We start from the raw sequence: 54,823 nt of genomic DNA on the forward strand, positions 1-54,823 counted from the left end.
TACTGCATGGGGGCTCGGCCTCCTTGCCGGTGACACAGGTCTGGCGACTCATATTACTCGCGAGTAACCGCTACACGCTGTCGACCCTCGTCCGGTGGAAGTTCAGGTACGACCGGCTCGGCGTCGGGCCGCGCTGCCCCTGGTAGCGCGAGCCGTGCCGCTCGGACCCGTACGGCTCCTCGGCCGGGGACGACAGCTGGAAGAAGCAGAGCTGGCCGATCTTCATGCCCGGCCACAGTTTGATCGGCAGCGTCGCGACGTTGGACAGTTCCAGGGTGACATGGCCGGTGAACCCGGGGTCGATGAACCCGGCGGTCGAGTGCGTCAGCAGACCCAGCCGGCCCAGGCTCGACTTGCCCTCCAGCCGGGCCGCGACGTCGTCGCCGAGCGTCACCGCCTCGTACGTCGACGCCAGCACGAACTCACCCGGGTGCAGGACGAACGGTTCGCCGCCGTCGGGCTCGACCATGCGGGTGAGGTCGGGCTGCTCCTCGGCCGGGTCGATGTGCGGGTAGCGATGGTTCTCGAACACGCGGAAGTACCGGTCGAGCCGGACGTCGATGCTCGACGGTTGGATCATCTCCGGGTCGAACGGGTCGAGCGCGACCCGTTTGGACTCGACGGCGGAGCGGATGTCCCGGTCGGAGAGCAGCATGTGTGGACACTACCGAACGAGGTCAGGCGTCCGGGGTCTGACGGTGGTAGGCCAGCGGCGCGCGCCAGCCGTGCCGGACGGCCAGGGCCCGCAGCGCGAACGTCACGACGCTCGCGGAGACGCCCGTCCAGACCGACAGCGCGTCGAGCCACCACAGCACGGCCGTCGCCGCGGCGCCCACCATCGCGGGCAGCGCGTAGATGTCGTCGTAGCGGAACAACGACGGCACCTCGCGTGCCACGACGTCGCGCAGCAGGCCGCCGCCGACGGCGGACGTCACGCCCAGCAGCGCCGCGGACACCGCCGGCACGCCCGCGGCCAGCGCCTTCTCCGTGCCCGTGACACAGAACAGGCCGAGCCCGGCCGCGTCGAACAGCAGCAGCGTGCGCCGGAACCGCGAGACGTGCGGGTAGAACAGGTAGACGACGCCGGCGGCGAGCACGACGGGGGCGAGGTACACCGGGTGCTCCAGCGCTGCCGGCCGGACCCCGATGATGACGTCCCGGATGACGCCGCCACCCAGCCCCGTCATCCCGGCCAGCAGCGCGCTGGCGACGACGTCGAACCCCTTGCGCGCCGCAAGCAGCGCCCCGGTGACCGCGAAGAAGAACACTCCGACGAGGTCGAGAGCGAGCTGGGTCCGCTCCGCGAAGATCTCCACCGGACCAGCATCGGTCCTCAGCCGCCACCTAGCCGCTGCGCAACGCGGCGATCGGCTCGATGGCGGACGCGCGCCATGCCGGGTAGGCGCCGGCCGCGAGCCCGATCAGCCCACCGAGCAGCGGCGCCACCAGCGCCAGCCGGATGTCCAGCAGCGGCGTCCAGTCGCGCACCACCGACACCCCGACCGTCGCCAGCACGCCTACGGTGGACCCGATCAGCCCGCCGAGGAACCCGACGATCCCGCTCTCGATCAGGAACTGCCCGGCGACGTGCGACCGGCCGGCCCCCACCGCCCGCCGCAGACCGATCTCGGAGACCCGCTCGAGCACGGACAGCAGCGTGACGTTCGCGATGCCCAGGCCGCCGACCAGCAGCGCCAATCCGCCGAGGGCCAGGAACAGCCCGTTGACGTCGGCCGACACGTTGTCGCGCAGCGAACCCGGGGCGGGCGGCGCGTTGACGTCGAGCAGATCGGGGTTGTTCGGATCGATGGCGATCGGCGCCTGCCGGCCGATGAGCTGGGCGGCGCCGAGGTCGGTCCGGACCTCCAGCACCTCAGGCGCCTCCAGCCCGTAGAGCTCACGCGCTGTGGTCATCGGCATGATCACCGAGTCCTGCAGCTCGGTCCGGTAGTCGACGGCGTCCAGGATCCCGATGACGGTGAACGCGCGGTCGCCGATGAAGATCGACGGCTGGGAGTCCACCCGGTTGATGCCCAGCCGGTCGGCGGCGTACCGGCCGAGGACGACGACGGCATCGCCGCGCTCGTCGTGCCCCTCGTCGAAGAATCGCCCACCTGACAGCCGCGCGCCGAGCGCCTCGAACAGCCCCGCCGACGCGGCCGCCACGGGCACCGTCTGCTCCTGGGTCCCGTACGGCACGCCGCGCACCGGGTCGCCGGCGACGTCGACGGTGGCGAACGTGCCGGCCGACGCGACGCCGGCCAGCCGCTTCATCCGCTCCGGCGCATCCCACGGCAGCTGGGTCAGCGCGACCTCGCCGTCGGGCCCGTCGGTCTCCCCCGGTGCGACGGTGACCCGCGTGGCCGCGACCTGGTCGAATCGCTCGGTGATCTGCCCGGCAGCGGTCTGCCCGAGCCCGATCGTCGCCACCAGCGCCGCGATGCCGAGCACGGTGCCCAGCGTGGTCAGCGCCAGCCGCGACGGCCGGGCGGCCACCCCGGCGAGCGCTTCGCCGAGCAGGTCACGCAGCCGCATCCGGTGGCCGCCGCGGGTCAGCCGCTGCCGTCCACCGGCGCGCCGCCGCGGCAGGCGCGGCCGCCTCATGCGACCACCTCGGCCTCGACGTCGGCCATCACGCCGTCGACGATCCGCACCCGCCGCTGCGCCCGCCCGCTGACGCCGTCGTCGTGCGTGATGACGGCGAGGGTGAGGCCCTCGGCGTGCAACTCGTCGAACAGGGCCAGCACCGACGCCGCGTTGCCGGAGTCCAGGTTGCCGGTCGGTTCGTCGGCCAGCAGCAGGCTGGGCTGCGCGACGAGAGCGCGGGCGATGGCCACCCGCTGCCGCTCGCCGCCGGACAGCGTGATCGGGTCGAAGTCCAGCCGGTGCCCGAGCCCGACCCGCTCCAGCGTCGCGACGGCGCGCGCCGTCCGTTCCCGCCGCGGCACCCGCAGGTAGATCATCGACAGCTCGACGTTCTCCAGCACGCTGCGGTGTGGCAGCAGGTGGAAGGCCTGGAAGACGAACCCGATCCGCTCGCCGCGCACGCGGGTGCGGCGCCGCTCGGACAGGGTGCTGACGTCGACGCCGTCGAGCCGGTAGACGCCGTGCGACGGCCGATCCAGCAGGCCGAGCAGGTGCAGCAGCGTCGACTTGCCCGACCCCGACGGGCCGATGATCGACAGGTACTCGCCCTGCGAGATGGTGAGGTCGACGTCGCGGACGGCCTCGACCCGCGGCGGGCCGGCGAACACCCTGCCGACGCCGCTCATCTCGACCACCGGCGGCGTCACTCGTCGCTCCCGTCACCGGAGTCGTCGCCGCCGTCGCCGACGACCACCAGGTCGCCCGCCTCGAGCGTGTCGTCGACGGCGGTGACCTCGGCGTAGCCCTCGGCGGTCAGGCCGACCTCGACCTCGACCAGCTCGGGAGCACCGTCGCGCATGACCTCGACCCGTGTCTCCCCGCCGGGTCCGGCGGTCAGCGCGGCCAGCGGGACGGCGAGCACGTCGCCCTCGGTGCTCTCGATCGGCACGGTGAGGCGCACGTTCTGGCCGCGCAGGGCCTCGGCCTGCTCGGGCGTCAGCTCGCCGGGCGTGACGGCGACGTCCCAGCCGGTGGCGCCGTCGCCCTCGGCCTCGGCGATGCCGGTGATCGTGCCCGGCACCAGCTCGCCGGTGGGCAGCTCGATGGATACGGCCTGGTCCACCGCCAGCAGCTCGTGGTCGGCCTCATCCACGTTCGCCGTCACGACCAGGGAGGCACCACTGACGGACATGACGGCGCCGTCGACCTGGCCGCCGCGGCGCACGTGCACCTCGTCGACGCGACGCGGCAGGCTCGGCACGAACACCACCTCGGAGGCGGGCAGCGGTGTGCCGGCGGCGGCCGCGGCCTCGTCACGGGCGGTCCTGGCCTCGGCGAGCTGCTCGCGGGCGTCGTCCAACGCGTCGTCCAGCGCGTCCTCGTCGACCGGAGCGTCCGGCGGGGCGGAACCCGCGTCGTCGACCGCGTCCTCGGCGTCCTCGACCACGTCCTCGGCCTGGTCGACGGCGTCGTTCGCCGCGTCCAGCTCGGCCTGGGCCTGCGGGTCGGGCGCCGGCGGCTCGTAGCCGATCCGCTCGAACAGCTCCGCGACGGCGTTCCCGGTCGACATGGTGTACTCGTCGTCGACCTTGCCCGGGTCCAGCCCGAGGCGGTCCAGAGTGACCTCCAGCTGCTCGACGTCCGGGCCGCTCATGCCCGGTCGCAGCGAGCGGTACATGGGCAGCTCGCCGGCCAGCGCGATCAGCGGCCGGCCGACGATCTCCAGCAGGGCCGCGCCCTCCGCGATCTCCGCGCCGACCTCCGGCACCTGGCCCGTGACGATCGGCGGGGTCTCCAGCCCGCCGGTCTCGGGCGTGACGTCGACGGCGCCGGCCGCGGTCACGTCGCCGCGGGTCACGACCTCGCTGTTCAGCGTGCGCGCCTCAACCGGCACCGTGACCTCGGACGCCTCGGGCGCGGCCGTCCGCGCGATGGCGTCGGCGGGTGAGGTGATGCGGGTGCCGGCGAAGATGCCGGCACCCAGGGCGATGACCGCAGTACCGCCGACGACGAGCAGGGTCCGGCTGCGCGCTCTGCTCACCCGACGCCACCGGCGTTGCCGGCCGGGCCCTCGGCCATCGCGTCGCGATAGCGCTCCAGCTCGGCCCGGTGCTCGTCGACGAAGTCCTGCTCGAAGCCCCACGCGACGTCCTGCTGGATGTCGGCGAACTCCTGCTGCTCGCAGTCGTAGTCGGCGGTCGCGACCGCGGTCTCGTACTCCTGCAGTTCGGCCAGCGCCTCCTCGTCGACGTCGGCCTCGTCGGGGCCGCCGCCCACCGTGACGCTCGCATCGCCGCTGCTCGCCTCGTCGTCGGCCGGCTGGTCGTTCCAGCCGTAGAGCTCGCTCATCTGCTCCATGACCGAGTCCTCGGGGTCAGTGGTCGCGTCGAACTCGCTGTAGCCGGCCTGGGCCATGCACGCCGCCCACGCCTCGCTCGCCTCGACCATGCGCGGGTCGCTGTCGATGCGCTGGCGCAACGCGTCCAGGTCCTCGAACAGGCCCTCGAACTCACTGAAGTCCGGCCCCATCAGCTGGCCGTCGTCCTCGCCGTAGACCTCGGCGCGAGCCTCGCCGTGGCAGCCCTGGTCCTCGGGTGCGGACGGCGCGCCGCCCTCGACCGGCGCCGGCTCGACCGAGACGGCGCCGCCGCCGGACACCTGCACCCCCTCGCCCCAGAGGGCGATGTGGTACTGCTCCAGCGCCGCCTCGGACAGGCCCTCGCGGATCGCCTCGTTCGGGTCGGCGGACTCCTGCTCCTCGTCCTTCACCGGGTTCATCAGCGTGGTCATGCCGTAGCCGTACTCGCGGGCGAACTCGTCCGGCGGCAGGGCATAGGCGTCCGCGAACGGATCGTCGCCGGTCTCGCCGCCGAACGGGTCGACCGGGATGTACTCGAAGCCGGCCTCCTCCATGCAGACGGCGACCAGCTCCTCGACCTGGCGCATCTTCTGGCGATCGTCCTCGTCCAGGTCCGCGGCCGAGAAGGCGACCGTCATGCGGCCGCCGCCGGCGAAGCCGGAGTTCTCCCCCATGTACTCCTCCAGCGGGCTCAGCTCCTCGCCGTCGCCGCTCGCCTGGTCCGCGGAGTCGCCGTTCGTCCCGTCGTTCTGGCCGCCGTCGCCGTCGTCGTCGCCACAGCCGGTCAGGGCCAGGCCCGCCACGCAGGCGAATGCCAGCAGCCGGCCCCGTGCTCGCCAATTCGTCATGCCAGCAGGGTGCGAAAGGCGCTGTGAAGAACCTGTGAAGGAGCCGTCAGATCCGCGCTCTTCACAGGTTCCTGACAGGTTCCTGCCACACTCGAATGTCATGGGAGCCCGGATCCTCGTGGCCGAGGACGACGTCAAACAGGCCGAGCTCGTCCGCCGCTACCTCGAGCGCGAGGGTCACTCCGTCGTCATCACGCACGACGGTCGCACCGCGCTGGACGAGGCCCGGCGGCGCCGGCCCGACCTGCTGGTGCTCGACGTGATGATGCCGCGCGTCGACGGCCTGGACGTGTGCCGCATCCTGCGCACCGAGTCCGACACGCCGATCATCATGCTGACCGCGCGGTCCACCGAGGACGACCTGCTGCTGGGGCTCGACCTCGGCGCCGACGACTACGTCACCAAGCCGTACAGCCCTCGTGAGCTGGTCGCCCGGGTGCGCACCATCCTGCGCCGGGCCGAGCGGCACCGGAGCGCCGACGCGCGGCTGCGCATCGGCGACCTCGTCGTCGACACCGCACGGCACCAGGTGTTCGTCGACGGCGGCGAGATCGACGTGACGCCGGCCGAGTTCAAGATCCTGGCCTGCCTGGCCGCGGAGCCCGGCCGGGTGTTCCCGCGGCAGAAGCTGCTGGAGCAGGCGTTCGGCTTCGACCACTACGCGCTGGACCGCACGGTCGACGTGCACGTCATGAACCTGCGGCGCAAGATCGAGACCGATCCGGCGGCGCCGGCGTTCCTGCTGACGGTCTACGGCGTCGGCTACAAGATGGCCGATCAACCGGGGGTGCGCGATGCGTCGTAGCCTGTTCGTCCGCCTGCTCGTGCTGTCGCTCGGCGTGGCGGTCATCTCGATCACCGCCACGGCCTGGCTCACCACCCAGAGCACCAGCCAGCGGCTGCGTGGCGAGTTCGAGCGCACCCTCGACGCCGACTCGTACGTCTACCAGAGCCTGATCGGCTACGCGCAGAACAACGACTCGTGGGACCGCGCCGGCCGGCTGGTCGACGAGCTGGCCGACGCGACGGGCAACCGGGTCGCCCTCACCGATCCCGACGGCAACGTGCTGGCCGACTCCGCCGGGTCCGGTGGCGACGCGCCGCCGCTGCCGTCGACGCCGACCGCCGAGGTCGACCCCATGGCCCCGATGGGGCTCATGGCCGGCGGGTTCTCCATGACGTCAGCCATGCCGCTGGCCGTCGACGCCTGGGCCGGCGGCGGGACGGTGGTCGAGAACGACGTGTCCGGCACCGCCACCGCCGATCCCGGCGGCGGGGCCGCGGCGCCGGACGAGCTCGTCAGCATCCAGGGCGAGGGCACCGAGCTGAGCTTCATCAGCGCCACCGGCCCGATGACGATGCCGATGGACTGGCGACTGACCGAGCAGGAGGCCGACACGCGCGAGCGCCTTGCCGCCGAGGCCAACACCTGTCTGCAGGGGCTCGGCGCCGAGGGGTTCATCGTCAGCCCCTACGGCGCCGTGCTGCAGACGTCGGCCGAGCCGGTCGGCACGGTCCTGGGCACGCCGGCGCAGACGTCCGGGGTCGCCCCGATCGACGCCGGGGTCCGCGACTGCGTGCCGCCCGAGCTGTCGAGGGCCAGTGCGGCCAGCCAGGCACTGAACCGCGAGGAGGTGCGGCTGGCCGAGCAGTGTCTGGCGGCCGCCGGCATCACGGCCACCCGCACACTCGCTCCGGACACCGGCCTGATCCAGCTCTCCGTCGACTCCGGCGACTCGACCGCCCTCGACGCCTTCGCCGACTGCTCCGTCCGGGCGAACGAGCTGGCCATGGAGCCGTACCTCGCCGATCCCGCGCTGCTGTACATCGGCTCGACCGACCGGTTCGACGCGTTCTCCGGCGACGGCTGGGTGCGGACGGTGCTCACGGCGCTCGGCGTGCTCGCGGCCGCCACCGGCATCACCGTCGTCGCCGGCCGGCGGTTGTCGCACCCGATCCGCACGCTTACGGCGGCGGCCCAGCGGCTGGCCTCCGGCAGTCGCGGCACCCGGGTGAAGGTGACCGGCCACGACGAGGTGGCCCGGCTGGGCCACGCGTTCAACGCCATGGCGTCGTCGATCGAGGAGAACGAACGCCAGCGCAAGGCGATGGTCAGCGACATCGCGCACGAGCTGCGCACGCCGCTGGCCAACGTCCGCGGCTACCTCGAGGCGGCCGAGGACGGCGTCGTGGCCATGGACGAGCAGCTGGTGTCGTCACTGCTCGAGGAGTCCACGCTGCTGCAGCGGCTGATCGACGACCTGCAGGACCTCGCCCTCGCCGACGCCGGCATGCTGCGCGTGCACCGCGAGGACACCGAGGTCGCGGAGCTGACCCGCCAGGTGGTGGCCGCGCACCAGCCGTCCGCGTCGGCCTCGTCGGTGGAGCTGGTGGTCGCCGCGCCGTCGGCCGTCGTCGCCGACGTCGACCCGGTCCGGCTGCGCCAGGCCCTGGGCAACCTGGTGGCCAACGCCGTCCAGTACTCCGGCACCGGCAGCACCGTGCTGGTCCGGGTGTCGCACGACATCGTGTCCGACGAGGTGGTGCTGGCCGTGCGCGACGACGGTCCCGGCATCGCGCCCGAGCACCTGGAGCACCTGTTCGACCGCTTCTACCGCACCGACACCTCCCGCACCCGCGCCACCGGCGGCAGCGGCCTGGGACTGGCCATCACCAAGCACCTGGTCGAGGCGCACGACGGGACCGTGACGGTGTCCAGCATGGTCGGCGCGGGGTCGACGTTCACCGTCCGGCTGCCGGTGCGGGCGCCCGTCCCGGCCGCGTGATCAGCCGAACGCGACCTCCGGGAGCCAGGTGACCAGGCCCGGGACCAGCGCCAGTGGCGACAATCGTTTGCCGCGTTGTCACGAGGTGGGCCCGTTCGACGCGACACCGGCCCAGCCCTGTGGGGCTGGTCAGCCGACGCTGCGGCCGCAGCGGGCGGTGGAAGTGTGCACCATCCGGGAGAACCGGTATGCTCGGCGACGTGCCGCCTCTACGGGCGGCATCTGCGGATGTAGTTCAATGGTAGAACTCCAGCTTCCCAAGCTGATAACGCGGGTTCGATTCCCGTCATCCGCTCCAGGGCATCATGGCCGTCGCCGGCACACCATCTCGGCGATCCAGACGGGCACATACGGAGACGTGCAGCCCGGCGACGTCGGGTCATCCTTGAGCGAGGAGTCGCGCCGCGGTGTCGCCGGTCTCCCAGAGCCGGCGAGCGCGTTCCTGCTGCGTCTTCAACCGCTTGGCGAGCGCGCGCAACCTGCTGAGGTCGGCACCGTGATCGTCACCGTGTCGCTCGTTCACCTCGCGCGCTCTCGGGTCCTCGAGGGCGGCGAGCACGGCCAGCACCTCGGCCACCGTCGTCTCGGTCATCGCGGGTCAGACGTCGACGAACAGGGTGATCGTGACGACGTCGCCGATGTGGAGGTCCTCGCCCCGCCGCACGACGTCCTTGAGGGGGACGAGGTAGCCGCCGTCCTTCGGGTAGAGCGACGTGGTCCATTCGGTGCCGTCGATGCGGGCCCGCACCGGGATCATCCCCCAGCCGTACGTCACCATCGCCGCCGCCTCCGCCAGTTCGGCGCTCTCGTCGGCGGGCACGGTGACGAAGTGGAACGGCGACGGGCCGCGCCAGTGCCAGATCTCGCCGCTGAACTCCAACTCCACGCGGCGAGCCTAGACCTGCTGCAGCGGCTCGCCGCTCACGTGCGTCACGATCAGCTCCGGCACATCGCCGTCGGAGCCGCCGCGGGCGGGGAAGTCGAACACGCCGAGCATCAGCTGCATGGGGTAGTCGGGCGCCTGGTGCACCACGCGCACGACCCGGCCGTCGACGCTGAAGGTGACGCGGCCCGGCCGCCAGTCGACGCCGTAGTGGTGGAACTCGGAGACCTCCAGGTCGAGCCACGGGGTCGCGAAATCCTCGTGCAGCAGTGGGTCGCGGAACGCGTGCACGCCCATGCCGACGTCGTGGGCCGCCGATCCGAAGACCTCCATGACGCAGATCTCGCCGGACCGCTCGGGCCGGTCCTCGACGCCGGACAGCCAGAACGCCACCATCGACCGCTCGGTCACGACGCCGCGCATCCGCGCCTCGAACCGCCCGTAGGTCGGCGTATAGCCCCAGAACGGCGGCTGCTCCTCACGCACCGTCAGCCCGGGCACGAACGGCTGCTGCCCCACCGTGCCACCGGCGGGTCCGGAGAACGCGCCGGTCTGCAGCGCCGACACCCGCAGCGGTTCCTCGTGCCGGTCGGCGCACCACAGGTCCTGCTCCGGCGGGATCGACAGCCGCAACTCGCCGTCGCTCACGGAATACGTCGCGGCCGACTCGGCGCGCGAGCTCCAGTGCGAGAGATAGAAGGGGAACCAGACGCTCGTGTCGAGGTCGTCGCCGCCGAACCGTTCCTCCATGCGCACGGCCATGCCCGATCGTAGCCCCGCCCCCGGACATCACTCCCAGACCGTCACCGACGGCAACCCGCGCCCGGCCCGCGCGGCGTCGACCAGCTCCTGAACGAGGTCGGTCTTCGCCCGCGTGTACTCGTCGGAGTCCTCCGTCCGCGCGGCGAGGCCCCGCTTCAGCGCGCCGTACCGGGCGGCAGCCTCGGCGTGCTCCCGCAGGTGATCGCGGAGCAGCCGCTCGTTGCGGGTCTCCCAGGTGTCGGCGGTGACGACGTGCAGGTGGTGGGTACGCCGGCCGCTGTCGCCGTCGCGCGGGTAGAACAGCCGCCCTCGCATGCCGGTGTCGAGCCGGCGGTACCCGAGCGCGACCAGCGCGTCCTCGCGGGCGGTGACGGCGTCCAACGACGACACCGACGCCATGAGGTCGATGATCGGCTTGGCCGCGAGGCCGGGCACCGACGTGCTGCCGATGTGCTCCAGGTCGTCGAAGAGGCCGGGCAGTGCCGCCCGCAGCTCGCGAACCGCGGCGTCGGCCTGCGCCGGCCAGCCCGGGTCGTAGTCGCGCACCTCGATCGTCATGGGCGCCACGCTAACCCCGCCGCGGGCGTCGTTAGGGTGAGCGCATGCGTTTCGGCGTCCTCGGCCCGCTGGCCGTCTGGACCGACGACGGTGTCGGCGTCACCGTTCCAGGGGTGAAGGTGCGGGCGCTGCTGGCCGCTCTGCTCGTGCGGCAGGGCCGGGCCGCCTCGGCCGACGGGCTGGTCGAAGACGTCTGGGGCGACGACGCGCCGGCCAACCCCGGCGCGGCGCTGCAGGTACGCGTCTCGCAGCTGCGCAAGGCCCTCGACGACGCCGAGCCGGGCGCCCGCGACCTCGTCGTGTCCCGCGCCCCGGGCTACGCGCTGGAGACCGACGCCGTCGACGCCGTCCGCTTCGCCGGCCTGGTCGCCGAGGCGCAGTCGAACGACGACCCCGCCCGGTGCAAGGAGCTGCTGACCGAGGCGCTCGGCCTCTGGCGCGGCCCGGTCCTGGCCGACTTCGCCGACCACGAGTTCGCCGGCACCGTCGCCTCCGGGTGGGAGGAGCGGCGGCTGGCGGCGGTCGAGCTGCTGGCCGAGGCACGGCTGGAGCTGGGCGAGCACACGGTCCTGGCCGCCGAGCTGGCCGCGCCGGTCGCCGACCACCCGTTCCGCGAGCGGCTGCGCGCCGTCCACCTGCGGGCGCTCTACCGGGCCGGGCGGCAGCGCGAGGCGCTGGACGGCTACGAGGAGTTCCGCCGCGGCCTCGCCGACGAGTTGGGCGTGGATCCCGGGCCGGAGCTCGCCGCCCTGCACCAGGCCATCCTCGAGCAGGATCCGACGCTGGCGCCGGAGCGGGAGCCGCGGCCGCGCACCAACCTCCCGCCCCCGCCTCCGCTGATCGCCCGCGACGGCGCGCTCGCCGACCTGCGCGACCTGTTGGACAAGGAGCGCCTGGTCACGCTGACGGGGCCTGGCGGCGTCGGCAAGACCCGGCTGGCGACGGCGGCGGCCCAGCCGCTCGTGGACGGCTACGACGACGGCGGCTGGCTGGTCGAGCTGGCCGCGCTGGAGCGGCCGCATCCCCGTCGCGCAGTCGACGACATCGCCGAGCTGACCATGGCCGCGCTCGGCATCCGCGACGCCGCCGACCCGGGCGATCGGCCGGCCACGCCGGCGGACCGGCTCGCCGAGGTGCTGCGCGACCGCCGGATGCTGCTGATCCTGGACAACTGCGAGCACCTCGTCGAGCACGCCGCCGCCCTCACCGAGCGGCTGCTGCGCGCCGCGCCCGGCGTCACCATCCTCGCCACCAGCCGCGAGCCGCTCGGGCTCAGCGGCGAGGTGCTCTGGGACGTCCCGCCGCTCGACCTGCCCGACGCCGACGACCACCTCGCCGAGTCGGGCGCCGTGCGACTGTTCGTCGAGCGGGCGACGGCGTCGGCGCGTGGCTTCACGCTCGACGCGTCCACCGGGCCGGCCGTGGCCCAGCTGTGCCGCCGGCTCGACGGCATCCCGCTCGCGCTCGAGCTGGCCGCGACCCGGGTCCGCGCGCTGGGTGTGCACACGCTGCTGGACCGCCTCGACGACCGCTTCCGCGCACTCGGCAGCGGCCCGCGCGACCGGCCGGCCCGGCAACGCACGCTGCTCGCGGCCATCGAGTGGAGCTGGAACCTGCTGGAACCCGACGAGCAGACCGTGCTCCGGCGACTGGCCGTGCATGCCGACGGCTGCACACTGGCCGCCGCGGAGGCCGTCTGCGCTGACGACGGCGACCTCGACGTCCTCGATCTGCTGGCCCGGCTGGTCGACCGGTCACTGGTCGTGGTCGACGAACGGGCCGGCGGGCCGCGCTACCGGCTGCTGGAGTCCGTCGCCGCGTACGGCGTCAACCGGCTGCACGAGTCCGGCGAGCACGCCGTCATCCGGGCCCGGCACGCCCGCCACTACACCAGGCTGGCCGAGCGGGCCGACGCCGAGCTGCGCGGTCACGGTCAAGGCGAATGGCTGCACACGCTCGACGTCGAGTCGGCCAATCTGCGCGCGGCGCTGGACACCGCCGAGCGGCTGGGCGACGCCGAGTTGGCGCTGCGCCTGACCAGCGCGCTGGCGTGGTACCGGCTGCTGCGCGGACGGCCGACGGAGGCCCGCCGCGCACTGGGGACGGCGCTGGCGATCGTCGGCGACGCGCCACCGGCCGTCCGTGGCCAGGCGCTCACCTGGCGCACCGGCATCATGATCCTGCAGGGCGACCAGAGCGACTGGGCGGAGCGCTGCGAGGCGGCGCTGCGCTCGTTCGACGAGACGCGCGACGCCGCCGCGCGGGCCCGCGCGGAATGGTTCCTCTGCCACGCGACGTTCGACCTCGGAGACGCCGCCACCACCGAGCGGCTGCTGAACGGCGCCGCCGCGGGGTTCGCGGCGAGCGGCGACCGCTGGGGCGAGGCCGCGGCGCTGACGCTGCGGGCCCGGCGGGCGCACGTCGAAGGCGACCCGGCGGCGATGGAGACCATGGCGTCGCAGGCCGTGCGGATCTTCACCGAGCTCGGCGACGGCTGGGGCGTGCTGCAGGCGACCGACTGGCTGATCGGGCAGGCCGACCTCACGGGCGACTACGAGCGCGCCCGACGGCTGTGCGCCGACGCGCTGACCCGGGCGGAGGCGCTGGGCCTGTGGCCGGAGGTGGCCGGGGTGCTGTCGTGGCTGGCCTGGATCGACGTGCAGACCGGCGACCACGCCTCCGCCCGCGAGCACGGTGAACGGGCGCTGCGGCTCGCAGCCGAGCACAGCGGCCACTTCGCGCAGGTGTTCGCGTCGCTCGGCGTGTGCTTCGCGGCGCGCCGGTCCGGCGACCTCGACGCCGCCGAGGAGCTGCTGACCCGCCTGATGCAGGGCGCCGAGGAGCAGGCCGAAACGGCCGGGATCGCCTTCTACACGCCGATGGTGCTGAACGAGCTCGGGCTGCTCACCGCCGAACGGGGCGACCCCGCCGCGGCGCTCGACCTGCACCTGCGCTCGCACGACGCCGGCGTCGAGATCACCGCGGGCCGCGATCAGACGGCCGCGCTGGAGGGTGCGGCCGCCGCCCTGGCGCTGGCCGGAGCGGCGCACGACGCCGCCGTCGTGCTCGGCGCCGCCGTGGCCGCCCGCGACGCCAGCGGGTTCCCGCTGTCACCGGCCGAGCGGCTGGAGGCCGAGCGCGTCACGGCGCTGGTCCGCTCGGCGCAGGACGACGCCGCGTTCGAGGCGGCCGTCGCCGACGGCGCACGCATGACCGGCGCGGCCGCCCGGGTCCTCGCCGGGCGGCCGCGCACGGGTCCGGATCACTTGGGCGCGTAGACGCCCACGATGATGCCGGACTCGAACACCGTCTGGTCGATCAGCTTCAGGTGCGTGACGTCGAAGCCGTCGCCCAGCCGGTACCCGTCGCCACCGGCGATGACCGGGTACGTCCAGAAGTGGTACTCGTCGACCAGCTTGTGCTCCAGCAGCGCGCGGTCCAGCTCGCCGGTGCCGTACTTGATGATGTTCTCGCCGGGCTGCTGCTTGAGCTCGGCGACGGCCTGAGCGACGTCGCCCTCGAGGGCCTGGGCGTTCCACTCCAGCTTGCCGCTGAGCGTGCGGGACGCGACGTGCTTCGGCAGCGCGTTCATACGGTCGGCGATCGGGTCGCCGGCCCGCGACAGCCAGGCCTCCTTGAAGCCGTCGTAGGTCTCGCGGCCCAGCAGCATCGCGTCGGAGCCGTCGACCAGCTTCGCGTTGTAGTTGTTGTGCTGCTCGTCCCAGTAGGGCTGGCCCCAGACGTGCGGCTCGCCGATGCAGCCGTCGAGCGTGATGAAGGTCGACTCGATGATCTTGCGCATGATGTCCTCCTGTTGTCGTCGTTCTCGATGACCCCAACGATGCCGGGACCTCCTTACGGTTTCCTTCAGGTCCCCGCCTCCGGAGCGGAAGAAGGCGGAAGTGGCACAATCCGCCGCATGCCCGCGCACCTGATCGTCGAGCCGCTGGACCGCCGGCCGGACCTGGCCGCGATGCCGTCCCGGCTGCCCGCCCTCTGGCCGCCGTTCATGCAGCAGGACCCGACCGCCAACCTCTATTACCCGGACGTCGAGACGAACCACCCCGAGCACGTGCTGGTCGCCTACGAGGAGCCGGACACCCCGATCGCGCTCGCGTACACCGTCCCGTTCGAGTTCGGCAGCGAGCACCGGCGGGAGCTGCCGGACGACGGCTGGGACGGCGTCATCCGCTGGGCCGCGCAGGACCGCGACCGCGACACGCCGCCGACGCTGGTGTCGGCGCTGGAGATCTCCATCCGGCCCGACCGCCGCGGCCAGGGACTCGCCCAGGTGCTGCTCGCGGCCATGCACGCCAACGTCCGCCGGTTGGGCTTCAGCGAGCTGGTCGCGCCGGTGCGGCCCAGCGCGAAGCACCTCGAGCCGCACACCCCGATGCGCGAGTACGCCCGCCGCACCCGCCCCGACGGCCTCCCGGCCGATCCGTGGTTGCGCGTGCACGCCCGCGCCGGCGCGACGATCCTCGAGATCGCGCCACGGTCGATGGTCATCGCCGGCACGCTCGCCGAGTGGCGCGAGTGGACCGGCCTCCCGTTCGACACCACCGGCGCCGTCGTGGTCCCCCAGGCGCTGGTCCCCGTGCACTGCAGCGTCGAGCACGACTACGCGGTCTACGTCGAACCCAACGTGTGGATGCGGCACCCCATCGGCTGAACGCGCCGTGCGACCGCCCGCCCGGCGGATGCGCCCGGCGAGCGTCAGCGGTCGGCCTGGTGGTACTCCAGGCCGGCGCCGGACGGCATCAGGTACGCCGCCCAGCGCTCGGCCGGCGGCTGCCCGCCCAGCGACCGCGCCGTCGTCAGCCCGGCGACCTCGGGACCGATCAGCGCCAGCCGGAACGGCACCGTCGCGTGCATCCGTGCGCCGATACCGGCCAGCCAACGGTCCAGCGGCCGCCGCCACAGCAGGGAGTCGCCGCCGCGGAACGGGAAGGCGGCACTGCGCGGCTCGGCGAGATCCAGTGCGCCGACCGGGATGTAGAACACCAGCCAGTCGGTGCCGGACACCTGCCGGACGGCGCGGACCCCGCACACGACGGTGCGCCGCCGCGGCAGTGCGACCAGCCCGGCCAGCCGGCCGTGTCGTTGCAGCGCCGCCACGGTGCACGGCGCGTCGGCCCACGTGCGCGGGTCGTCGCGGTGCGCCGCCTGGCATCCGGCGACGTCCGCGGCCGCCCACAGCGTCGTCAGCGCCGCCTCCAGCCGGGCGTCGTCGCGCTCGCCCAGCTCGACGGCCAGCTCGTAGGCACCGCCGAGCCAGAGCGTGTCATCTCGCAGATCGGAAGCGTCCGCCACCACGGGGACCATCATTCCGGCTGGACGACCCTCATGGGGGCGGTTTCCGGACAACTCGGGCCACGATGCCGTCCGGACGCGACGATCAGGGGCGCACCGGCCCGGTTCCGGTGTCGTTCGCCGTGACGGCCGCGGCGATGTCGTCGAGGTCGGCCGCGTCGAGCCGGAGCCCGGCGGCGGCGATCCAGCCGTCGACCTGGCCCGGCCGCCGTGCTCCGACGATGGCGGCGGTGACCCCGGGCACGTGCAGGGTCCAGGCGACCGCGAGCGCCGCGACGCCGACGCCGTTGCGCTCCGCGATCGGCCGCAGGTCCTCGACCAGCCCGAGGTTGCGCCGCAACCCGTCGCCGGTGAACTGGCCGTCGCGGCTGCGCCAGTCGTCGGCGCCCAGCGCCGCGGCCCGCTCGGCGGTGAACGACCCGGTGAGCAGGCCGGAGGCCATCGGGCTGTAGACGATGACGCCGGTGTCGTGCGCGGCCGCCCACGGGATGACGTCGGCGGCGGCGGCGCGGTGGATCAGGCTGAGCGGCGGCTGCAGCGCGTCGACCGGCCCGGCGGACTCGGCCGCGTCGAGCTGCTCGACGTCGTGGTTGGACAGCCCGGCGGCACGGATCTTGCCCTCGTCGACCAGCTCGCGGAACGTCTGCCAGTACTCCTCGACCGGGGTGTCGTCGCCGGCCGGCCAGTGCATCTGGAACAGGTCGATGCGCTCGACGCCCAGCCGCCGCAGCGAGCTCTCGACGTCACGGCGGATGCTGTCCGGCGCGCCGACGCGGGTGGCCGGCTTCGACCGGTCGGCCGGGTCCCAGACCAGCCCGCCCTTGGTGAACACGTACGGGCGGTCGTCCGGCGGGAGGTCGCGAAGTGCCCGCGCCACCACCTCCTCGGAATGCCCGAACCCGTAGACGCCGGCGGTGTCGATCCAGTTCACGCCCGACTCGACGGCGTGCCTGATGGCCTGGACGGAATCGTCGTCGTCCTGAGCGCCCCAGCCGTTGGTCCAGTCGGCGCCGCCGATGGCCCAGGCGCCGAAGCCCACGCGGGTGAGGTCCATGTCAGTACGGCCCAGCCGGGCGATCTGCAGCATGCCGCCAGCTTCCGACGGCCGGGGCTGCGGTGTCCAACACGAGAAATCGATCGACCCGAGAAGCCCCGGTCATCAATACCCCAGCGAATCGGCCACCATCCCCAGGACGTCGGCCCGGGCCTTGCCGAAACAGTGCCCATGGGACACGGTTCATGCGGACGGGAACAGTGACGGCTGGACGGAGGAACCCGTGTCCGCATCCGTGCTCTACATGTCCGTGTCCGTCGACGGCTACATCGCCGCGCCGGACGACTTCCTCGGCGGCCCCGAGGGTCATCGCCTGCACGAGTGGTTCGCGCCGGGCGGCGAGTTCGCCGAGGTGACCGGCCCGGCCGGCGTCCTGATGGACGAGATGGCGGCGACCGGGGCCGTCGTCACCGGGCGGCGGACGGCCGAGTTGATGGACCACTGGGGCGGGGACCTGCACGGCGTCCCGATCTTCGTGGTCAGCCACCGGCCGCCGGGCCCGGCCGCCCGGTTCGGCTACCCCATGGTGACCTACGTGACCGACGGCGTCGCCAGCGCCGTCGAACAGGCGAAGGCCGCCGCCGGCGGGAAGAACGTGCACGTCCAGGGCGGCTATACGGCCCAGCAGGCGCTGGCGGCCGGCGTTCTGGACGAGATGGAGATCAGCCAGGTCCCGGTGCTGCTCGGCGCCGGGCGCCGGCTGTTCGACCTGCTGCCGGCGCAGATCGAGCTGGACATCGTCCGGGTCATCGACACCCCGGAGGCCACCCACCTGCGCTACCGGGTGCGGCGTGACCAGGGCGTGTCTCCCTAGTCCGGCAGCATCGGCATGACGACGCCCTCGTCCCGGTTCAGCAGGACGGCCCGGGTGACGGCGCGGGTGCCGAACCGGTTGCGGACGTCGTCGACGGTGGCGTCGAGCACGCTGCCGCCGTGACGGTCGATGGGCAGCGGCAGCTGCAGCGGGTCGTCGTCCTCGAGATTGCTCAACGCGACGCCGACGAGCGTCAGCCCGCGCTGCTCGATCGTGGGCGCCACCGCCGCGATGAGGTTGCGCGTGACGGTGAGCAACTGGCCGGTGTGCGACGTCGGCTCGGCCAGCGTGTGCGAGCGCGTCGCACGGGTGTAGTCGTCGAAGCGCAGCCGCAGCACCACGGTGCGGCTGACCCGATGGGCGGCCCGCAGCCGCCGGGTCACCCGGTCGATGATGCCGACGACGACGGCGTCCAGCTCGGCCGGCGTTCGCCGCCGGCTGCCCAGCGCGTGCTGCGACCCGATGGAGTGGCGCCGCACGCCGACGACGACGCGGCGCGGGTCGCGGCCGATCGCCAGGGCGTGCAGGTGCCGGCCGGCCGCCGGGCCGATGATGGCGACCAGCGAGCGCTCCGCCACCCGGGCGACGTCGCCGACGGTGAGGATGCCCCGCTGGCGCAGCTTGACCGCCGTCTTCTCCCCCACACCCCAGAGCCGCTCGATCGGCAGCGGGTGCAGGAACGCCAGCTCGCGGTCGGGCTCGACGACCAGCAGCCCGTCCGGTTTGGCCACCGCGCTGGCCACCTTGGCCAGGAACTTCGTGCGGGCCACGCCGACGGTGATCGGCAGCCCGACGGTCCGGAGCACGTCGGCACGCAGCCGGGCAGCGATCTCCGGCGGCGACCCGGAGATCTTCGCCAGCCCGCCGACGTCGAGGAACGCCTCGTCGATGGAGAGACCTTCGACCATCGGCGTGGTCCGCCGGAACACCTCGAAGACCGCCTCGCTGGCCGCCGAGTAGGCCGACATGCGCGGCGAGACGACGACCGCGTCGGGGCACAGCCGGCGCGCCTGCCGGCCGCCCATCGCCGTGCGCACCCCGCGAGCCTTGGCCTCGTAGCTGGCCGCCAGGACCACGCCCATGCCGACGATGACCGGCCGGCCGCGCAGGTCGGGGTCGTCGCGCTGCTCGACCGACGCGTAGAAAGCGTCGAGGTCGGCGTGCAGGATGGTCGCCCGACTGGCCACGAACACATGTTCGCATCAAAAGTCTCAAGAGCCAAGACCTCCGACAGTCTGACTAGCCTTGACAAATTGATTTGTCGGTGACAGGCTTCCCGACATGCAGGACGTCACGGTGATCGAGGACCCCGCAGCGGCGGAGGCGTCGCTGGACCCCATGCGAACCCGGCTGCTGGCCGAGCTCGCCGAACCCGGGTCGGCCACCATGCTGGCCGCACGCGTCGGCCTGGCCCGGCAGAAGGTGAACTACCACCTGCGCACCCTCGAACGACACGGCCTGGTCGAACTCGTCGAGGAGCGGAAGAAGGGCAACGTCACCGAGCGCGTGCTCCAGGCGACCGCGGCGTCGTACGTCATCTCGCCGACGGCGCTCGCGGCGGTACAGCCCGACCCGTCCCGCGCGCCCGACAAGCTGTCCGCCCGCTGGCTGCTGGCGCTGGCGTCGAAGCTGGTCCGCGACGTCGGCCTGCTCATCACGGCGTCGGCGAAGGCGCGCAAGCGGGTGGCCACGTTCGCCATCGACGGCGAGGTGCGCTTCGCCTCCGCCGCCGATCGCGCCGCGTTCGCCGAAGAGCTGGCCGGCGCCGTCACCACACTGGTCGCCAAGTACCACGACGAGTCCGCCGCCGGCGGGCGCACGCACCGCGTCGTCGTCGCCGTCCACCCGAGTGTCGACACCCCGAAGGAGTCCTGAGCATGGGTCACCGGTTCGAGTCCGCCGAGCAGGGCGACCTCGACGCCACCCCCGAGCAGATCTGGCAGGCCATCGCCACCGGTCCCGGCATCGACTCGTGGTTCATGGGCCGGGCCGAGGTCGAGCCCGGGCCCGACGGCAGCGTCCGCCTCGACTTCGGCGGCTACGCGCCGACGCACGACGTCACCGCCTGGGAGCCCGGCAAGCGGCTGGCCTACGGCAGCGAGCCGGCGCCCGACGGCCGGTTCGTCGCCTACGAGTTCCTGCTCGAGGGCCGCGACCGCGGCAGCACGACGCTGCGGGTGGTGGCCAGCGGCTTCCTCCCCGGCGACGACTGGGCCGACGAGTTCGAGGCGATGTCGCGCGGCCACGAGATGTTCTTCCGGACGCTGTACGAGTACCTCGCGCACTTCGCCGGCCGCACGGCCACGCCTGTCACGGCGTTCGGCCCGCCGATCGCCGATTGGGACCGCGCATGGGCCACGCTGCGGGGCGAGCTGGGGCTCACCGCCCCGGCCAGGCCCGGCGACGACGCCCACCTGCGGCTCGCGGACGGCGCAGCCGTCGACGGCGTCGTGTACTACGTCAACGCCGACACCCTCGGCATCCGCACCGACGATGCGCTGTTCCGGTTCATCAAGGGGTTCCGCGGTCCGATGATCGCCGCCCATCACGTCTTCGCCGACGACGCGCACCGCCACACCGACACCGCCTGGCAGGCCTGGCTGGCCCGCGTCTTCGGCTGATCCGACCCAGAAGGAGAGTCACGCTCATGTCCAGCACCGTCACCTCGGCCGACGGCACCGCCATCGCCTACACGAAGGTCGGCTCCGGCCCGCCGCTGATCCTCGTCGACGGCGCCATGTGCTATCGCGACTTCGGCCCGATGGCCGACCTCGCCGACGGCCTGGCCGCCAGGTTCACCGTCTACCTCTACGACCGGCGCGGGCGTGGCGAGAGCGGCGACACCGCGCCGTACGCCGTCGACCGTGAGGCCGAGGACCTCGAGGCGCTGATCGCCGCGGCCGGCGGCGAGGTGTTCATGTACGGCTGCTCGTCCGGCGCCGCGCTGGCACTGGAGACGGCGAAGCGGCCCGGCTCCGGCGTCACGAGGCTCGCGCTCTACGAACTGCCTGCCATCACCGACGACACCGGGAAGCCGTGGCCGGCCGACCTGGTGTCGCGCACCGACGAGTTGGTCGCCGCCGACCGCCGCAGCGACGTCGTCAAGCTGTTCATGAAGACCGTCGGCACGCCGTCGATCGTCGTCGCGATCATGCGCCGCACGAAGGCGTGGAAGAAGCTGATGGCCGTCGCGCACACCATCCCGTACGACTACCGCGTGCTCGGCGACACCGGCTACGGCAAGCCGTTCCCTGCCGACCGGTGGTCCGCGGTGACGCAGCCGGCGCTCGTCATGGACGGCGGCAAGAGCCCTGAGTACATGCGGGGCAGCCAGCGCCGGCTCGCCGAGGTGCTGCCCAACGCGCAGCACCGGACGCTGCCCGGCCAGACGCACATGGTGAAGGCGGCCGCGCAGGTCCCGGTGCTCGCGGAGTACTTCAGCGAGTAGGGGCCGGTCAGGGCGTTCGGCCGGTCCGCCGGCCGAGCTGCCGGCGCCACCAGTTGAGCCAGGTGTAGGGGCTGAGCGGTTTGCGGCTGTTGCGGCGGGCCTCCTCCGCGGCGGCGCGCTCGGCCGCGGCCGCCTGCGCCGCCGCGGCGGCGCGCTCGGCACGCACCTGCTGTTCGGCGGCCATGCGCTCGGCCCGGGCCGAGCGCCACTCGGTGACCACGGCGTCGGCGTCGACCAGCGCGACCGGGATGTTCGGGCCGGACGGCGCGCGCAGCCACTGCATGATGCGCTCGTTCAGCTCGTCGACGACGTCGCGGACCGTCTGCTCGGAGCGGACGTCGCGGAGCGCCTCGGGTAGCTTGTGGATCTCTTTGCGCAGCCGCAGCGGCGTCGGCAGCAGGGCATCGGTGGACTCGCCCTCGCGGGCCAGCTTCTCGCGGATCCAGCTGTACTCGTCGCCCGGACGGCGGGGCGGCAGCGGCTTGCCGGCGAGCGGCAGGTCGTCGAACTCGCCGCGTTCCTGAGCCTCGCGGACCTGCCGGTCGATCCACGATTCGAAGCCCATGCCGGGCGGTTTGCGTTCCGCCATGGCTCCATGATCGCAGCCCGGGGCCGTCATTCCCACGGCGGGAGGACCTTCTCGAACCAGTGATGGGCGTACAGCTCGGCGTTGAAGGCCGGCACCTCGGTGTAGCCCGCCGACCGGTAGAGCGCGATCGCCTCCGTCAGTGCCGCGTTCGTCTCGAGCCGGACGGCGGGCGCACCGTGCTCCGCAGCCTGGCGTTCCAGTTCTTCCAGCAGGCGGCGGCCGAGGCCCAGCCCGCGGGCGGACTCGTCGACCCACATGCGCTTCAGGTGCGCGGGCCCGGCGTCGTGGAACAGCAGCCCGCCGCACCCCACCGGCGTCGCATGCAGCGTGGCGACCAGGAGCAGCCCGTTCGGCGGGCGCAGGTCGGCGGCATCGGCACGGATGCCACGGTCCAGGGAGAACCCGCCGTCGAACCGGACGTCCAGCTCGGCCGCGTAGGCGCGCAGGCAGTGCTGGGCGACCGGGTCGTCCGGGTCGGTCACCGCGAAGCGCACCGTGGCCGCCGTCAGCAGCCGCTCCACGTCTGCCATCGCCGCGACCAGACGCTCGCGCTGCCGATGCGGGAGCGTCTCCAGCAGCTCCGCGGCGAGCGCGTCGCTGCGCTCGTCCAGCAGGTCGCGCTCGGCCCGGCCGTCGCCGGTGAGCCGGGCCAGCGTCACCCGGCGGTCGGCCGCGCCGCGCTGCGTCGTCACCAGGCCGGCCGCCTCCAGAGAGCGCAGCAGCCGGCTGACGTAGCCGGAGTCGAGGCCGAGCGCGGCGCGCAGCGACCGCACGTCGCGGCCCTCGCCGATCTCCCACAGCAACCGCGACTCGCCCAGCGGCCGGTCGCGGGCCAGGAAGCGGTCGTTCAGCGCGCCGACCTGCTGCGTGACGACGCGGTTGAACCGCCGCACCTGCGCGACCATCGTCTCGTCCATTCTCTGACTCTAGTCAGACGACTTGGGCAGGACGAGGCGTAGGAGGGCAGGACGTTGGTGACGCCAGCCTGGAGCCGTGCTGCTGGCGGTCGACCTTGGCGGCCTGGTGCGGCATCGCTCGATGAGCCGACGGCGCCCTTCGAGAGTCGGTGGCGCGTTCCTGTGTGTCACTCCTCGCCACCATCATGTGTGGCTGCCTGCCCCGCGAGTCTTTGCACCGACTTCTTGTCGATGAGGTCCGCGACCTGTGTGATCCACTGCGTCATCTGATCCGCGTACGGACCTGCCGACAATGCGTCACTGAGCTCTCTGGCAGTCGACAGGTGGGTGTTCGCGGTGTCGAACGAACCGAGGCGGCGAAAGTTGTCTGCGAGGTTGAGGTACAGGCTCGGCAGGAAGCCGGCCACATCGAAGCCGACGTCGAATTGCTGAGCACGCTCATCGGTGAGGGCCGTGGCGGCATCGAGAGCGCGGACGTCCCAGATGAGTGCCTCTGCGGGGTCTTCGTGGAGGTCAGCCAGGTAGTGAGCGAGCGTGCAGCGGTGGAACGGGTCGCCTGCGGCTCCGATCTGTTGCCAGATGGCGAGCAGGTCGCATCGGGCCGACGCGATGTTGCCCTCGCGTCCCGAGACCACGGCTTTGCTGATGGCTTCCATCGTCGGATCGGGTGTGGCGGCAGCTGCGGTCATGAGAGTGGTTCAGTCCTTGTCATCTTCGGTGGCGATCGCGGCGTTCGGGCCGTCGTTCAGGGCGTCGTGGTGTCGGTCACGACGCCGGGTTTCGGCAGGGCATGATGAGAGTGGTGAGGTCGCCGTCGTCGGCTGATCGGACGGTGGCCGGGTGCTCGGGCCCGCGGAGGTCGAGCATCAGGTCGTTGCCTAGTGCGTGGCTCAACGCTGGGTACACCGTGGTCAGCTCGAACCAGAGCGTCAGGTCGGGACCTGTCGCCGTGCCGTCGAGCTCCACGACGTCGTCGGCCAGCAGGAGACTCGGCCGGCCACCCGCTACCCGCAGACCGACCTTCTCGGAGGCCTGCTGTTCCAGTGCCTTGACGACCTGCTGCTTCTCGACAGTGACGCGATGCGTCAGCGGTGGGAGTGCACCGATCAGGCGCCGGTCGTCAGGGAAGACCTCGGTCAGCAAGCGGCAGTGCACCACGGCGCCGTCGACCGTACGGAGGTCCAGGGTCCGTTCGCCCGCTTCCAGCGTCACGGTGAGACTTCGCCGGAGCCGCGAGGTCGTGGCTTGGAGATCGTCTCCGGCTAGCGTCCCTGCCCAAGAAGCGGCAGACGGCTGGCTCGGCACCAGCGTTCGCGTGGTGAGGCGGTAGCGATCGGTCGCGGTCAGCGAGATGGCGTCGGGATCTGCTTCCAGGCGCACACCACCCAAGACAGGGATCTCGGGGTCGTGAATGGTGGTGGCCAGGACCTGATCGACAGCCGCCGCGAGGACCGGGCCCGGCAGCACGCAGAGACTGAGGCAAGCGCCCTCACCGAGGGACGCCTTGAGCGTCGCAGCGGCTTGTCGAATCCCGGTGGCCTCCACGGCGACCTTGGCGACCTGATCGTCGATCAGGCGCGCCGCCTCCTGGGCGCCGGCGGTGAAGAACCTGCCGATGGTGGGCAGCGGCATCCCGATCTCGCGCAAGTGACGCAACCGCGTGGCACGCACGAGCTGCGACTCGCTGTAGAACCGGTACCCCGTCAGCGGGTCGACCTGCTCGGGACGAAGCAAGCCGGCATCGTCATAGAACCGCAACGCGCTCGCAGTCAGTCCGGCGAGCTTGGCGAACGCGCCGATCGACATCAACTCCGGGTCAGCCACCCGAACATCGTCGGGTCTCAACCAACTCGAAGGTCAACCCGGCGTCAGCCGTCGACAACATCTCGCCCCGCAACACCTAGGGTGCCGTCATGGCCGAACTCGATCTGGACGGACGGCGGGCACTGGTCACCGGCGGCGGTGGCGGCATCGGCGCCGCCGTGGCCGGGCGGCTGGGCGCGGCCGGCGCCCACGTCATCGTCGCCGACGTCGACGGCGAGCGCGCGACCTCCGTGGCCGCCGGCTGCGGCGGCGAGCCGTGGCAGGTCGACCTCTCCGACACCGCCTCCCTGGCCGCGGTCGCGCTGGACGTCGACGTCCTGGTCAACAACGCCGGCATCCAGCACGTCGCCCGGCTGGAGGAGTTCCCGCCGAAGCGCTTCGCGTTCATGCTCCGGCTCATGCTCGAGGCGCCGTTCCTGCTCATCCGGGCCGCGCTGCCCGGCATGTACGCGCGCGGGTGGGGCCGCGTCGTCAACGTGTCCAGCGCGCACGGCCTGCGGGCCAGCCCGTTCAAGTCCGCCTACGTCGCCGCCAAGCACGGCCTGGAAGGGCTGTCGAAGGTGACCGCACTCGAGGGCGCCCCGCACGGCGTCACCTCGAACTGCGTCAACCCCGGCTACGTCCGCACGCCCATGGTCGAGGCGCAGATCGCCGGCCAGGCCGAGGTGCACGGCCTGCCCGAGGACCGCGTCGTCAGCGACATCCTGCTGGCCAACGAGGCGATCAAGCGCCTGATCGAGCCCGACGAGGTCGCCGAGGCGGTCGCCTACCTCGCCAGTCCGGCGGCCCAGTCGATCACCGGCACCGACCTCGTCCTCGACGGCGGCTGGTCGGCCCGCTGACCCCACCCCAAACCCAAGTTGATCTTGGAGTTCTTCGTCCATCAATCGGACAAATTCACCCGCGATTGCCGAAGAACTCCAAGATCAACTTGGGCGCGTCGCGAGGGCTAGACCGAGGTGCCGACGGCGTAGGAGATCAGCCGGACCGCCTGGGGTTCGAACAGGACGGTGTAGTGGTTGACGCCGCCGGCAGGGATCACCCGGACGGTCGGCGGCAGACCGGCGGCCGCGATGCGATCGGCGTCGAGCAGGCCCTCCGGCTCGTCCATCAGGCCGCGCGCGGCGTACAGCAGGGTCGCCGGGACCGTGCCGTCGCGCAGTGAGCGCAGCACGACCGGATCGGCCAGCACGTCGGCGCCGTCGGCACGGACGGCATCGAGCACGCAGGACGAGTGGCGGTCGCCGTCGGTGCCGATGAGGTCGTGGCGCAGGTACGCCGTCAGCCGGCCGCCGTACGACGCGTCGAGGGCCGGGCCGACGGCCGGATGCTCGCGCCAGAAGTCCAGGTACGCGGCCTCGTCGGCGAACGTCATGGTCAGTCGCCGCATCGCCGGGCCGATCACCTGCTCCAGCGCGGCGTCGATGTCGCCGTCGGGCGCCGGGAACGCGACGCCGCCGTCGACCAGGACCAGCGACGACACGCGCGACGGGTACAGGTACGCCGTCAGCGCGGCGACGTAGGCGCCCATCGAATGGCCGAGCAGCACCGCCGACTCCACCCGCGCGGCGTCGAGGACGGCGACGACGTCGGCCGCGTGCGCGGCCAGCCCCCAAGGCCCGCGGATCGACCTGCTGTCGGCCCGGCCCCGCAGGTCGGGCGCGAGCAGCCTGACCTCACCGTCGAGCGCCTGCGCGACGGCCCCGAAGGCCAGCGCGTTCGCGGTGATGCCGTGCAACGCCATGACGACGGGCGCGCCGGCCGCGCCGCGTCCCAGCTCGTGTACCGCCAGCGTCCCACCGTCGACTGCGACCCCGAGCGTCATCGCTCGTCCAACCCGCTGACCAGCGCGGCGACGAAGTCGTCCGGTTTCTCGATGTGCGGGCTGTGCGCGGCGTCGTCGATGACGGTCTCGCTCGTGACACCGCCGGCGGCGCGGTAGGCGTCGAGGACGGCACGGGTCTGCGCGACCATCGGCTGCGGCGGCGCGACATCGTCGCCCGGCCAGCCCGGCACGGCGCCGATGGCGCCGAGGTAGGCGAGGTCGAACAGCGACGTGTCGGAGACGATGACGTCGTCGGCGCCGCGGATCCAGCGGATCGGCGGCTTCGGGTCGATCGCGTCGAGGCCGTCGAGCCGCAGGTGCGTCGGCGCCATCGTGTTGAGGACGCCGCGGGTGCCCGGGCCCACCCCCGGCCAGGCGTCGGTGGGCACGGCGTCGCCGGGATAGTGGTCGTCGCCGACCGCCGTCGTCAGCATCGACTCGACGTAGGCGTCGGCCAGCTCCGGCACGAACGGCGGCTTCACGTACGACGACAGCATGACCTGGCGAGGCGACAGCGCGCCGTCGTCGCCGCGGTCGCCGTCGCGCAGCCGGGCCACGAACTCCGGGTTGGCCGCGCCACCGCCGGACCCGGCCGCCGACGGGTCGGCCAGTGCGCCCCCGGCGCCGCGGGTGGCGCCGAAGCCGTACGGCGACACCGGGTTGACCAGCGTGACCGACCGGTACCGCGACGGTGCGTCCAGCAGCAGCTGCAGCACGACGGCGCCGCCCATGCTCCAGCCGACGAGGTGCGCGTCGTCCAGCCCGAGCACGTCGAGCAGCCCGGCGACGTCGTCGGCGTAGTCGCGGACGCCTCGGGTGGCGTCGACCGGCCGCGTCTCGGTGCCGCCGAAGCCGCGCAGATCGACCGCGACCGGGCGGAACCGCTCGGGCAGCCGGAGCATCGCCGGCTGCCAGAACACGCTGGACGAGACGTTGCCGTGCACGAACACGACCGGTTCCCCGGTGTCGCGTCCGGCGACCGAGAGTGTGTTGACGATGAGCCGCGGCGTCGGGTGGCGGGTCTGCGTCACACCCGGCATGAGCATCGTTGTCATGGCCCCCTCCTCAGGAGGATGATGCCCTACCCGAGGCCGGTTGGCGCGGGGGCCGCTACCCGTTGGGAAAGCGCAACCCGATCTGCCGGCGGATCTCGTCGAGCGTCTCCATGATCGCCACCGTCTCATCCAGCGGCATGACGGCGCTCTCGGTGGCGCCCGCGCGCAGCAGCCGGCCGACCTCGACCGCCTGGTGGCGCAGGCCGCCGCCGACGCGGGTGTGCTCGTATCGCTCGGGCTCCGGCGACCCCGGACGCAGCAGCGAGAACGACGTCGGCGCGTACCAGACGTCGTCGATCTCCAGGCGCGCCCGGGTGCCGGTGATGACCGCACGGTTCGCCGTACGCGCCCGCAGCGTGGTCGTGACGACGGCGTGCGCGCCGCTCGCGTAGGTGAACACGGCCGACGTCTGGGCGTCGACGCCGTTCGGCGAGATCGTCCCCGCCGCGCTGACGGTGTCGGGCCGGCCCAGCACGTATGACGTCAGCGACACCGGATAGATGCCGAGGTCGAGCAGCGCGCCGCCGGCGAGGTCGGGCCGCTGCAGCCGGTGACCGGGGTCGGCCGGGATGGCCTGCCCGTGATCGGCCACGACGGTCGTGATCTCACCCAGCACGCCCGAGCGCAGCAGCTCGTCGATGCGGCGGAAGTGCGGCAGGAACCGCGTCCACATCGCCTCCATGAGGAACAGCCCGCGCTCGCGCGCCAGCTCGACGACGTCGCGGGCCTCGGCGGCGGTGACGGTGAACGGCTTCTCGCACAGCACCGGCTTGCCGGCCTCGAGCGCGAGCCTGATGTTCGCCGCGTGCGCCGTCTGCGGGGTGGCGACGTACACGACGTCGACGTCGGGGTCGTCGACCAGCTTCTCGTACGAGCCGTACGCCCGCGGGACGTCGAACCGGCCGGCAAAGCCGCTCGCGCTGTCGTCGCTGCGCGACCCGACGGCGACCACCTCGGCGTCGTCGACGAGCTGCAGGTCGCGGGCGAACGAGGCCGCGATGCCGCCGGTGCCCATGATGCCCCAGCGGATGCGGCCGGCCGAGTCCGACGTCATGTGGTCTCCCTAGCGGTACCCCGTGACGTCGGCGGGCTTGCCGGCGTCCTGGACCTCGACGATGTAGCGCCAGGCGTCCGGCCGGCTCCCGTCGAGGTCGGTGAAACCATAGACCTGCGCCAGTTGCCCGCTGGACAGCGACTGCCCGTTCCACCGGGCGACGTCCGGGTCGGCGGCCAGCGCCGCGACCGCCCGGCCCACGAACCGCGGCGTCTCCGAGATCGCGAAGTGCGGCTCGTCGCCGAGGGCGTCGCGCCAGTTCGCCTCCGAGACACCGAAGTGGCTCAGCATGATCTCCGAGCGCAGCCACCCCGGCGTCAGCGCGACGGCGGTCGCACCATGGGGCGCGAGCTCCTTGGACTGCCCGAACCCCATGCGCAGGACCGACGCCTTCGCGAGGTCGTAGAAGAACGTCACCCGGTAGTTCGTCGCGTTGTAGTCGGCCGTGCCGTCGGTCATCTCGACGACCAGGCCGCCCGGCCGCCGGATCAGCAGCGGCAGCGCGTAATGGCTGGTGATGATGTGCGTGTCGACGGCGAGCCGGAGCAGCCGCAGCCCCTTGTCCAGCGAGTGCTCCCAGAGCGGGTCGTTCCAGCTGAACAGCAGCTCGCCGCCCCAGATGTCGTTCACCAGCACATCCAGCCGGCCCTGCTCCGCGTCGATGCGGCCGACCAGCGCCTCGACCTGCTCCGGCACCAGATGGTCGACCTGCACCGGGATGCCGGTGCCGCCGGCCGCGGTGACCAGCTCCGCGGTCTCCTCGATGGTCTCCGGGAGATCCTGCTCCGACCGTTGCGCCCGGGTCGTGCGCGCGGTGCAGTACACCGTCGCCCCGGCCGCCCCCAACTCGACGGCGATCCCCCGCCCTGCGCCGCGCGACGCCCCGGTGACGAGCGCGACCTTGCCTTCCAGCGTCGTGTCCATACGACGATGGTGCGCGGCGTTCACTGACACGGAGTGTCAGCTATCGCCTTCGGCGAGTCGTCGGAGCGCGTCGAGGCGGCGGTCCCAGGCGAGCGCGGTCGCGTTGGTCCAGCGGCCGGTGTCGGCGAGCCGGTCGGACCGGACGCCGTAGCGGACCTCGCGGCCGGCCCGGTGCTTCCGGACCAGCTCGCTCAGGGTCGGCGGTCATGCCACCTGCTTGCGCGCGAGGTCGGCCAGCGTCTCCAGCCCGCCGCCCCAGCCGTCCTCCGTCGCCGCGATGTCGACCTCACGCACGACCTCGTCCGACATGACTCGCCTCCAGCAGAACCTCGGAACTGTCACCCAACGTGACACATCCCGAGATCAACCGCAACCGAATGGTTACAGGTCGGCCGGCAGCTGGAAGCGGTACCCCAGACCGGGCTCGGTGATGAAGTAGCGCGGCTTCGACGGCTCCGGCTCCAGCCGCTGCCGGATCTGCGTCATGAACACCCGCAGGTAGTTGGTCTCGGTCCCGTACGCCGGGCCCCACACCTCGTGCAGTAGCTGCTCGTACGTCACCAGCCGGCCGCGATGCCGCACCAGGACCTCGACGATGTGCCACTGGCGGGGCGTGAGGCGGACGGCGGTGCCGTCGCGTACGACCCGCTTCGCCGCGAAGTCGATGGTGAAGTCGTCGGTCTCGACCACGGCGTTGCCGTCGGGCAGGACGGCACGCCGGGTGGCAGCACGCAGCCGGGCGAACAGCTCGTCCATGCCGAACGGCTTGGTGACGTAGTCGTCGGCGCCGAGGTCCAGCGCCTCGACCTTGGCCGCCTCGGTGCCCCGCCCGGACAGCACCAGGATCGGGACGGACGACCAGCCGCGGATGCCCCGCACGACGTCGAGGCCGTCCATGCTGGGCAGCCCGAGGTCGAGGATGACGGCGTCGGGGTGGTGGCGGGCGGCCAGTTGCAGCGCCTGCTCGCCGGTGCCGGCGAGATCGGCGGTGTACCCCCGGGCCTTGAGGTTCAGGGCGAGAGTCTTGCGGATGCCTGCGTCGTCGTCGACGACGAGCACCCGGCCGGCCGGCTCCATGCCGCCGATCGTAGCCGGACCACGCCGGACGGACCGGCCGTCCCGTCCGATGAGCATCGGCGGTCCACTGCGGTCAGACTGGTGCTATGGGACGCGGTCAGCTGCGGATCTACCTGGGCGCCGCACCGGGCGTCGGGAAGACGTTCGCCATGCTCGAGGAGGCGCATCGGCGGCTGGCGCGCGGGACGGACGTCGTCGTCGGGTTCGTCGAGGCGCACGGCCGGGCCCGGACGTCCGAGCTGATCGCCGGCCTCGAGGTGGTGCCACGACGCACCGTCCGGTACCGCGGCGGCACGTTCGAGGAGATGGACCTCGACGCGGTCCTGCGGCGCAGACCCGAGGTCGCGCTGGTCGACGAGCTCGCGCACACCAACGTGCCCGGTTCGGAGAACGCGAAGCGCTGGCAGGACATCGAGGAGCTGCTCGACGCCGGCATCACGGTGCTGTCGACGGTGAACGTCCAGCACCTGGAGTCGCTCAACGACGTCGTCGAACGGATCACCGGCGTGCCGCAGCGCGAGACCGTCCCCGACGTCGTGGTGCGGCGCGCCGACCAGGTCGAGCTCGTCGACATGACGCCCGAGGCGCTGCGCCGCCGCATGGTGCACGGCAACGTGTACGCCTTGGAGAAGGTCGACGCGGCGCTGGGCAACTACTTCCGGGTCGGCAACCTGACGGCGCTGCGCGAGCTGGCGCTGCTGTGGCTGGCCGACAAGGTCGACGATCAGCTGGACCGGTACCGCGCCGACCACCACATCGACGACACCTGGGAGGCCCGCGAACGCGTCGTCGTCGCGCTGACCGGCGGGGCCGAGGGCGAGACGCTGATCCGCCGGGCCGCGCGCATCGCCGCCCGCGGCAGGGGCGCGGACCTGATGGCCGTGCACGTCATGCCCAGCGACGGGCTGGTCGGCGCGAACCCGACCCTGCTGGCCCGGCAGCGGCTGCTGGTCGAGAGCCTCGGCGGCACCTACCACCAGGTGCTCGGCGAGGACATCCCGGCGGCGCTGATCGAGTTCGCGCGCGGCGTCAACGCGACCCAGCTCGTGCTCGGTGCGAGCCGACGCGGCCGGCTGGCGCGGCTGTTCTCCCACGGCGTCGCGCTGACGACGATGTCGCTGGCCGGCTCGATGGACGTCCACCTCGTCCCGCACCGGCAGGCCGGACGCGGCCGGACCGCCGCGCTCGGCAGCCCGCTGTCGCGGCACCGTCAGGTGGCGGGCTTCGCGCTGGCGCTGGTCGGGCTGCCGCTGCTGGTGCTCGCGGTCCGGGTGCTGCGCGGTGACGTGTCGATGGCGACCGGCGAGCTGTTGCTGCTCGCGATGGTCATCGCGGTGGCGCTGGTCGGCGGCATGTGGCCGGCGCTGCTGGCGGCCGCGGGCGGGTTCCTGCTGCTGAACTGGTTCTTCACCGAGCCGATCCACTCGCTCCAGGTCAACCAGGTCGAGAACGTCCTCGCGCTGGCGGTGTTCCTGCTGGTGGCGATGTCGGTGAGCTTCGTCGTCGACACCGCGGCCCGGCGCACCCGCGAGGCGGCCCGGGCCAGCGCCGACGCGCAGAACCTGGCCACCGCCGCGGGCAGCATGGTCGGCAACCCCCGGCCGCTGATCGGGCTGCTGGAGCGGCTGGTCGAGACGTACGGGCTGACGTCGGTGACGCTGCTCGAGCGCGTGCCCGGCGTGCCGCGGCTGCCGGGCAGTCAGGAGGATCCGTCCGCCTGGGCCGTCGTGGCGTGCGTCGGCGAACGACCCTGCCTGACGCCCGCCGACGCCGACGTCGAGGTGCCGATCGACGACGTGCTGTCGCTGGCGCTGCGCGGTCCCGCGATGCCGGCCGAGGACCGCCGGGTGATCGAGGCGTTCGCCGCCCAGGCGGCCCTCGCCCTACGTCAGGAGCGGCTGGCCCGCGAGGCGGCGTCGGCCGGCACCCTGGCCGAGGCCGACCGCATGCGCACCGCCCTGCTGGCCGCCGTCGGCCACGACCTGCGCACCCCGCTCGCCGCCGCCAAGGCCGCCGTCACCAGCCTGCGCAGCGACGAGGTCCGGTTCGACGCCGACGACCAGGCCGAACTGCTGGCGACGGCGGACGAGTCGCTGGACCGCCTCAGCGAACTGATCACCAACCTGCTCGACCTCAGCCGGCTGCAGGCCGGCGTGCTCGGCGTCGCACTGCGCCCCACGGCGGCGGCCGACACCATCGCGCGCGCCCTCGACGAACTCGGCGAGCCGGGCCGGCGGGTGACGGTGCAGCTGCCGGCCGACCTGCCGCGCGTCGACGTCGACCCGGCCCTGCTGGAGCGGGTGCTGGTCAACGTCATCGGCAACGCGCTGCGGTTCAGCCCGCCTGACCGGCCGCCGACCATCACCGGACGCGAGGACGACGCCGTCGTCGAGCTGCGGGTCGTCGACCACGGGCCGGGCATCCCCGAGGAACAGCGCGACCGCGTGTTCGTCCCGTTCCAGCGGCTCGGCGACAGCGGCACCGGGGTCGGGCTCGGGCTGGCGCTGTCGCGCGGGCTCACCGAGGCGATGGGCGGCACGCTGACCCCCGAGACCACGCCTGACGGCGGACTCACCATGCGACTGGCGGTCCCGGTCGAGGACGAGGACCCGTCGACGGCTGGCAGAGTGGAGTTCGATGACCGATCCGATGACCTCCGCGGCGACGACGTTCCTCGCCGCGCTCGACCCTGACCAGCTGGCACGGGCGCACGCGCCGTTCGAGGCCGCCGACCGGCGCACGTTCACCTACCTGCCGCGGTCCCGGCCCGGGGTCGCGCTGGGCGAACTGTCCGACGGGCAGCGGTCGGCGGCGCTGGAGCTGCTGGCCACCGGACTGTCCGCCGCCGGGCTCGCCGACGCACGGGCGATCATCGACCTGGAGACGGTGCTCGGCGCGGTCGAACGAGCGGCCGGCGTGGCGACTTGGGAGCGGCGACAGCCGGGGCTGTTCTGGTTCCGGGTGTTCGGGGCGCCCGGGCCGGCGCCGTGGGGGTGGCGGGTGGGCGGGCACCATCTGGCCGTGACGGCGACGGTCGCCGGCGGGCGGGTGGTGGCGACGCCGCAGTTCTTCGGCGCCAACCCGGCCACGATCCCGGCGGGCTTCCCGGGTGCCGGTCGGCGGACGCTCGCGGCCGAGCAGGACCTCGGCCGGGCGCTGGTCACGTCGCTGCCTCCGGCCGAGCGGGCCGCCGCCGTCACGTCGGCGGAGGCGCCGCACGACATCCTGACCCGCGACGACCCGGTCGCCGACGCCGGCCGCATCGCGCCCGGACTCGCGTACGGCGACCTGCCACCGGCCGGGCGGGAGCTGCTGGAGCGGCTGATCCGCCAGTACCTCGGCCGGGTGACGACGGCCGCGGCGGAGCCGGCCTGGGCCGAGATCGTCGCGGCCGGCCTGGAGCGCGTCACGTTCCGCTGGGCCGGCCCGGTCGAGCCGGGCCACGGCCACTACTACGCCGTCCTGGGCCCGACGTTCCTGCTCGAGTACGACAACACCCAGCACGACGCGAACCACATCCACTCCGTCTGGCGCGACCTGCGCCACGACTGGGGCGACGACCTGCTCGCCGCCCATCACGCGGCGCACCACGCCTAGCTTCGCTCGGCCTCCAGCCCCCGAGTGACACCGGTCGCCGGATTTCTAGGCCCGTGGACGGCGATGATCATCAAGGATCGCCCACCCCACCAGGACTTCTCCCGCTCTACCAGGCATGCATGCCTGGTAGAGCGGGAGAACCCCTGGTGCAGGGGCTCCGAAGATGACCGCACGCCGCCGTGGGCTCCGTCGCCCGGCCCCGATCCCGTCGAGCAGCGCCGGCGGCGGGCCGAGCGCGAGCAGGGCGTGGCGCCGGCCTGATCGCCAGGCTCAGGAGTAGTCGATGCCGGCGCGGTCGAGGATCTCGGTGAGGGGGACCTCGAGGCCGCGCGCGTAGCGGCCGAGCTCGATGACGTCGATGCGCCGCTCGCCGGACTCGAACAGCGACACCTTGCGCTGGGTGAGGCCGAGCCGTTCGCCGAGTTGGGTCTGCGTGAGGCCGAGCTCTTCCCGCAGCTGCCGGAGCGTGGCGTACAGCCGCTGGTACTCAGGAGCCCGGCTGTCGACCACCTGCTCATCCGACCGTCAATGATCGAGTAGCCAAAGTTTGGCTATCGATATATCGTGCGCCTGTGGCTCAGCCGAACACCCCGGTCCGGTACCGCGCCCGCTGCCCGAAGTGCTCCTGGACCGGGCGCGAGTACTCCCGGTACTCACATGCCGAAGAAGCCGCCCGTGACCACGCCAAACGCCACTTCCACGACACCCACGTCATCGATCACTACGGCCTGCGCATCGCCGGATCGACCATCAGACCGGCCGAGGCAGACTCCTCATAGTCGTCATTTCCGACCACTACGGACCACCGCCTCGAGCAGGGTCTCGGTACGGCCGGCCAGCCGGGCCGCCACGTCCGGGTCGAGCGTGGGCAGGGTGAGCGGGAGGTGCCGCGCGCGGTCGACGGCGGTCAGCGGCTCCGACGGCGGCGTGTCGAGGAAGCCGCCGTCGATCGGCGCCACCGCCGCCTCGACCGGCCGTGCGAACAGCCGCGCCGCCACCCTGATCGCGGTGCGGGTGAGCCGAGGGAGGGTGGAGAGGTCGCCGCTGCGGGTGAAGCCCGGGTGATAGAGGACGTACGGCACGCGCTCGCCGTGGCGGGCCGCGTAGCCGACGCCGAGCAGGTCGTTGGCGCGGCCGGCCTGCAACTGCGCGGCCACCGCGCTGTAGCGCCGGGTCAGCTGGAGGTCGTCCCACTGAATCGACCCCTTCGTGACGCCGACGCCCGCGACGTTGACGATGACCGGCGTGGCGCTGCGCGACAGCGCCGGGGTGAGGCCGTGGCTGAGCAGGTAGCGGCTCAGGTAGTAGAGGGCGAAGGTGCTCTCCAGCCCCTCCGTGGTCTCGACGCGGCGAGGCCGCACCCGGTTCGCGAACAGCACCAGCGCGTCGACGACCTCGGTGGCCCGGCCCACCGCCTCGACGACGGACCGCGTGCCGGCGACGGTCGTGAGATCGGCCCGGACGAACTCGACCCGCCCGGCTGAGGCGGCCGCGTCGGCGACGAGCCGGGCGCCCTTGTCGACACTACTGCCGACGGCGATGACACGGTCGCCCTTGGCGACCCGGGCCAGCGCGAGCGCGCGCCCCATGCCGTCGGTGCCGCCGCTGATCACGATGGTGCGGGAGTCCATGAATGCTCCGAGGTGGTATCAAACAGTAAGTACAAGCATCATCGGTAACCGTCGCCGTCCAGGGAAGAAGGCACTTTGATGTCCGATACGCACACCGGTGTGCCCTCGGTGGTCGCCGCGCCGCTGCCGAGCCCGGTGCCGGCCGACGAGTACGAGCAGTGCCCCGTCACCGACGTGCTGCGCCGCATCGGCGACAAGTGGACCGTGCTGATCGTCGTGCTGCTGGGTCGGCGCCCCTACCGGTTCAACGAGCTGCATCGCGGCATCCAGGGCATCAGCCAGCGGATGCTGACACGGACTCTGCGCGGACTGGAGGAGGACGGCCTGGTGCATCGGGAGGTGTTCCCCACGGTGCCGCCGGCGGTCGAGTACCGGCTCACCCCGCTCGGCGAGTCCCTGCTCGGCCCGCTCTCCGCGGTCGCCGACTGGGCCGTCCTGCACCAGGACGAGATCACGCGCTCCCGCCTGGCCGCGGCGGTGGTCACGACCAGTCGATCGTGACCACGGTGTGCCGCTTCCGGAGGATGACCGCGCCGGGCGCCATCCGGCCGACGGACGATCCGGCCGGATGGACGGAGATCACCGGCGCCCGGCCGTACCGGTGGTCGCGGTCCCAGGTCCGGATCAGCTCGACCACACGCTCGGCCAGCGGGACGGCGTCGGGGCCGTGGCCGTGGACGCCGAACTCGCACCACCCGCTGGCGGGGTCGACGCGGCGGAGGGCGTGATAGGCGAAACTGCCGCCGTCGACGAAAGCCGGCGTGAGCGGTGGTGTGGCCGGCTCGATCCCCACGAGGGCGGCGTCGGCGCGGGCCGAGCGTAGCCGGCCGGACCCGGGGACCTGGGTGGCCAGCCACAGTTGGAGCCCGTCGAACGGCTCCTGCGGGCCGACGGTGACGCCGGACCACCGCTCGGTACGCGGCCCCCGCACGGCCACCCGAACCCCGTCGACGTCGATCGGCGGGTCGTCGTCGAAGCGGAGCTCGACACCGGGGCCGAGCCGCACCACGTGCTCGGGCCGGGCACCCGCGCCCTGCATGGCGACGAAACCGCACAGCTCGTGCGACCGGCTCACCAGTGCGTCGCCGCTGCGGTCGAACGCGATCGCCCTGGTGTGCCCGCGCAGCCCCAGCGGCACGACCAGCCGGCCGGTGGCGGTGAGCTGGGCGAGCCAGGCCGGCGGGATGTCCCAGGCGCCGACCGTGACGACGATGCGGTCGTACGGTGCGTACTCCGGCACCTCGGACTCGGCGTCGCCGAGGACCACCCGCACGCGCTCGGTCCCTGCGGCGGCCAGGCATCGCCGGGCTCGATCGACGATGTCCGCGTCGATGTCGACGCTGGTGACACTGCCGTCCGGACCGGCGAGCTCGGCCATCAGCGCCGCGTTGTAGCCGCCCGAGCCGACCTCGAGACAGCGCATCCCGGGCTCGATGCCGGCCTGCTCCAGCATCGACGCCTGCAGCCAGGGCGCCGACACCGAGCTCGTCACGGTGCCCTGCGCGTCGCGCTTCGTGACCACGATGTCGTCCGCGTACGCCGCCTCGAGCGAGGCCTCCGGAGCGAACAGGTGCCGGGGCACTGCCGCGACGGCGGCGGCGAGGCGCGCGGTGCGGATCGCGCCCCGCTCACACAGCGAAGCGACCAGGGCGGCCCGCCGCTCGGCGGCATCGCGCGACATCGACCCGGCACCTCCGTGCATGCGAACGGCCGGTCAGGATGGGCCTGACCGGCCGGGACGTGGTGGTGGAGCCGCCTGTCGGAATCGAACCGACGACCTATTCATTACGAGTGAATCGCTCTACCGACTGAGCTAAGGCGGCGCGTGCCCGGCGAACCGGGCACGGTGCACGAGTATAGGGCGTCGAGTGCTCAGGAACCGAATCGGGCCGGCCGACGAGTCAGAGGGCGTCGGTGGTGATGGGCGCGCCGAGGGCGGACCCGGCCACGTACTGGTCCCAGCCGAGGTTCCAGTCGGCCATGCCGGGGTCGCCGCGCTGGAGGAGGTCCTCCGGCCCACGGGTGGAGTGGGCGACGGTGACGATGTCGCCGTACTGGGCGAGCTGGAAGAACGTGGCGCCGTTGGCCTGGCTGAGGTTGATGCACCCGTGCGACACGTTCGCCGAGCCCTGTGACCCCTCGGACCACGACGCCGAGTGGACGAACGTGCCGCTCCAGGTGAGGCGGACGGAGTTCGGCACCTCGAGGTCGTAGAAGTTGGGATCGCCGGGATCGCAGGTGATGTTCGCGTTGCACGACGTCATCTGCCGCGTCTCGAACTTCTCCAGCACGATGTACGTGCCGTTGCGGGTGGCGAACTCGGGTGCGCCGAGGCTGGTGTCCCACGTGGCCGCGACGGTGCCGTCGACGCTGTAGGTGACGGTGTGGGTGGCGGCGTCGACGGTGGCGATCTGGGCCTTGCCGACGGTGAAGTCGAGGTCGTAGGAGCGCCCGCCCCAGAGGTCGTCGCCGGCCTGGACGCCGTTGAGGTCGAGGTCCAGCCGCACCTGGGTGCCGGACGGCCAGTACTCCTTGGGCCGGAAGTGCGCCTCCTGCGAGCTCACCCAGTGCCACGACCCCTCGACCTGCGGGTTCGACGCGACGTGCATGGCCTGCTCGACGTTCTCGCGCTCGGTGACCTCTTGGTCGAACCGGACGGTGATGGGCGCACCCACGCCCACGACGGCGCCGTCGGTGGGCTGCATGCTCAGCGTGAGCCGGTTGCCGTCGGGCACGGCGCCGACGGCGAAGGAGTCGGTGAGCGTGTGCTCCATGCCGAGCCGGTCGGACGCGACGACGGTGACGGCGTAGGCGCCGCCCGGCTCGAGCGGCGCCGAGCTCGACCAGCTGCTGCCGTCGTCGCCGACCTGACCGTCGACCGGGTCGCCACCCTCAGGCGCCACCTGCACGGAGTCGATGTGACCGTTGGGGACGGTGAACGTCAGCGGTGTGCCGAACGCCACTTCGTCGGTGATGCCGTCGAGGCGCAACGGGAGCCGCTGCGCCTTGGGTCCCTCCGCCTGAGCGGTGGGACCGTCGGTGCCGCCGGATCCGCCGGACCCGGAGTCGTCGCCGCTGCACGAGGTCAGCAGCACCGCCGCACTCAGAAGGAGCGCGACCCGGAGGAGCGTCGGACGCAGGCGCATCGTCCCATTATCCGCATACTCCGCCGCGGTTCACGTCCCGCAACTGGCGCCGTCGTCCGGCACCGTCCCGGCCAGCAGGTATGCGTCGACGGCCTCGTCGATGCAATCGCTGCCGGCGAGATAGGCCGTGTGCACGGTGGCGTCATAGGTGAGCAGCACGCCGGACGACAGCTGCTCGGCCAGCGACTGAGCCCACTCGTACGGTGTGGCGGGGTCGCCGGTGGTGCCGACGACGAGGATCGGGTCGGCGCCCGGCGCCGTGACCGGCGGGTGCGGCGCCGGGGTCGCGGCGGGCGTGGCGGTGGGGTCGTCCGTCGCGCCGACGCCGGCCTCGGCCAGGCCGTCGGCCAGCGCGGAGCAGCCGAAACCGCCCCAGGCGAGGAACGGCCCGAACACCTGCGACACCGCGGTGAACTCGGCCAGCCCGGCCTCCGCCTGCTCGGCGGTGGCGGACTCCGGGTGGTCCATGCAGTTGACGAGGCTGATCACCTCGTTGGCGTTGCCGTTGTACGTGCCGTCGCTGTTGCGTTCGAGGTAGAGGTCGGCGAACGTCAGCAGCAGCGTGCCGTCGTCCTCGGTGAGCGCGAGGTCGAGCGCCTCGTTGAGCGGCTCGTACCCCTCGTCGGCGGTGAGATACAGCGGCAGGATGATGCCGTAGAACGCCAGCGCCTCGGTGAGCGGCCGGTTGTCGTCGTCAGTGGCCAGCGGCTCCTGGTCGGCCTGCTGCAGGAGCGCCACCAGGGTGGCGCGGGCCTCGTCCTCGGACGAACCGAGCGCGCAGTCGTCCTGGCTGAAGCACCAGGTCAGGAACGCCGACAGTGCCCGCTCGAAGCCGCGCGCCTGGCCGAGGCCGAGGTCGTCGCCGGTCAGCGTGGGGTCGATGGCGCCGTCGAGGACCAGCCGGCCGACGCGGTCGGGGAACTGGTCGGCGTAGAGCGCGCCGATGAACGTCCCGTACGACTTGCCGAGGTAGTTGAGCTTCTCGTCGCCCAGCGCCGCGCGCAGCACGTCGAGGTCGCGGGCGACGTCGACGGTGCCGATGTGCGGGACGAGGTCGCCGGAGCGGGCCGCGCAGCCGGCGGCGAGGTCCTGGATCGACTCCTCCATGTCGGCGACCTCGGCGTCGTCGTCGGGCGTGGCGTCGGCGGCGAGGTAGTCGTCCAGTTCGGGGTCGTCGACGCAGTCGACGGGGGTGGAGTCGGCGACGCCGCGAGGGTCGAACCCGACGATGTCGTAGCGCTCACGCACCTGCTCGGTGACGACGGAGCCGGCCAGTTGCGCGTACTCGACGCCGGACGCGCCCGGCCCGCCCGGATTGACCAGCAGCGACCCGAGCCGCTCGTCGCCCGTCGCCGGCGCCCGCAGGAGCGCCAGCTCGATGGTGTCGCCGCCGGGGTCGGCGTAGTCGACCGGGACGCTGGCCGTGCCGCACTGGAAGCCGTCGCCGCAGTCGCTCCACTCCAGCTCCTGGGTGTAGAACGACGCCAGCTCGGGGTCGATCCCCACGGTGGCGTCGGGCGCCGGCGTCGACCGGTCCGGGACGTCGGCCGGCGAGCCGCCGCTGCGCTCAGGTTCGGCCGAACAGCCCGCGGCGGCCACGACGGCGACGATCGCCAGCCCGGCCAGGGCACGGAGTCTCACAGGTTCTCCCCGTCGTCCTCGTCATCGTCGTCCTGGATGTCGGGCGTGCGGCGGGCGCCCTGCGCGACCGCGCCCTCGTACGCCTGCCGCGACCCGCAGACGCTGGCCTTCGGGCAGGCGACCCGGCGGCCGGTCTCGCGGTCGCGGACGTACACCGTCTCGGACGGCACGTTGTACGCGACGACCGTGCCCTCGATGCCGTCGTCGGTGGTGACGTCGCAACCGACCGTCGGCACGCTGCGCTTGAAGTCCTGGTAGAGCGGGTGCTCGTACTTGAGGCAGCACATCAGGCGCCCGCACGCCCCGGAGATCTTCAGCGGGTTGAGCGGGAGGTCCTGGTCCTTGGCCATGCGCACGCTGACGGGCTCGAAGTCGGTGAGGAACGTCGAGCAGCAGGTGTCGCGGCCGCACGGGCCGATGCCGCCCTGCACGCGCGCTTCGTCGCGCGCGCCGAGCTGACGCAGGTCGATGCGGGCCCGCAGGGTGCGGGCGAGGTCGCGCACCAGCTCGCGGAAGTCGACCCGGTGCGGTGCGCTGAAATAGATGGTGACCAGCTGGTCGACGTCGGGCCGGGTGTCGACGTAGTCGACGCCGACGATCTTCATCGGCAGTTCGTGGTGACGGATCAGCCGGCGCGCGGCGACCCGGATCTCGGCCCGGCGGCGGCGGTTGCGCTCTTCGCGCTGCAGGTGCTTCTCGGTGGCCTGCCCCTCGCACACGGGCAGTCCGCCGATGTCCTCGCTGACCCACTGCGGCGCCCAGACACACTCGGCGACCTCGGGACCGTCGTCGGTCGGGACGAGAACCTTGTCGCCGACGCGTGGAGTGTGCTCACCCGGGTCGAGGTAGTAGAGCCTCCCGTACCGGGTGAAGGCCACCGCCATCACCATGCCCACGCGTCCACCCTAAGGCGTCGGGGCGCCGGGCACGGCATCGCCGTCGCGGGGGCGCAGGCCGTCCAGGATGATCGTCAGCGTCCGCCTGCGCACGCCGGGGTGGCCGGCGGTGTGCTCGACCGCCCGGGCGGCGCCGATGAGAAGCGCGTCGAGCTCCGCGGTGCCGACGTCGGCCCGGACCGCGCCAGCGCCCTGTGCCCGTTCGAGCAGAGCCCCGACGGCGGCCGTCAGCTCCGCGCGGACCCGGACGTACTCGCCGGCCGCGGCCGCACCCGCGACATCGACGCCGTCACGGGCCAGTGCGTCGGCGAAGGCGTGCTTGACGGCGGACAGCTCGGCCCAGCGGGTGACGAAGGTGAAGAACGCCGCACCCGGGTCGGGGCCGGCGGACAACTCCGCGGCGGTCGCCGTCAGTCGGCGCAGACGGTCGATGAACACCGCCTCGACCAGCGCCGCCTTCGTCGGGAAGTGCCGGAACACGGTGCCGATGGCCACCTCGGCCCGGCGGGCGATCTGCTCGGTCGACGTGGCCGGCCCGTGCGCGGCGAACACCTCGTCGGCCGCCTCGAGGATGCGGGCCTGGTTGCGACGGGCGTCGGCGCGCAGGGGTCTCACCTCCGTTGACAAGTCGAGTGGGCACTCATATTGTGCCATGACATAAGTCGAGTGCTCACTCATTTTCTTGCGTTGGAGTTGGTGATGACGACGATCGTGATGACCGGCGGTACGTCCGGGCTCGGGCTGGTCGCGGCCGGGCGGCTCGCGTCGACGCCGGGCGTGCGGCTGCTACTGGGTGGCCGGCGGCCCGGGCCCGATGGTGTCGACGTGCTGCCGCTGGACCTCGCCCGGCTCGACGACGTCCGCCGGTTCGCGGCCGCGGTCGGGTCGCGGGTGGGCGACGACGGCATCGAGGCGCTGGTGCTCAACGCTGGGCTGGCGCTGCGATCGGCGGACACCCGCACGGCGGACGGGTTCGAGACGACGTTCGCGGTGAACCACCTGGCGCACTACCTGCTGGTGCGGCTCCTGACACCGCGGCTGGCGCCGCATGCCGTCGTCGTCCTCACGACCAGCGGCACGCACGACCCGGCCGAGAAGGCGCCCATCCGGCCGCCCCGGCATGCGGAGGCGCGACTGCTGGCCGATCCGGCGCTCGACCCCGACCGCGATCCGGCGCCGCGACGGGCCGGCCAGCACGCCTACACCGCGTCGAAGCTGTGCGCGGTGCTGACGGCGCGCGGGCTGGCCGCCCGTGGCGTCACGGCGTACGCCTACGATCCCGGCCCGACGCCCGGCACCGGCCTGTCCCGCGACTACAGCCCGGCGATGCGGCTGGCGTGGTCGGTGCTCGGCGGGCCGACGGGCCGGTTGCTGCCGCGGCTGAGCCGTCCGGCCGACGCGGGCGCGACCCTCGCCGACCTCGCGCTGGGCCGGGCGGCGCCACCGGCGGACGGGTCCTATGCGCGGTTGCGTCGCGGCGCACTGACCTGGGCCGATCCGTCCGATCTCGCCCGCGACGACGCCGTCCGCGATCGCCTGTGGGCCGACAGCGCCGGTCTGCTCGGCCTGACCACCTGAGCACGGCCGCACGTTGCGCGGGTCGGTGGCACCTCACTCGCTTGGGACACCACCTGGCGCGCTGCCCAGGCCGCGATCCGGTCGTCACGCGAGTGAGGTGCGCGTCGAGCGAGCGACGTCACCGGTGGTGGGCGCCGGAACGACCGTGGGCCGCCCCCGATCGGGGAGCGGCCCACGGTGGAGCGACGAGCGTCAGGCGGAGCGGCGGCGGAGCGCGTAGCCCGTGGCACCGGCCAGCAGCAGCGCGCCGGCGGTGAGCATCAGCGTCGTGGCGTCGGCGCCGGTGTCCGGCAGCTCCTCGCCGTCGGCGCCGGACTCGTCCGCACCGTCGTCGCCAGTGTCGGCGCCGGACTCCGTGCCGCCGTCGGCGCCGGACTCGCCGGAGCCACTCTCGTCCGCACCCGACTCGTCCGCACCCGACTCGTCCGCACCCGACTCGTCCGCACCCGACTCGTCCGAGCCCGACTCGTCACCGCCGGAGCCGTCGTCGGTCCGGTCGATACGGTAGAAGGTCGTCGAGCCGGAGACCTCGTTGCCGACCGCCAGCAGCGCCGTGCCCGGAATCGGCGACACGTCGGCGGGGATGAACTCCAGGCCCTCGGGACCCAGGTCGCCGGCGTCGGCCAGTTCGCCGCCGCCCTCGACGGAGACGGCGAAGTTCCGGTTGTTCAGGTACGTCACGAACTCGACGGCGTCGGGCGCGGTGATGTCGAAGACGACGATGCCGCCGACGCGCTCGAAGCCGACGAACGCGTAGGTGCGGTCGCCGACGGCGCCGACGACCAGGCCCTCGGGCTCCGGGCCCTTGTCGTCGCTGCGGCCCTCGAGGTTCGACTCGGTGTGGTTCGAGTTGAAGAAGTCCGGCGCCGCCTCGGCCGTGATCTCCTCGAACTGCGCGCCGGAGTCGAAGACCTGCTCGCCGTCGGTCGACCAGATCGAGAACGACCGGCCGCCGTTGGAGTACAGCGTCTCGTAGCAGCTGCCGTCCTCGGCGAGGCCGTCGGCGGTGGTGACGTTGAGCCGGCCGAGCGCCTCGTCGCCGGTCAGGTCCGCCAGGTTCGCGCAGACCGGCGGCAGGCCGTCCTCGCCCAGGTCCTTGACCCGAGCGACCTCGCTGTAGGCCTCCCAGTCGCGGGTGTCGCCCTCGTTCGCGGTGACGAGGTACGACTCGCCGCCCGCGGTGTAGCTGCCGATCGCGTCGGGCTGGTACAGGCCCTGCACCGGCCGAGGCACGATGTGGATGCCGCCGTCCTCGTCGGACGCGTCGAGCGGGTGCACCTGGTGGTCCTTGGTGCCGAGCGCGTGGATCTCGCTGACCTGTGCGGCGGCGAGATCGACGACCGCGAGCGCGTTGGCCTCCTGCAGCGTGACGTAGGCGTTGTCGCCGGCGACGGTGATGTATTCGGGCTCCAGATTCTCCGAAACGGGGAACTCGGGGGTGCCCGTGCCGGCGTCCTCGCGGCCGCCGTAGACGCGCACACCCTCGGGCAGCGGCTTCGAGCCGCCCTCCTCGAACGCGTGGAAGTCCGCGATGCTGACGGCGTCCTGCGACGGCGCGGCGATCTCGCCGGGCACGTCGATGACGGCGATCGAGCCTTCGGGGTCGACGGAGTAGTCCTCGGCCGGCTCGCCCTCGTTCGCGACCAGCAGCTGGGAACCGTCCGGCGTGAACGTCAGCATGTCCGGCAGCGCGCCGACCCGGACCGCGCCGAGCGGGGCGCCGTCCTCACTGCGCGCGTCGAAGAAGACGACCCATCCGTCGTCGGTCTTGTCCTCGGCCTCGACCGCGACGGCGCCCAGGCCGTCGGAGCGGACGTCGACGGAGTTGGCGACGGCGTTCTCGGACACCGTCGACTCGTCACCGGACGGCGTGCCCGCGGTCGGCACGTCGAACAACTTGACCGGCGCCGCCGGGTCGGCGGCGTCGAGCACCTCGACCAGCGCCTGCGCGGCGTTGATGACGAACAGCCGCCGCGATCCGGCGTCGTAGCCGACGATCTCCGACGCGCTCTCGTCGAAGATGCCGGTCTCGTAGCTGCCGATCGGCGAGAGCTCGAGCGCCGCGCCGGGCGCGGAGTACGAGATCGGCTCGTCGACGATGCCCGCGATGGCCGGCAGTGCGAACGCGCCGGTCAGCGCCAGACCCGCAGTCGCGGCGGTGGCGGCGCGGACGTGCGATGGACGCGGTCGGGTCACCTGTGCCCCCCCTTGATCAAGAATTCAGCGAATAGGCGGTCAACCGCGCAGACGCTAGGGGACGCCGGTGTCCGGAAGGCGACCGGACAGTGAACGGGGTCAGGCCGCCGCGAGCCGGCGCCGTGCCTCGGCCCGGGCGCCGTCGACGCTGTGCGGCGCGGCCAGTGGCTCCAGCACGTCGGCCAGCGCCCGAGCAGTCGCGATGACCTCGGCCGGCTCGGCGGCGACGGGCAGGGTCGCGGCCAGGCCGGCCGGCTCGGGCAGGCCGGCGTTCTGCACGCTGACGGCACCGAACGCCGGGTAGTCGACGCCCAGTTCCGCGGCGTGCAGCTGCCAGACGTACGTCCGCACCTCGTGCAGCGACTCCAGCGCACGCCAAACCCGGCCGCGCCCGGCGTGCTTGGCGACGTCGGCCAGCCCCCACCAGCCGAGGAAAGCCCACTCGCGGCGCTGCTCGGCGGTGGCGTGCAGGGCGGACGGCGCGAACGGCTGGGCCAGCCGGCCGGACCGGTCGAACACCGGCTGGGATCCCGGCGCCAGCCCGGGCCGGTTCTGCGCCGGCATGACGACGAGGCTGAGCTGCCGGCCGTCGGCGTACTGGACGACCAGGTGGTCCGATGGCCGCTCCGGGCTGCCGAGGTGCTGGATCAGCTCGTCGGCGACGACGGCGTACTCGCGGGCGGCGGCCAGCGCGGCGTCGCGGCGCTCCTCGTACGCCACGCCGTCGAGCAGGACTCCCAGCCCGGCGTCGACGTCGGAGACGCGGTCACCGGCGCCGCGGCCCAGCGACCCGGACAGTTCGACCCAGTCGCACCACGGCGTGCGCTCGGCCCACGCCGTGAGCGCCTTCACGATCTCCCAGGGGTCTCCCGCAGCGTCCATCGGACGACCCTAACCGGCGGGTCGTCAACCCTCGCGCAGCGCCAGCGCCATGGACTCGAGCTGTAACAACGGCAGCGCGTTGGCCTGCAGCGCCTCGCGGGCCGCGACCACGGCCTCCATGCGGCGCAGCGTGGCCGCCGGGCTGCTGGAGCGGGCCAGCCGGTCGATGGACGGGCGCATCTCCTCGTTGACCAGCTCGGTGCGTACGCCCAGCTGCAGCATCATGACGTCGCGGTAGAGCGCGAGGACGTCGACGAGGGCGCGGTCGATGGAGTCGCGTTGGACGCGGGTGCGACGCAGTTTCTGCTCGCGCTCCAGCTCCTTCACCGCGGCCTCGATGTTGCGCGGCTTGCGGCCGGTGGTGCCGGCGCCGAGTGCCTTACGCAGCTCGTCGACCTCGCGTTCGTCGAGGGTGTCGCAGTGCTTCTCGGCGTCGGCCTTGGCCGCCTCGACGAGGTTGGCGGCGGCGTCGAGACACTGCCGGATGTCGGCGAGGTCGAACGGCAGCCGCAGCACCTCGGCGCGACGGGCGCGGACGTCGGTGTCGGTGGCCAGTGCACGGGCCCGGCCGACGTGGCCCTGCGAGGCGCGGGCGGCGAACTGGGCCAGCTCCTGCTCGACGCCCTCGGTGGCGACGAGATGCTGGGCGACGTCGGCGTACGGCGGCGTGCGCAGGAGCACGACCCGGCAGCGCGACCGGATGGTCGGCACGATGTCCTCGGCCGTGGGCGCGCACAGCATCCACACCGTGCGCTCCGGCGGCTCCTCGACCGACAGCAGCAGCGCGTCGGCGGCGTCCTCGCCCAGGCGGTCGGCGTCCTCGACGACGACCACCTGCCAGCGGCCGCGGGCCGGGCGCAGCGCCGCCCGCGGCACGAGGTCGCGGACCTGCGCGATGCGGATGTTGAGGCCCTGGGTGACCAGCGACGCGACGTCGGGATGGGTGCGGGCGCGCACGTCGGCGCACTCGGAGCACTGGCCGCAGCCGCCGTTGGGGCACTGCAGCGCGGCCGCGAAGGCCCGGGCGACGACGGACCGCCCGGACCCCGGCGGGCCGGTGAACAGCCAGGCGTGCGTCATGGCGCCGCGCGGCCCGCCCTGGAGGTAGCCGGCGGCATCGGCCACGGTGCGTTGCAGGGAGGGCACCACGGTCTGCCCGACGACGGCGTCCCAGACGGTCATGCGCGAAGCACCTTGTCCACAGCGACGATGATGTCAGCGGCGACCTCGTCGGGCGCGCGGCCGGCGTCGACGACGAGATAGCGATCGGGTTCGGCGGCGGCCAGCTCGAGGAACGCCCGCCGGACCCGTTCGTGCAGGTGGTCGGGCTCGCGCTCGATGCGGTCGACGTAGCCCTGCCGGCGCACCCGCTCGGCCCGCGCCGCCTCGTCGAGGTCGAGCACGACGGTGAGGTCGGGCAGCAGGCCTTGCGTGGCGAACCGGGAGATGGCGGCGATCTGCTCGCGGCCCAGCCCACGGCCCTCGCCCTGGTACGTGATGGAGGAGTCGACGTAGCGGTCGACCAGCACCACGGCGCCGCGCTCGAGCGCCGGCCGGACGACGTGCGCGACGTGGTCGGCACGGTCGGCGGCGAACAGCAGCGCCTCGGCCCGTGCGTCGAGCTCGCCGCCGTCGAGCACGATGGCCCGTACCTGCGGCCCGATGCGGGAGTCGCCCGGCTCGCGGGTGACGACGACGTCGCGGCCCTGGGCGCGCAGATGTTCGGCCAGCAGCGCCTGCTGGGTGGTCTTGCCGACGCCGTCGCCGCCCTCGAAGGCGACGAACAGCCCTCGCGGTCCGGTCACGCTGTCAGCGTAGTGAATGACACCGACAACGTGGGCCGGCGCCCCGACACGGGGGATAGCCCCACCCCCTCCCCTGACCCGGACCCTGAGAGATCCCTGAGTTCGGCTCCACACCATTGCCCAGACACCGGTAGGAACTCAGTGTGGAGTCCATGGACCTGCTGTCGTTCGTGGCTGTACCCGCCCTGGCCTACCTCGTCATGGCGGCGCTCGTCGCCGTCGACGCGATCGTGCCGGCGGTCCCGGGCGAGGTCGCGGTCATCTCGGCCGGCGCGCTCGCCGCCGCCGGCCACCTGAACGTCGGATGGGCCATCGCCGCGGCGACGCTCGGCGCGCTGGCGGGCGATCTCGCGGTGCACGGCATGAGCCGGCGGGCACTCCCCGGCGTGCTGGAGCGGTTCCGGCTCGGCCGGAGCCTCAAGGCGAAGATCGCCCGGGCGCACGAGCGCATGGGGTCCACCAGCGCGGCGGCCATCATCGCCGGCCGGTTCGTCCCGCTCGGCCGGACGACGATCGCCGCGGCCGCGGGGGTGGCCGGCATCCGGCCGCGCCGGTTCGCCGGCATCGCCTTCGCCGGCGGGCTGCTCTGGTCCAGTTGGGCGGTCGGGCTCGGTTACGTCACGGGCTCGGTCACCGACGCGCCGCTGTGGCTGCAGGTGGCGATCGGCGCGGCCGTCGGCGTCCTGGTGGGGGTCTGGGCGGGCGCCGCGCACACCGTCGTCAGGACCAGGCGCCGGATGAGCGAGCGGGCCCGCGCCGCCGAGGCCGCCGAGGCCGCCGAGCCATCGCCGTCACGGACCCACCAACTGGTCGCCTGACCTCATTCGGTGGTGTGCCGCGGCAGGCGGTCGCGCATCGCTCCCGGCCGTGGGGCTCGCTGCGACGGCGCCGACCAGTCCTCCGGCGAGTCGACCCAGCCGGCGAAGAGCACCAGGCCGCTCTCGCGGTGCACCGCGAGGAAGCCGAACGGACGGTCGTAGCTGACGGCGACCGCCCGGGCGCGGTGCACCGGCATCGACACCGCGCGCAGCCCGATGGCGGTGACGGCGGCCGCCTCGAAGCCGGTCGCGCTGAAGATCGCGACGGCGGCCTGCTTGGCCTGGTCGACGCGCAGCGGCACCGGGCCGATGGCCGGGAAGTGGCCGCGATCGCCCGCACTGACCGAGCGCAGCCCGAACACGTCGGCCTCGCGGAGCAGGTCGTGCAGCGAGCGGACGGTGAACCGGGCCGTCCTGAGCACCAGGCCGGGACGTTGGGCGGACACCGTCGACACCCCGGGCCAGCGCTCGACGGCGCCGGACTCCAGCAGCGCCGCTCCGCTCGTCACGGCTGCGCCGTCGGCCGCGAGCGGGACCGCCGCCGCGAGCACGTCGCCGGAGGCCCGGCCCTCCTCGCCGAGGACGAGGTGCACGTCGAGGCCGTTGTCGCCGGACACCCGGGTCAGCGTGAGCGGGCCGGCGCCGGAGTCGGCGACCCGCAGGTCGTCGGCGTCGGGCGTGGTGCGTTCGAGACCGGCCAGTCGCCGGCCGGCCCAGGCGCCGCCGGAGACCTGCCACGCCTCGTCGCTGAACTTGCGCTGCCAGGTGGTGCGCAGGGCGAGCGCCGTAGCGAGGGTCAGCATGAGCTCCGGCCCCGCCTGGACCGGGAACCGCTCGATCAGCCCGTGGGTGCGCTCGCGCGCCCACTCGTCGAGCACCGGTTGGTCGGCGCCGGCGTTGCCGGTCAGCTCGCCGAACGTGCCGGCCGGCAGGGTGTCGCGCCACTCCGGGCGGACCTGCGCCGCTTGCTGCGCCCACAGCCCGAGCGCGGCGTCGACGCCGTCGAGGTCGGCGAGCGCCTTCAGCACGTCGCGTGCGGCGTCCATCGACTCGTCGGCGGACAGCCCGACGGCGGCGGCCAGCTCGTCGCGGCCGGGCTCGTCGGCCGATGCCGCAAGGACGGCGAGCAGCGGCCACAGCCCGGCGCCGGACAGCACGCCGGCGCCCTCGGTGCGCCGCAGCCAGGCGGCGGTGAGCTGGTTGACCTCGGTGGCGTACAGGCTCATGCCCACGAGCCTAGGCGCAACGCCGTCACCGGAGGACGAGCCAGGCGACACCGCCGGTGATGAGCGCGGCGCCGGCCATCGTCACGACGGTGACGGCCTCGCGGATTCGCAGGACGATCACGCTCACCGGGATCACGATCATCGGCAGCGCCGACGAGATCGCGACCGCCACCGCGACGTCGATGTGCGCCGCGGAGCCGATCACGCTCATCTGGCCCCCGATGGTCAGCCCGCCCGTGAGCGTCCACCACGCGACGCCGCGCCGGTCGGCCCGCCGCACCCGGGCGACGAAGCCGCGCGGCGAGATGTGGAGGACCAGGTAGGCCACAGTGCCGGCGACGGCGCCGAGCAGGCCGCCGGCGATCGGCTCGGTCCAGTCCTCGACGGCGGCACCGCGCAGCACGTTGCCCAGCCCGTACGACGCGGTCGCGACGACGGCCGGTGCGAGCAGCGCGAGGCGCTGCCGAGCCGGTTCGCGGACCGGCGGCGACCCCGACGGCGTCAGCCGGTCCGGCCGGCGGTTGGTGAGGTAGACGCCGAGCACGATGACGACGATCGCCGAGACGTCGGCCCAGCCCAGTGCCTGCCCGATGAGCACCCAGGCGAAGAGCATCGTGAACATCGGGTTCGCCGCCTGGATCGCGCTGGCCCGCGAGGGCCCGAGCGTCTCGACGGAGGCGAAGTAGCCGCGCCGCCCGAGGTAGGCCGAGAAGATCCCGGCCAGCAGGAACATCGCGAACGCGGACCAGTCGACGCGCAGCGGCTCGGACCGCAGGACCAGCTGCCCGGTCAGCAGCACGCCGCCGACCACGACGTTCGTCAGCAGCGAGACGAGGAACCCGAGGCCCTGCTCCAGGCGGCGGCTGGCCGCGCGCACGACGAACGCGTTGGCCGCGAACAGCAGCAGCGCGACCAGCGCCAGAGCGTCACCCACGGGGATATTGAATCAACACGGCCGCCGAATCCCTTGACCACGTCATCTGATTTTGAATATGTTATCCGAACTCTGCCGGTTCATCGAGAGCACGGAGGGGTACGGCATCGTGAGCGAGGTAACGGCACGTCACCGGTTCCTGGCCTACGCCGTCGGCGGCTTCGGCCTGAGCATGAACGCCGTCCTCTATCTCCTCGTGCCGTTGCGGGCCGACGAGCTGGGCGCCGGCGTCGGCGTCATCGGCCTGCTGATCGGCGTGAAGGCGCTGTTCGAGACGGTCCTGTCGGTGCCGATGGGCGCGTTCATGGACCGCGTCGGCGCCAAGCGGTCGATCCAGATCGGCACCGCCGCCACCGCGCTCGTCGGCGTCGGCATGATGGCCGCGTCGTCGCTCTGGCTGCTGTTCGTGCTGCAGGCGCTGATGGGCGTCGTGCGGCCGCTCGGCTGGATCGGCGGCCAGTCCTACGCCGCCGGGCTGCGCGGCGGCAAGCACCGCAGCCACGACGCGGGCCGGTTCAGCTCCGTCGCCAACCTCGGCCAGATCGTCAGCCCGATCGTCGCCGGCGCACTGGTCGGCTGGCACGATGCGCAAGCCGCGTTCGCGATGGTCGTGGCGCTCGGCGTGATCTTCTTCGTGGTCAGCCTCGGACTGCTGGACGCCGGCCGGTCGGCGGCGGACACCGGGTCCGGGTTCGGCGCGGCGCTGGGCCTGATGAGGCTGAGCCGGATCCAGACCGTCATGTTCCTCACCTTCAACCGGCTCTGGATCCCGGCGGCGTGGTCGTCGTTCTTCCCCCTCTACCTGGTCGGCAACGGCGCCTCGCCCACCGTCGCCGGCAGCGTCATTTCGGCGATGGCGATCGTCGCGACCGTCACCTCGTTCTTCACCGGCCGCATCGCCCGGCTCGGCACGCCGGTCGCGGTCACGTCCGTCGCGCTGGCACTGGGCTGCCTGGGCGTCGCCGTGTCGCCGGTCCTCGACACGATGCCGCTGTTCTACCTGGCCGCCGCACTGGTCGGCGTCGGCCAAGGGCTGAGCCTGCCGATGCTGATCACGCTGATGAGCGATGCCGCGCCGCCGGACCAGCGCAGCCTGGCGCTGGGCCTGCGTTCCGGCGTCAACCAGGCGGCGGCGACCGTCGCCCCGGTGGCGATCGGCCCGCTCATCGGCGCGGCCGGGCTGGTCGTCGGATTCCCGGTGGCCGCGGCGATCGGGCTGGCGTTCGTCCTCGCCGCCACCTGGAGCGCCCGGCGGGACCCCGTCGACGCCGCCCGCTGACCGCGGCGGTCAGTCCAGGCCGAGCTCCGCTCGCAGCGCCGCGACGTGCCCGTCGGCCTTGACGTCGTAGTGCGCCAGCTCGACCAGGCCGTCCGGGCCGACCACCACCGTCGACCGGATCGCTCCCGTCACCGTGCGGCCGTCCTTCACCTTCGGGCCGTACGCGCCCCACGCGACCAACGTCGATGCGGAGGTGTCGGAGGCCAGCGGGAAGGTCAGCCGCTCCTTCGCCGCGAACTCGGCCAGCCGCTCGACCGGATCGGGCGAGACGCCGACGACGGCGTAGCCGGCGGCTGTCAGGGCGGCCAGCGAGTCGCGGAAGTCGCAGGCCTGCGTCGTGCAACCGCTGGTCATCGCCTTCGGGTAGAAGTAGACGACGACATGGCCGCCGCGGTAGCCGGCGAGGCTGACGCTGCCACCGCCGGCCGTGGGCAGGGTGAACGAGGGCGCGGTGTCGCCGCGTGCGAGGGGGATGGCCATGCGGACTCCTTAGGTGAGGCCGATGAAGACGTAGCCGGTCCACGGCTGCAGGCCCATCAGAGAGACCACCAGCCCGTACGCGGCCGCGGCGCCGGCCAGGCCGCCGATCAGCGCGGTGTGGATCTTCTCCTTCGCCGACAGCATGATCGCCGCGATGAGCACGCCGGTCGTGACCACGAACCCGGCGATCAGGATGCCGGCGTAGAACAGCACGCAGAACGCGGCCATCGCGAGGAACCGGGTGCGCCGGACCCCCTTGATCGCGATCAGTGTGTCGTAGGAGTCCTTCTCCAGCTCGTCCTCCAGCTCCTCGGCCAGGTGCGGATGCTGGACGTCGTGGCCCTCGGTGCGCGCGTCGGCGCGGTCGAGGACGGCCTCGGCGAGGTGCGGCAGATGCGCCTCGCCCTCGGCCGGCTTGCGACGGCGCACGTGCAGCGTCACGATCTGGACGACCAGCGCCGCCGCCGCGACCGCGGCCGTGATGACCGGCACCCGGCCGGCGTTGTCGGGGTACGACGCCATAGTCACCAGGTACCAGACGGCGAAGCCGAGCAGGATCCACGAGACGATCAGTTCGAAGCGGCGCTCGTTCATCGGATGCTCCCACCTGCCTGCTCGCCGGCGCCGACGATGGCGCCGTCGCCCGGTCCGCCGGGCCCGTCCTTCGGTCGTCGCAGAGCCTTGCGGACCGGCCCCCACAGGACGGCGACCAGAGTCAGGCCCAGGATGGCGGCCGTGATGGGCCGCAGCACGAAGCCGGAGCCGTACAGCTGCAGCGCCAGCCCGAGGTTCTGGTCGACGATCGGGCCCAGCACGAACCCGAGGATGACGCCGGCCAGCGAGTAGCCGAGCGCCCGCAGCACGTAGCCGGCGAAGCCCGCGATCACCGCGATGAGCACGCTCAGCATGAAGCGGGTGTCGACGAACGCGCCGATCAGGGAGATGGCGACCAGCGGCGGCGCCAGCAGCTGCGGCCGCAGGAACGCCAGCTTCGCGAACAGCGGCGCCATGGCCAGGCCGAGGAAGCTGGCCAGCACGTTGCTCAGCGCGCAGATCCACGCGATGAGGAACACGATGTCCATGTGGTTGTCGATCATCTGCGGCCCCGGCACGTAGCCGAGGATCAGCAGGATGACGATGACCAGCGCCATGCCGGACGAGCCCGGGATGCCGAAGGCCAGCGTCGGCACGAACGAGCCGCCCTCCTTGGCGTTGTTGGCCGACTCAGGCGCCAGCACGCCGACCGGGTTGCCCTTGCCGAACGAGTCCGGGTCCTTCGAGCGGGCCTTGGCGTAGCCGTACGCGCCGAACATCGCGACCGTGCCGCCCATGCCCGGCACCAGCCCGCAGATCGCGCCGATGACGCCGCCCTGGATGACCATCTTCCAGTTGCGGACCGTGTCCCAGACGCCGTCGAGGACCCGGCTGCCCTTCGCTCCGCGGGTCTTTACCGGCGCCTGCGCGGCGATGGCCTGGCCGCGGGTGTAGAGCACGAGCATCTCGGTGACGGCGAACAGGCCCATCGTCATGGCGGTGATGCCGAGGCCGCTGTTCAGCTCGAGGTGCCCGAACGTCATGCGGGCGATGCCGGTGATCGGGTCGAGGCCGATGAACGAGAGCATCAGTCCGAACGCACCGGAGATGACGCCCTTGATCTTGGTGCGGGCGCTGGACACGCCCATGACCATGATGCCGACGATGCCCAGCGCGAAGATCTCCGGCGGGCGCAGATAGGTGATGAGCTGCAGCGCGACCGGAATCGCCAGCAGCAGGATCACGACGCCGAACATGCCGCCGAACGCGCTGGACGCGGCCGAGACGCCGAGCGCCCGGCCGGCCTGCCCCTTGCGCGCCATCGGATAGCCGTCGAACGTCGTGACGACCTGTTCGCCCGAGCCGGGAACGTTGAACAGGATCGAGGTGATCGACCCGCCGAACGACTGCGCGCCGTACGCGCCCAGGATGAAGGCGAGGCCCTGCACCGGCTCCATGCCGATGATCACCGGCATCAGCAGGGCCAGCGTGGCCAGCCCGGCCA

General features: G+C 72.9%; 53 protein-coding genes, 2 tRNA genes and 2 pseudogenes (1 of these 57 cut by a window edge). 17 read left to right on the plus strand and 40 right to left on the minus strand.

Annotated elements, in window-relative coordinates; genetic code table 11:
- Positions 1–70: 70 nt before the first annotated feature.
- Genes dcd through DZA62_RS04380 form a run of 6 tightly spaced genes read right to left on the minus strand, consistent with a single transcriptional unit; the run spans position 71 to position 5,793 of the window.
- A complete protein-coding gene (gene dcd, locus DZA62_RS04355) occupies positions 71–655 on the minus strand; it encodes a dCTP deaminase (protein ID WP_116947588.1) in 585 nt (194 codons plus the stop codon).
- A 22-nt stretch (positions 656–677) separates the two neighbouring features.
- The gene (locus tag DZA62_RS04360; protein WP_198663417.1) at positions 678–1,316 is read right to left on the minus strand and encodes a trimeric intracellular cation channel family protein; all 639 of its coding nucleotides are present in this window, start codon (positions 1,314–1,316) and stop codon (positions 678–680) included.
- Between the two features lie 28 nt (positions 1,317–1,344).
- A complete protein-coding gene (locus DZA62_RS04365; RefSeq protein WP_116947589.1) occupies positions 1,345–2,604 on the minus strand; it encodes an ABC transporter permease in 1,260 nt (419 codons plus the stop codon).
- Positions 2,601–3,272, minus strand: a complete 672-nt coding sequence (locus DZA62_RS04370; protein ID WP_116948123.1) for an ABC transporter ATP-binding protein — start codon at positions 3,270–3,272, stop codon at positions 2,601–2,603. Before DZA62_RS04370 ends, DZA62_RS04365 begins: the two co-directional genes overlap by 4 nt.
- A 17-nt stretch (positions 3,273–3,289) precedes the next feature.
- Positions 3,290–4,627, minus strand: a complete 1,338-nt coding sequence (locus DZA62_RS04375; protein WP_116947590.1) for an efflux RND transporter periplasmic adaptor subunit — start codon at positions 4,625–4,627, stop codon at positions 3,290–3,292.
- Positions 4,624–5,793 carry a hypothetical protein gene (locus tag DZA62_RS04380; RefSeq protein WP_157987469.1) on the minus strand — a complete coding sequence of 390 codons (1,170 nt, stop codon included), beginning with the start codon at positions 5,791–5,793 and terminating at the stop codon, positions 4,624–4,626. The genes DZA62_RS04375 and DZA62_RS04380 overlap by 4 nt, the downstream gene beginning before the upstream one ends.
- A 100-nt stretch (positions 5,794–5,893) precedes the next feature.
- Here DZA62_RS04380 and DZA62_RS04385 point away from each other — a divergent pair, with 100 nt between their 5' ends.
- From DZA62_RS04385 to DZA62_RS04395, 3 genes are all read left to right on the plus strand, one after another.
- Positions 5,894–6,598, plus strand: a complete 705-nt coding sequence (locus tag DZA62_RS04385) for a response regulator transcription factor (protein ID WP_116947592.1) — start codon at positions 5,894–5,896, stop codon at positions 6,596–6,598.
- Positions 6,588–8,579: a sensor histidine kinase gene (locus DZA62_RS04390; protein ID WP_116947593.1), complete on the plus strand. Its 1,992-nt coding sequence runs from the start codon at positions 6,588–6,590 to the stop codon at positions 8,577–8,579. The genes DZA62_RS04385 and DZA62_RS04390 overlap by 11 nt, the downstream gene beginning before the upstream one ends.
- A gap of 224 nt (positions 8,580–8,803) precedes the next feature.
- Positions 8,804–8,877 (plus strand) — tRNA-Gly (locus DZA62_RS04395).
- A 90-nt stretch (positions 8,878–8,967) separates the two neighbouring features.
- On the opposite strand, the pseudogene DZA62_RS04400 reads toward DZA62_RS04395, so the two are convergent.
- From DZA62_RS04400 to DZA62_RS04415, 4 genes and pseudogenes are all read right to left on the minus strand, one after another.
- Positions 8,968–9,171 (minus strand): annotated as a pseudogene (locus DZA62_RS04400) (DNA alkylation repair protein); the annotation flags it as partial.
- Between the two features lie 6 nt (positions 9,172–9,177).
- Positions 9,178–9,465 (minus strand): DUF1905 domain-containing protein, encoded by a 288-nt coding sequence (locus DZA62_RS04405; protein WP_116947594.1) that lies wholly within the window; start codon positions 9,463–9,465, stop codon positions 9,178–9,180.
- 9 nt (positions 9,466–9,474) lie between these two features.
- A complete protein-coding gene (locus DZA62_RS04410) occupies positions 9,475–10,224 on the minus strand; it encodes a glycoside hydrolase family 16 protein (protein ID WP_198663419.1) in 750 nt (249 codons plus the stop codon).
- A 27-nt stretch (positions 10,225–10,251) separates the two neighbouring features.
- Positions 10,252–10,782 carry a GrpB family protein gene (locus tag DZA62_RS04415; RefSeq protein ID WP_116947595.1) on the minus strand — a complete coding sequence of 177 codons (531 nt, stop codon included), beginning with the start codon at positions 10,780–10,782 and terminating at the stop codon, positions 10,252–10,254.
- 44 nt (positions 10,783–10,826) lie between these two features.
- Between DZA62_RS04415 and DZA62_RS04420 the strand changes: the two genes are divergently transcribed.
- A complete protein-coding gene (locus DZA62_RS04420; protein ID WP_116947596.1) occupies positions 10,827–14,060 on the plus strand; it encodes a BTAD domain-containing putative transcriptional regulator in 3,234 nt (1,077 codons plus the stop codon).
- On the opposite strand, the gene DZA62_RS04425 is transcribed toward DZA62_RS04420, so the two are convergent.
- Entirely contained in the window at positions 14,045–14,584 is a 540-nt protein-coding gene (locus DZA62_RS04425; protein WP_116947597.1) for a dihydrofolate reductase family protein, read from the minus strand. The genes DZA62_RS04420 and DZA62_RS04425 overlap by 16 nt on opposite strands.
- A gap of 117 nt (positions 14,585–14,701) precedes the next feature.
- Here DZA62_RS04425 and DZA62_RS04430 point away from each other — a divergent pair, with 117 nt between their 5' ends.
- Positions 14,702–15,454 carry a GNAT family N-acetyltransferase gene (locus tag DZA62_RS04430; RefSeq protein WP_198663420.1) on the plus strand — a complete coding sequence of 251 codons (753 nt, stop codon included), beginning with the start codon at positions 14,702–14,704 and terminating at the stop codon, positions 15,452–15,454.
- Positions 15,455–15,498: 44 nt separating this feature from the next.
- Here the strand turns inward: DZA62_RS04430 and DZA62_RS04435 are convergent, their stop codons facing one another.
- The gene (locus DZA62_RS04435; RefSeq protein ID WP_157987470.1) at positions 15,499–16,095 is read right to left on the minus strand and encodes a hypothetical protein; all 597 of its coding nucleotides are present in this window, start codon (positions 16,093–16,095) and stop codon (positions 15,499–15,501) included.
- Positions 16,096–16,180: 85 nt separating this feature from the next.
- Complete coding sequence (locus tag DZA62_RS04440) at positions 16,181–17,182, minus strand: aldo/keto reductase (RefSeq protein WP_198663421.1); 1,002 nt, start codon at positions 17,180–17,182, stop codon at positions 16,181–16,183.
- Positions 17,183–17,372: 190 nt separating this feature from the next.
- On the opposite strand from DZA62_RS04440, the gene DZA62_RS04445 reads away from it, so the two are divergent.
- The gene (locus DZA62_RS04445; protein ID WP_116947600.1) at positions 17,373–17,963 is read left to right on the plus strand and encodes a dihydrofolate reductase family protein; all 591 of its coding nucleotides are present in this window, start codon (positions 17,373–17,375) and stop codon (positions 17,961–17,963) included.
- Here the strand turns inward: DZA62_RS04445 and dinB are convergent.
- Positions 17,960–19,150: a DNA polymerase IV gene (gene dinB / locus DZA62_RS04450; RefSeq protein ID WP_232827256.1), complete on the minus strand. Its 1,191-nt coding sequence runs from the start codon at positions 19,148–19,150 to the stop codon at positions 17,960–17,962. The two genes, DZA62_RS04445 and dinB, sit on opposite strands and share 4 nt — an antisense overlap.
- Before the next feature lie 94 nt (positions 19,151–19,244).
- Here dinB and DZA62_RS04455 point away from each other — a divergent pair, with 94 nt between their 5' ends.
- Genes DZA62_RS04455 through DZA62_RS04465 form a run of 3 tightly spaced genes read left to right on the plus strand, consistent with a single transcriptional unit; the run spans position 19,245 to position 21,411 of the window.
- The gene (locus tag DZA62_RS04455) at positions 19,245–19,838 is read left to right on the plus strand and encodes an ArsR/SmtB family transcription factor (RefSeq protein ID WP_116947602.1); all 594 of its coding nucleotides are present in this window, start codon (positions 19,245–19,247) and stop codon (positions 19,836–19,838) included.
- 2 nt (positions 19,839–19,840) lie between these two features.
- A complete protein-coding gene (locus DZA62_RS04460; protein WP_116947603.1) occupies positions 19,841–20,584 on the plus strand; it encodes an SRPBCC family protein in 744 nt (247 codons plus the stop codon).
- Between the two features lie 26 nt (positions 20,585–20,610).
- Positions 20,611–21,411, plus strand: a complete 801-nt coding sequence (locus tag DZA62_RS04465) for an alpha/beta fold hydrolase (RefSeq protein WP_116947604.1) — start codon at positions 20,611–20,613, stop codon at positions 21,409–21,411.
- 7 nt (positions 21,412–21,418) lie between these two features.
- On the opposite strand, the gene DZA62_RS04470 is transcribed toward DZA62_RS04465, so the two are convergent.
- From DZA62_RS04470 to DZA62_RS04485, 4 genes are all read right to left on the minus strand, one after another.
- A complete protein-coding gene (locus DZA62_RS04470) occupies positions 21,419–22,000 on the minus strand; it encodes a DnaJ family domain-containing protein (protein ID WP_116947605.1) in 582 nt (193 codons plus the stop codon).
- A gap of 26 nt (positions 22,001–22,026) precedes the next feature.
- A complete protein-coding gene (locus DZA62_RS04475) occupies positions 22,027–22,917 on the minus strand; it encodes a MarR family winged helix-turn-helix transcriptional regulator (protein ID WP_116947606.1) in 891 nt (296 codons plus the stop codon).
- Positions 22,918–23,084: 167 nt separating this feature from the next.
- Positions 23,085–23,606 carry a hypothetical protein gene (locus DZA62_RS04480; RefSeq protein WP_116947607.1) on the minus strand — a complete coding sequence of 174 codons (522 nt, stop codon included), beginning with the start codon at positions 23,604–23,606 and terminating at the stop codon, positions 23,085–23,087.
- Between the two features lie 76 nt (positions 23,607–23,682).
- Entirely contained in the window at positions 23,683–24,741 is a 1,059-nt protein-coding gene (locus tag DZA62_RS04485) for a DNA polymerase III subunit beta family protein (RefSeq protein ID WP_116947608.1), read from the minus strand.
- A gap of 89 nt (positions 24,742–24,830) precedes the next feature.
- Between DZA62_RS04485 and DZA62_RS04490 the strand changes: the two genes are divergently transcribed.
- A complete protein-coding gene (locus DZA62_RS04490) occupies positions 24,831–25,583 on the plus strand; it encodes a 3-hydroxybutyrate dehydrogenase (protein ID WP_116947609.1) in 753 nt (250 codons plus the stop codon).
- A gap of 107 nt (positions 25,584–25,690) precedes the next feature.
- Here the strand turns inward: DZA62_RS04490 and DZA62_RS04495 are convergent, their stop codons facing one another.
- From DZA62_RS04495 to DZA62_RS04515, 5 genes are all read right to left on the minus strand, one after another.
- Complete coding sequence (locus tag DZA62_RS04495) at positions 25,691–26,566, minus strand: alpha/beta hydrolase (RefSeq protein ID WP_116947610.1); 876 nt, start codon at positions 26,564–26,566, stop codon at positions 25,691–25,693.
- Positions 26,563–27,621: an alpha/beta fold hydrolase gene (locus tag DZA62_RS04500; protein ID WP_116947611.1), complete on the minus strand. Its 1,059-nt coding sequence runs from the start codon at positions 27,619–27,621 to the stop codon at positions 26,563–26,565. Before DZA62_RS04500 ends, DZA62_RS04495 begins: the two co-directional genes overlap by 4 nt.
- 55 nt (positions 27,622–27,676) lie before the next feature.
- Complete coding sequence (locus DZA62_RS04505) at positions 27,677–28,675, minus strand: Gfo/Idh/MocA family protein (protein WP_116947612.1); 999 nt, start codon at positions 28,673–28,675, stop codon at positions 27,677–27,679.
- 9 nt (positions 28,676–28,684) lie between these two features.
- Positions 28,685–29,599, minus strand: coding sequence for an SDR family oxidoreductase (locus tag DZA62_RS04510; protein ID WP_116947613.1), 915 nt, complete (start codon positions 29,597–29,599; stop codon positions 28,685–28,687).
- Positions 29,600–29,980: 381 nt separating this feature from the next.
- A complete protein-coding gene (locus DZA62_RS04515) occupies positions 29,981–30,676 on the minus strand; it encodes a response regulator transcription factor (RefSeq protein WP_116948126.1) in 696 nt (231 codons plus the stop codon).
- Between the two features lie 86 nt (positions 30,677–30,762).
- On the opposite strand from DZA62_RS04515, the gene DZA62_RS04520 reads away from it, so the two are divergent.
- Both DZA62_RS04520 and DZA62_RS04525 read left to right on the plus strand, forming a co-directional pair.
- Entirely contained in the window at positions 30,763–33,369 is a 2,607-nt protein-coding gene (locus DZA62_RS04520; protein ID WP_116947614.1) for a sensor histidine kinase, read from the plus strand.
- The gene (locus DZA62_RS04525) at positions 33,314–34,273 is read left to right on the plus strand and encodes a DUF3500 domain-containing protein (RefSeq protein WP_116947615.1); all 960 of its coding nucleotides are present in this window, start codon (positions 33,314–33,316) and stop codon (positions 34,271–34,273) included. The genes DZA62_RS04520 and DZA62_RS04525 overlap by 56 nt, the downstream gene beginning before the upstream one ends.
- Positions 34,274–34,543: 270 nt before the next feature.
- Here the strand turns inward: DZA62_RS04525 and DZA62_RS04530 are convergent, their stop codons facing one another.
- Positions 34,544–34,783, minus strand: a complete 240-nt coding sequence (locus DZA62_RS04530; RefSeq protein ID WP_116947616.1) for a helix-turn-helix domain-containing protein — start codon at positions 34,781–34,783, stop codon at positions 34,544–34,546.
- Between DZA62_RS04530 and DZA62_RS35505 the strand changes: the two are divergent.
- A pseudogene (locus tag DZA62_RS35505) lies at positions 34,780–35,052 on the plus strand (hypothetical protein); the annotation flags it as partial. The gene DZA62_RS04530 and the pseudogene DZA62_RS35505 overlap by 4 nt on opposite strands.
- Before the next feature lie 3 nt (positions 35,053–35,055).
- Here the strand turns inward: DZA62_RS35505 and DZA62_RS04535 are convergent.
- On the minus strand, positions 35,056–35,904 hold the full coding sequence (locus DZA62_RS04535) for an SDR family NAD(P)-dependent oxidoreductase (RefSeq protein ID WP_116947617.1): 849 nt from the start codon (positions 35,902–35,904) through the stop codon (positions 35,056–35,058).
- A gap of 78 nt (positions 35,905–35,982) precedes the next feature.
- On the opposite strand from DZA62_RS04535, the gene DZA62_RS04540 reads away from it, so the two are divergent.
- On the plus strand, positions 35,983–36,405 hold the full coding sequence (locus DZA62_RS04540) for a winged helix-turn-helix transcriptional regulator (RefSeq protein WP_116947618.1): 423 nt from the start codon (positions 35,983–35,985) through the stop codon (positions 36,403–36,405).
- Here the strand turns inward: DZA62_RS04540 and fxlM are convergent.
- The 6 genes from fxlM to DZA62_RS04570 all read right to left on the minus strand — a co-directional run bounded on the left by fxlM (position 36,386) and on the right by DZA62_RS04570 (position 42,202).
- Positions 36,386–37,585 carry a methyltransferase, FxLD system gene (fxlM, locus tag DZA62_RS04545; RefSeq protein WP_198663422.1) on the minus strand — a complete coding sequence of 400 codons (1,200 nt, stop codon included), beginning with the start codon at positions 37,583–37,585 and terminating at the stop codon, positions 36,386–36,388. The genes DZA62_RS04540 and fxlM overlap by 20 nt on opposite strands.
- 66 nt (positions 37,586–37,651) lie before the next feature.
- Positions 37,652–37,727: transfer RNA gene (locus DZA62_RS04550), tRNA-Thr, on the minus strand.
- A 78-nt stretch (positions 37,728–37,805) separates the two neighbouring features.
- The gene (locus DZA62_RS04555; RefSeq protein ID WP_116947620.1) at positions 37,806–39,050 is read right to left on the minus strand and encodes a L,D-transpeptidase; all 1,245 of its coding nucleotides are present in this window, start codon (positions 39,048–39,050) and stop codon (positions 37,806–37,808) included.
- 30 nt (positions 39,051–39,080) lie between these two features.
- The gene (locus DZA62_RS04560) at positions 39,081–40,691 is read right to left on the minus strand and encodes an alpha/beta hydrolase (protein WP_116947621.1); all 1,611 of its coding nucleotides are present in this window, start codon (positions 40,689–40,691) and stop codon (positions 39,081–39,083) included.
- Entirely contained in the window at positions 40,688–41,581 is an 894-nt protein-coding gene (locus tag DZA62_RS04565) for a PSP1 domain-containing protein (RefSeq protein WP_116947622.1), read from the minus strand. The genes DZA62_RS04560 and DZA62_RS04565 overlap by 4 nt, the downstream gene beginning before the upstream one ends.
- A gap of 15 nt (positions 41,582–41,596) precedes the next feature.
- Positions 41,597–42,202 carry a TetR/AcrR family transcriptional regulator gene (locus DZA62_RS04570; protein WP_232827257.1) on the minus strand — a complete coding sequence of 202 codons (606 nt, stop codon included), beginning with the start codon at positions 42,200–42,202 and terminating at the stop codon, positions 41,597–41,599.
- An 84-nt stretch (positions 42,203–42,286) separates the two neighbouring features.
- On the opposite strand from DZA62_RS04570, the gene DZA62_RS04575 reads away from it, so the two are divergent.
- Positions 42,287–43,165: an SDR family NAD(P)-dependent oxidoreductase gene (locus tag DZA62_RS04575; protein ID WP_198663424.1), complete on the plus strand. Its 879-nt coding sequence runs from the start codon at positions 42,287–42,289 to the stop codon at positions 43,163–43,165.
- A gap of 192 nt (positions 43,166–43,357) precedes the next feature.
- Here DZA62_RS04575 and DZA62_RS04580 read toward each other — a convergent pair whose 3' ends face one another.
- From DZA62_RS04580 to tmk, 4 genes are all read right to left on the minus strand, one after another.
- Positions 43,358–45,361, minus strand: a complete 2,004-nt coding sequence (locus DZA62_RS04580; RefSeq protein ID WP_198663425.1) for a choice-of-anchor I family protein — start codon at positions 45,359–45,361, stop codon at positions 43,358–43,360.
- 99 nt (positions 45,362–45,460) lie between these two features.
- The gene (locus tag DZA62_RS04585) at positions 45,461–46,243 is read right to left on the minus strand and encodes a hypothetical protein (protein ID WP_116947624.1); all 783 of its coding nucleotides are present in this window, start codon (positions 46,241–46,243) and stop codon (positions 45,461–45,463) included.
- A gap of 24 nt (positions 46,244–46,267) precedes the next feature.
- Positions 46,268–47,425: a DNA polymerase III subunit delta' gene (locus DZA62_RS04590; protein ID WP_116947625.1), complete on the minus strand. Its 1,158-nt coding sequence runs from the start codon at positions 47,423–47,425 to the stop codon at positions 46,268–46,270.
- Complete coding sequence (gene tmk / locus DZA62_RS04595) at positions 47,422–48,048, minus strand: dTMP kinase (protein WP_198663426.1); 627 nt, start codon at positions 48,046–48,048, stop codon at positions 47,422–47,424. The genes DZA62_RS04590 and tmk overlap by 4 nt, the downstream gene beginning before the upstream one ends.
- Before the next feature lie 152 nt (positions 48,049–48,200).
- On the opposite strand from tmk, the gene DZA62_RS04600 reads away from it, so the two are divergent.
- Positions 48,201–48,866 carry a DedA family protein gene (locus tag DZA62_RS04600; protein WP_116947627.1) on the plus strand — a complete coding sequence of 222 codons (666 nt, stop codon included), beginning with the start codon at positions 48,201–48,203 and terminating at the stop codon, positions 48,864–48,866.
- 2 nt (positions 48,867–48,868) lie between these two features.
- Here the strand turns inward: DZA62_RS04600 and DZA62_RS04605 are convergent, their stop codons facing one another.
- Both DZA62_RS04605 and DZA62_RS04610 read right to left on the minus strand, forming a co-directional pair.
- The gene (locus DZA62_RS04605; protein WP_157987473.1) at positions 48,869–50,092 is read right to left on the minus strand and encodes a serpin family protein; all 1,224 of its coding nucleotides are present in this window, start codon (positions 50,090–50,092) and stop codon (positions 48,869–48,871) included.
- A 25-nt stretch (positions 50,093–50,117) separates the two neighbouring features.
- A complete protein-coding gene (locus tag DZA62_RS04610) occupies positions 50,118–51,026 on the minus strand; it encodes a DMT family transporter (RefSeq protein ID WP_157987474.1) in 909 nt (302 codons plus the stop codon).
- Positions 51,027–51,084: 58 nt separating this feature from the next.
- Between DZA62_RS04610 and DZA62_RS04615 the strand changes: the two genes are divergently transcribed.
- On the plus strand, positions 51,085–52,305 hold the full coding sequence (locus tag DZA62_RS04615; RefSeq protein ID WP_116947630.1) for an MFS transporter: 1,221 nt from the start codon (positions 51,085–51,087) through the stop codon (positions 52,303–52,305).
- 9 nt (positions 52,306–52,314) lie between these two features.
- On the opposite strand, the gene DZA62_RS04620 is transcribed toward DZA62_RS04615, so the two are convergent.
- The 3 genes in view from DZA62_RS04620 to DZA62_RS04630 are tightly spaced (at most 9 nt apart) and all read right to left on the minus strand, a layout consistent with a single transcriptional unit that may run on beyond the window.
- Positions 52,315–52,785, minus strand: a complete 471-nt coding sequence (locus DZA62_RS04620; protein WP_116947631.1) for a peroxiredoxin — start codon at positions 52,783–52,785, stop codon at positions 52,315–52,317.
- A gap of 9 nt (positions 52,786–52,794) precedes the next feature.
- Entirely contained in the window at positions 52,795–53,379 is a 585-nt protein-coding gene (locus DZA62_RS04625; protein WP_116947632.1) for a hypothetical protein, read from the minus strand.
- A protein-coding gene (locus DZA62_RS04630) for a tripartite tricarboxylate transporter permease (RefSeq protein ID WP_116947633.1) crosses the window boundary here: on the minus strand, positions 53,376–54,823 show its 3' portion. It continues 109 nt past the right edge of the window; only the last 1,448 of its 1,557 coding nucleotides appear in the window; the start codon falls outside the window, past its right edge — the gene reads right to left on this strand; its stop codon occupies positions 53,376–53,378. The genes DZA62_RS04625 and DZA62_RS04630 overlap by 4 nt, the downstream gene beginning before the upstream one ends.

It is taken from the genome of Jiangella endophytica (assembly GCF_003427025.1).
Classification (GTDB): Bacteria; Actinomycetota; Actinomycetes; order Jiangellales; family Jiangellaceae; genus Jiangella; species Jiangella endophytica.

What these genes read in the sequence shown, in the direction of transcription:
- fxlM (WP_198663422.1), bottom strand. Translation starts at nt 37,585, where the DNA reads ATGTCGCGCGATGCCGCCGAGCGGCGGGCCGCCCTGGTCGCTTCGCTG.
- DZA62_RS04495 (WP_116947610.1), bottom strand. Translation starts at nt 26,566, where the DNA reads ATGACGCTCGGGGTCGCAGTCGACGGTGGGACGCTGGCGGTACACGAG.
- DZA62_RS04515 (WP_116948126.1), bottom strand. Translation starts at nt 30,676, where the DNA reads ATGGAGCCGGCCGGCCGGGTGCTCGTCGTCGACGACGACGCAGGCATC.
- DZA62_RS04605 (WP_157987473.1), bottom strand. Translation starts at nt 50,092, where the DNA reads ATGAGCCTGTACGCCACCGAGGTCAACCAGCTCACCGCCGCCTGGCTG.
- DZA62_RS04585 (WP_116947624.1), bottom strand. Translation starts at nt 46,243, where the DNA reads ATGGACGCTGCGGGAGACCCCTGGGAGATCGTGAAGGCGCTCACGGCG.
- DZA62_RS04525 (WP_116947615.1), top strand. Translation starts at nt 33,314, where the DNA reads ATGACCGATCCGATGACCTCCGCGGCGACGACGTTCCTCGCCGCGCTC.
- DZA62_RS04390 (WP_116947593.1), top strand. Translation starts at nt 6,588, where the DNA reads ATGCGTCGTAGCCTGTTCGTCCGCCTGCTCGTGCTGTCGCTCGGCGTG.
- DZA62_RS04625 (WP_116947632.1), bottom strand. Translation starts at nt 53,379, where the DNA reads ATGAACGAGCGCCGCTTCGAACTGATCGTCTCGTGGATCCTGCTCGGC.
- DZA62_RS04490 (WP_116947609.1), top strand. Translation starts at nt 24,831, where the DNA reads ATGGCCGAACTCGATCTGGACGGACGGCGGGCACTGGTCACCGGCGGC.
- DZA62_RS04430 (WP_198663420.1), top strand. Translation starts at nt 14,702, where the DNA reads ATGCCCGCGCACCTGATCGTCGAGCCGCTGGACCGCCGGCCGGACCTG.
- DZA62_RS04540 (WP_116947618.1), top strand. Translation starts at nt 35,983, where the DNA reads ATGTCCGATACGCACACCGGTGTGCCCTCGGTGGTCGCCGCGCCGCTG.
- DZA62_RS04420 (WP_116947596.1), top strand. Translation starts at nt 10,827, where the DNA reads ATGCGTTTCGGCGTCCTCGGCCCGCTGGCCGTCTGGACCGACGACGGT.
- DZA62_RS04555 (WP_116947620.1), bottom strand. Translation starts at nt 39,050, where the DNA reads ATGCGCCTGCGTCCGACGCTCCTCCGGGTCGCGCTCCTTCTGAGTGCG.
- DZA62_RS04470 (WP_116947605.1), bottom strand. Translation starts at nt 22,000, where the DNA reads ATGGCGGAACGCAAACCGCCCGGCATGGGCTTCGAATCGTGGATCGAC.
- DZA62_RS04510 (WP_116947613.1), bottom strand. Translation starts at nt 29,599, where the DNA reads ATGGACACGACGCTGGAAGGCAAGGTCGCGCTCGTCACCGGGGCGTCG.
- DZA62_RS04440 (WP_198663421.1), bottom strand. Translation starts at nt 17,182, where the DNA reads ATGCTGCAGATCGCCCGGCTGGGCCGTACTGACATGGACCTCACCCGC.
- DZA62_RS04615 (WP_116947630.1), top strand. Translation starts at nt 51,085, where the DNA reads ATGTTATCCGAACTCTGCCGGTTCATCGAGAGCACGGAGGGGTACGGC.
- DZA62_RS04505 (WP_116947612.1), bottom strand. Translation starts at nt 28,675, where the DNA reads ATGACGTCGGACTCGGCCGGCCGCATCCGCTGGGGCATCATGGGCACC.
- DZA62_RS04365 (WP_116947589.1), bottom strand. Translation starts at nt 2,604, where the DNA reads ATGAGGCGGCCGCGCCTGCCGCGGCGGCGCGCCGGTGGACGGCAGCGG.
- DZA62_RS04410 (WP_198663419.1), bottom strand. Translation starts at nt 10,224, where the DNA reads ATGGCCGTGCGCATGGAGGAACGGTTCGGCGGCGACGACCTCGACACG.
- DZA62_RS04455 (WP_116947602.1), top strand. Translation starts at nt 19,245, where the DNA reads ATGCAGGACGTCACGGTGATCGAGGACCCCGCAGCGGCGGAGGCGTCG.
- DZA62_RS04520 (WP_116947614.1), top strand. Translation starts at nt 30,763, where the DNA reads ATGGGACGCGGTCAGCTGCGGATCTACCTGGGCGCCGCACCGGGCGTC.
- DZA62_RS04385 (WP_116947592.1), top strand. Translation starts at nt 5,894, where the DNA reads ATGGGAGCCCGGATCCTCGTGGCCGAGGACGACGTCAAACAGGCCGAG.
- dcd (WP_116947588.1), bottom strand. Translation starts at nt 655, where the DNA reads ATGCTGCTCTCCGACCGGGACATCCGCTCCGCCGTCGAGTCCAAACGG.
- DZA62_RS04370 (WP_116948123.1), bottom strand. Translation starts at nt 3,272, where the DNA reads ATGAGCGGCGTCGGCAGGGTGTTCGCCGGCCCGCCGCGGGTCGAGGCC.
- DZA62_RS04465 (WP_116947604.1), top strand. Translation starts at nt 20,611, where the DNA reads ATGTCCAGCACCGTCACCTCGGCCGACGGCACCGCCATCGCCTACACG.
- DZA62_RS04480 (WP_116947607.1), bottom strand. Translation starts at nt 23,606, where the DNA reads ATGACCGCAGCTGCCGCCACACCCGATCCGACGATGGAAGCCATCAGC.
- DZA62_RS04380 (WP_157987469.1), bottom strand. Translation starts at nt 5,793, where the DNA reads ATGACGAATTGGCGAGCACGGGGCCGGCTGCTGGCATTCGCCTGCGTG.
- DZA62_RS04425 (WP_116947597.1), bottom strand. Translation starts at nt 14,584, where the DNA reads ATGCGCAAGATCATCGAGTCGACCTTCATCACGCTCGACGGCTGCATC.
- DZA62_RS04415 (WP_116947595.1), bottom strand. Translation starts at nt 10,782, where the DNA reads ATGACGATCGAGGTGCGCGACTACGACCCGGGCTGGCCGGCGCAGGCC.
- DZA62_RS04500 (WP_116947611.1), bottom strand. Translation starts at nt 27,621, where the DNA reads ATGACAACGATGCTCATGCCGGGTGTGACGCAGACCCGCCACCCGACG.
- DZA62_RS04575 (WP_198663424.1), top strand. Translation starts at nt 42,287, where the DNA reads ATGACGACGATCGTGATGACCGGCGGTACGTCCGGGCTCGGGCTGGTC.
- DZA62_RS04565 (WP_116947622.1), bottom strand. Translation starts at nt 41,581, where the DNA reads ATGGTGATGGCGGTGGCCTTCACCCGGTACGGGAGGCTCTACTACCTC.
- DZA62_RS04460 (WP_116947603.1), top strand. Translation starts at nt 19,841, where the DNA reads ATGGGTCACCGGTTCGAGTCCGCCGAGCAGGGCGACCTCGACGCCACC.
- DZA62_RS04535 (WP_116947617.1), bottom strand. Translation starts at nt 35,904, where the DNA reads ATGGACTCCCGCACCATCGTGATCAGCGGCGGCACCGACGGCATGGGG.
- DZA62_RS04600 (WP_116947627.1), top strand. Translation starts at nt 48,201, where the DNA reads ATGGACCTGCTGTCGTTCGTGGCTGTACCCGCCCTGGCCTACCTCGTC.
- DZA62_RS04590 (WP_116947625.1), bottom strand. Translation starts at nt 47,425, where the DNA reads ATGACCGTCTGGGACGCCGTCGTCGGGCAGACCGTGGTGCCCTCCCTG.
- DZA62_RS04620 (WP_116947631.1), bottom strand. Translation starts at nt 52,785, where the DNA reads ATGGCCATCCCCCTCGCACGCGGCGACACCGCGCCCTCGTTCACCCTG.
- DZA62_RS04475 (WP_116947606.1), bottom strand. Translation starts at nt 22,917, where the DNA reads ATGGACGAGACGATGGTCGCGCAGGTGCGGCGGTTCAACCGCGTCGTC.